48 protein-coding genes and 1 pseudogene are annotated in these 44,452 nt (G+C 45.0%); 21 read left to right on the forward strand and 28 right to left on the reverse strand.

The window, feature by feature from the left end:
• Window positions 1-9: 9 nt before the first annotated feature.
• The 6 genes from hisF to JCM15548_RS13670 all read right to left on the reverse strand — a co-directional run bounded on the left by hisF (window position 10) and on the right by JCM15548_RS13670 (window position 4,661).
• Entirely contained in the window at window positions 10-768 is a 759-nt protein-coding gene (hisF, locus tag JCM15548_RS13645; protein WP_062126455.1) for an imidazole glycerol phosphate synthase subunit HisF, read from the reverse strand.
• A 53-nt stretch (window positions 769-821) separates the two neighbouring features.
• Window positions 822-1,562: a 1-(5-phosphoribosyl)-5-[(5-phosphoribosylamino)methylideneamino]imidazole-4-carboxamide isomerase gene (hisA, locus tag JCM15548_RS13650; RefSeq protein ID WP_062126458.1), complete on the reverse strand. Its 741-nt coding sequence runs from the start codon at window positions 1,560-1,562 to the stop codon at window positions 822-824.
• A gap of 4 nt (window positions 1,563-1,566) precedes the next feature.
• Window positions 1,567-2,175: an imidazole glycerol phosphate synthase subunit HisH gene (hisH, locus tag JCM15548_RS13655; RefSeq protein ID WP_062126461.1), complete on the reverse strand. Its 609-nt coding sequence runs from the start codon at window positions 2,173-2,175 to the stop codon at window positions 1,567-1,569.
• Window positions 2,176-2,178: 3 nt separating this feature from the next.
• Window positions 2,179-3,048: a formyltetrahydrofolate deformylase gene (gene purU / locus JCM15548_RS13660; protein ID WP_062126466.1), complete on the reverse strand. Its 870-nt coding sequence runs from the start codon at window positions 3,046-3,048 to the stop codon at window positions 2,179-2,181.
• 82 nt (window positions 3,049-3,130) lie between these two features.
• On the reverse strand, window positions 3,131-3,937 hold the full coding sequence (locus JCM15548_RS13665) for an alpha/beta fold hydrolase (RefSeq protein ID WP_062126469.1): 807 nt from the start codon (window positions 3,935-3,937) through the stop codon (window positions 3,131-3,133).
• Between the two features lies 1 nt (window position 3,938).
• Complete coding sequence (locus JCM15548_RS13670) at window positions 3,939-4,661, reverse strand: pyridoxine 5'-phosphate synthase (RefSeq protein ID WP_062126472.1); 723 nt, start codon at window positions 4,659-4,661, stop codon at window positions 3,939-3,941.
• A gap of 131 nt (window positions 4,662-4,792) precedes the next feature.
• Here JCM15548_RS13670 and JCM15548_RS13675 point away from each other — a divergent pair, with 131 nt between their 5' ends.
• The 11 genes from JCM15548_RS13675 to murI all read left to right on the forward strand — a co-directional run bounded on the left by JCM15548_RS13675 (window position 4,793) and on the right by murI (window position 14,533).
• Complete coding sequence (locus tag JCM15548_RS13675) at window positions 4,793-5,458, forward strand: CBS domain-containing protein (RefSeq protein WP_062126475.1); 666 nt, start codon at window positions 4,793-4,795, stop codon at window positions 5,456-5,458.
• Between the two features lie 22 nt (window positions 5,459-5,480).
• Window positions 5,481-6,896 carry a POTRA domain-containing protein gene (locus tag JCM15548_RS13680; RefSeq protein WP_062126478.1) on the forward strand — a complete coding sequence of 472 codons (1,416 nt, stop codon included), beginning with the start codon at window positions 5,481-5,483 and terminating at the stop codon, window positions 6,894-6,896.
• An 11-nt stretch (window positions 6,897-6,907) separates the two neighbouring features.
• Window positions 6,908-7,786 carry an NAD kinase gene (locus tag JCM15548_RS13685; RefSeq protein WP_062126481.1) on the forward strand — a complete coding sequence of 293 codons (879 nt, stop codon included), beginning with the start codon at window positions 6,908-6,910 and terminating at the stop codon, window positions 7,784-7,786.
• Between the two features lie 61 nt (window positions 7,787-7,847).
• Window positions 7,848-8,573 (forward strand): type IX secretion system protein PorG, encoded by a 726-nt coding sequence (porG, locus tag JCM15548_RS13690; RefSeq protein ID WP_062126484.1) that lies wholly within the window; start codon window positions 7,848-7,850, stop codon window positions 8,571-8,573.
• A gap of 20 nt (window positions 8,574-8,593) precedes the next feature.
• Entirely contained in the window at window positions 8,594-9,343 is a 750-nt protein-coding gene (uppS, locus tag JCM15548_RS13695) for an undecaprenyl pyrophosphate synthase (RefSeq protein ID WP_062126487.1), read from the forward strand.
• A gap of 2 nt (window positions 9,344-9,345) precedes the next feature.
• The gene (locus JCM15548_RS24160) at window positions 9,346-10,473 is read left to right on the forward strand and encodes a BamA/OMP85 family outer membrane protein (protein ID WP_227625814.1); all 1,128 of its coding nucleotides are present in this window, start codon (window positions 9,346-9,348) and stop codon (window positions 10,471-10,473) included.
• 26 nt (window positions 10,474-10,499) lie between these two features.
• Window positions 10,500-11,921, forward strand: coding sequence for a BamA/OMP85 family outer membrane protein (locus JCM15548_RS24165; RefSeq protein WP_262487066.1), 1,422 nt, complete (start codon window positions 10,500-10,502; stop codon window positions 11,919-11,921).
• 98 nt (window positions 11,922-12,019) lie between these two features.
• Window positions 12,020-12,529, forward strand: a complete 510-nt coding sequence (locus JCM15548_RS13705) for an OmpH/Skp family outer membrane protein (RefSeq protein ID WP_062126490.1) — start codon at window positions 12,020-12,022, stop codon at window positions 12,527-12,529.
• A 21-nt stretch (window positions 12,530-12,550) separates the two neighbouring features.
• Window positions 12,551-13,081 (forward strand): OmpH/Skp family outer membrane protein, encoded by a 531-nt coding sequence (locus JCM15548_RS13710; protein WP_062126493.1) that lies wholly within the window; start codon window positions 12,551-12,553, stop codon window positions 13,079-13,081.
• 20 nt (window positions 13,082-13,101) lie between these two features.
• Window positions 13,102-13,614: an OmpH/Skp family outer membrane protein gene (locus JCM15548_RS13715; RefSeq protein ID WP_062126496.1), complete on the forward strand. Its 513-nt coding sequence runs from the start codon at window positions 13,102-13,104 to the stop codon at window positions 13,612-13,614.
• Window positions 13,615-13,702: 88 nt separating this feature from the next.
• Entirely contained in the window at window positions 13,703-14,533 is an 831-nt protein-coding gene (gene murI, locus JCM15548_RS13720) for a glutamate racemase (protein ID WP_062126499.1), read from the forward strand.
• 48 nt (window positions 14,534-14,581) lie between these two features.
• Here murI and JCM15548_RS13725 read toward each other — a convergent pair whose 3' ends face one another.
• A complete protein-coding gene (locus JCM15548_RS13725; protein WP_062126502.1) occupies window positions 14,582-15,094 on the reverse strand; it encodes a gamma carbonic anhydrase family protein in 513 nt (170 codons plus the stop codon).
• A gap of 200 nt (window positions 15,095-15,294) precedes the next feature.
• On the opposite strand from JCM15548_RS13725, the gene JCM15548_RS13730 reads away from it, so the two are divergent.
• The 6 genes from JCM15548_RS13730 to JCM15548_RS13750 all read left to right on the forward strand — a co-directional run bounded on the left by JCM15548_RS13730 (window position 15,295) and on the right by JCM15548_RS13750 (window position 21,795).
• Entirely contained in the window at window positions 15,295-16,638 is a 1,344-nt protein-coding gene (locus JCM15548_RS13730; protein WP_227625815.1) for a 2-oxoacid:acceptor oxidoreductase family protein, read from the forward strand.
• The gene (locus tag JCM15548_RS24170) at window positions 16,617-17,036 is read left to right on the forward strand and encodes a hypothetical protein (protein ID WP_227625816.1); all 420 of its coding nucleotides are present in this window, start codon (window positions 16,617-16,619) and stop codon (window positions 17,034-17,036) included. The genes JCM15548_RS13730 and JCM15548_RS24170 overlap by 22 nt, the downstream gene beginning before the upstream one ends.
• A gap of 106 nt (window positions 17,037-17,142) precedes the next feature.
• Window positions 17,143-18,207, forward strand: coding sequence for a 2-oxoacid:ferredoxin oxidoreductase subunit beta (locus JCM15548_RS13735; RefSeq protein WP_227625817.1), 1,065 nt, complete (start codon window positions 17,143-17,145; stop codon window positions 18,205-18,207).
• Between the two features lie 30 nt (window positions 18,208-18,237).
• Window positions 18,238-19,770: a putative porin gene (locus tag JCM15548_RS13740; RefSeq protein ID WP_083985151.1), complete on the forward strand. Its 1,533-nt coding sequence runs from the start codon at window positions 18,238-18,240 to the stop codon at window positions 19,768-19,770.
• Between the two features lie 44 nt (window positions 19,771-19,814).
• On the forward strand, window positions 19,815-20,282 hold the full coding sequence (locus JCM15548_RS25650) for a putative porin (protein WP_062126509.1): 468 nt from the start codon (window positions 19,815-19,817) through the stop codon (window positions 20,280-20,282).
• Window positions 20,283-20,367: 85 nt separating this feature from the next.
• On the forward strand, window positions 20,368-21,795 hold the full coding sequence (locus JCM15548_RS13750; RefSeq protein ID WP_062126512.1) for an MltF family protein: 1,428 nt from the start codon (window positions 20,368-20,370) through the stop codon (window positions 21,793-21,795).
• A gap of 153 nt (window positions 21,796-21,948) precedes the next feature.
• Here JCM15548_RS13750 and JCM15548_RS13755 read toward each other — a convergent pair whose 3' ends face one another.
• The 3 genes from JCM15548_RS13755 to JCM15548_RS13765 all read right to left on the reverse strand — a co-directional run bounded on the left by JCM15548_RS13755 (window position 21,949) and on the right by JCM15548_RS13765 (window position 24,503).
• The gene (locus JCM15548_RS13755; protein WP_227625818.1) at window positions 21,949-22,425 is read right to left on the reverse strand and encodes an NUDIX hydrolase; all 477 of its coding nucleotides are present in this window, start codon (window positions 22,423-22,425) and stop codon (window positions 21,949-21,951) included.
• 387 nt (window positions 22,426-22,812) lie between these two features.
• Entirely contained in the window at window positions 22,813-24,057 is a 1,245-nt protein-coding gene (locus JCM15548_RS13760) for an ABC transporter permease (RefSeq protein ID WP_062126518.1), read from the reverse strand.
• 98 nt (window positions 24,058-24,155) lie between these two features.
• Window positions 24,156-24,503: a DUF190 domain-containing protein gene (locus tag JCM15548_RS13765; RefSeq protein ID WP_062126521.1), complete on the reverse strand. Its 348-nt coding sequence runs from the start codon at window positions 24,501-24,503 to the stop codon at window positions 24,156-24,158.
• Window positions 24,504-24,732: 229 nt separating this feature from the next.
• On the opposite strand from JCM15548_RS13765, the gene JCM15548_RS13770 reads away from it, so the two are divergent.
• Together JCM15548_RS13770 and JCM15548_RS24175 are read left to right on the forward strand one after the other, a co-directional pair.
• Complete coding sequence (locus JCM15548_RS13770; RefSeq protein WP_227625819.1) at window positions 24,733-26,313, forward strand: elongation factor G; 1,581 nt, start codon at window positions 24,733-24,735, stop codon at window positions 26,311-26,313.
• Between the two features lie 91 nt (window positions 26,314-26,404).
• A pseudogene (locus JCM15548_RS24175) lies at window positions 26,405-26,886 on the forward strand (hypothetical protein).
• Between the two features lie 107 nt (window positions 26,887-26,993).
• On the opposite strand, the gene trpA reads toward JCM15548_RS24175, so the two are convergent.
• The 11 genes from trpA to JCM15548_RS25665 all read right to left on the reverse strand — a co-directional run bounded on the left by trpA (window position 26,994) and on the right by JCM15548_RS25665 (window position 35,364).
• Complete coding sequence (trpA, locus tag JCM15548_RS13775) at window positions 26,994-27,764, reverse strand: tryptophan synthase subunit alpha (protein ID WP_062126524.1); 771 nt, start codon at window positions 27,762-27,764, stop codon at window positions 26,994-26,996.
• Complete coding sequence (gene trpB / locus JCM15548_RS13780; RefSeq protein WP_062126527.1) at window positions 27,764-28,948, reverse strand: tryptophan synthase subunit beta; 1,185 nt, start codon at window positions 28,946-28,948, stop codon at window positions 27,764-27,766. The genes trpA and trpB overlap by 1 nt, the downstream gene beginning before the upstream one ends.
• Before the next feature lie 34 nt (window positions 28,949-28,982).
• A complete protein-coding gene (locus tag JCM15548_RS13785; RefSeq protein ID WP_062126530.1) occupies window positions 28,983-29,612 on the reverse strand; it encodes a phosphoribosylanthranilate isomerase in 630 nt (209 codons plus the stop codon).
• Window positions 29,613-29,614: 2 nt separating this feature from the next.
• Window positions 29,615-30,415 carry an indole-3-glycerol phosphate synthase TrpC gene (gene trpC / locus JCM15548_RS13790; protein WP_062126533.1) on the reverse strand — a complete coding sequence of 267 codons (801 nt, stop codon included), beginning with the start codon at window positions 30,413-30,415 and terminating at the stop codon, window positions 29,615-29,617.
• A 33-nt stretch (window positions 30,416-30,448) separates the two neighbouring features.
• A complete protein-coding gene (trpD, locus tag JCM15548_RS13795; RefSeq protein WP_062126536.1) occupies window positions 30,449-31,447 on the reverse strand; it encodes an anthranilate phosphoribosyltransferase in 999 nt (332 codons plus the stop codon).
• Between the two features lie 41 nt (window positions 31,448-31,488).
• On the reverse strand, window positions 31,489-32,058 hold the full coding sequence (locus tag JCM15548_RS13800; protein ID WP_062126540.1) for an anthranilate synthase component II: 570 nt from the start codon (window positions 32,056-32,058) through the stop codon (window positions 31,489-31,491).
• Window positions 32,059-32,145: 87 nt separating this feature from the next.
• On the reverse strand, window positions 32,146-32,664 hold the full coding sequence (locus JCM15548_RS25655) for a chorismate-binding protein (RefSeq protein WP_262487067.1): 519 nt from the start codon (window positions 32,662-32,664) through the stop codon (window positions 32,146-32,148).
• Window positions 32,665-32,693: 29 nt separating this feature from the next.
• Window positions 32,694-33,560 carry a chorismate-binding protein gene (locus tag JCM15548_RS25660; protein WP_262487068.1) on the reverse strand — a complete coding sequence of 289 codons (867 nt, stop codon included), beginning with the start codon at window positions 33,558-33,560 and terminating at the stop codon, window positions 32,694-32,696.
• Window positions 33,561-34,122: 562 nt separating this feature from the next.
• Window positions 34,123-34,965 carry a carboxylating nicotinate-nucleotide diphosphorylase gene (gene nadC / locus JCM15548_RS13810; protein ID WP_062126543.1) on the reverse strand — a complete coding sequence of 281 codons (843 nt, stop codon included), beginning with the start codon at window positions 34,963-34,965 and terminating at the stop codon, window positions 34,123-34,125.
• Window positions 34,958-35,197 carry a DUF4783 domain-containing protein gene (locus JCM15548_RS13815; protein WP_062126546.1) on the reverse strand — a complete coding sequence of 80 codons (240 nt, stop codon included), beginning with the start codon at window positions 35,195-35,197 and terminating at the stop codon, window positions 34,958-34,960. Before JCM15548_RS13815 ends, nadC begins: the two co-directional genes overlap by 8 nt.
• Window positions 35,198-35,229: 32 nt before the next feature.
• Window positions 35,230-35,364 carry a hypothetical protein gene (locus tag JCM15548_RS25665; RefSeq protein WP_262487069.1) on the reverse strand — a complete coding sequence of 45 codons (135 nt, stop codon included), beginning with the start codon at window positions 35,362-35,364 and terminating at the stop codon, window positions 35,230-35,232.
• 178 nt (window positions 35,365-35,542) lie between these two features.
• Here JCM15548_RS25665 and JCM15548_RS13820 point away from each other — a divergent pair, with 178 nt between their 5' ends.
• Window positions 35,543-35,989 carry a 23S rRNA (pseudouridine(1915)-N(3))-methyltransferase RlmH gene (locus JCM15548_RS13820; RefSeq protein WP_227625820.1) on the forward strand — a complete coding sequence of 149 codons (447 nt, stop codon included), beginning with the start codon at window positions 35,543-35,545 and terminating at the stop codon, window positions 35,987-35,989.
• A gap of 154 nt (window positions 35,990-36,143) precedes the next feature.
• Window positions 36,144-39,857 (forward strand): sensor histidine kinase, encoded by a 3,714-nt coding sequence (locus JCM15548_RS13825; protein WP_062126549.1) that lies wholly within the window; start codon window positions 36,144-36,146, stop codon window positions 39,855-39,857.
• Here JCM15548_RS13825 and JCM15548_RS13830 read toward each other — a convergent pair.
• From JCM15548_RS13830 to JCM15548_RS24185, 7 genes are all read right to left on the reverse strand, one after another.
• Window positions 39,809-40,225, reverse strand: a complete 417-nt coding sequence (locus tag JCM15548_RS13830) for an RDD family protein (protein ID WP_062126552.1) — start codon at window positions 40,223-40,225, stop codon at window positions 39,809-39,811. The genes JCM15548_RS13825 and JCM15548_RS13830 overlap by 49 nt on opposite strands.
• A gap of 27 nt (window positions 40,226-40,252) precedes the next feature.
• Window positions 40,253-40,828, reverse strand: coding sequence for a response regulator transcription factor (locus JCM15548_RS13835; RefSeq protein ID WP_062126554.1), 576 nt, complete (start codon window positions 40,826-40,828; stop codon window positions 40,253-40,255).
• 10 nt (window positions 40,829-40,838) lie between these two features.
• Entirely contained in the window at window positions 40,839-41,576 is a 738-nt protein-coding gene (locus JCM15548_RS13840) for a hemerythrin domain-containing protein (protein ID WP_062126556.1), read from the reverse strand.
• 52 nt (window positions 41,577-41,628) lie between these two features.
• The gene (gene der / locus JCM15548_RS13845) at window positions 41,629-42,717 is read right to left on the reverse strand and encodes a ribosome biogenesis GTPase Der (RefSeq protein ID WP_227625821.1); all 1,089 of its coding nucleotides are present in this window, start codon (window positions 42,715-42,717) and stop codon (window positions 41,629-41,631) included.
• Entirely contained in the window at window positions 42,714-42,944 is a 231-nt protein-coding gene (locus JCM15548_RS24180; RefSeq protein WP_227625822.1) for a GTPase, read from the reverse strand. Before JCM15548_RS24180 ends, der begins: the two co-directional genes overlap by 4 nt.
• Window positions 42,945-43,015: 71 nt before the next feature.
• Window positions 43,016-43,897 (reverse strand): GTPase Era, encoded by an 882-nt coding sequence (gene era / locus JCM15548_RS13850; protein WP_062126558.1) that lies wholly within the window; start codon window positions 43,895-43,897, stop codon window positions 43,016-43,018.
• Window positions 43,898-44,176: 279 nt separating this feature from the next.
• Window positions 44,177-44,452 (reverse strand): hypothetical protein (locus tag JCM15548_RS24185; RefSeq protein WP_227625823.1); only part of this gene is annotated, 276 nt, incomplete at its 5' end.

Raw genomic sequence — 44,452 nt, forward strand, 5'->3', positions numbered from 1 at the left:
AGTATATAATTAACGGACCACGATGCCTTCCTGACCCAGATAGGTTTTCAGCTGGGGTACGGAAATTTCGTTGTAATGAAAAACGCTGGCGGCCAATGCGGCATCTGCTTTACCTTCAACAAAGGCGTCGCGGAAATGTTCCATGTTGCCTGCACCGCCCGAGGCGATAATGGGGATGGACAAGCTCTGGCTCAGTTGAGCCAGGGCTTTGTTGGCAAAGCCTTGTTTAACGCCATCGTGATCCATGCTGGTGAAAAGGATTTCTCCGGCCCCACGCGCTTCTGCTTCTTTGGCCCAGGAGAACAGTCTTTTTTCGGTAAACACGCGCCCGCCGTTCACGGTGACTGCCCAGTCTTGTCCTTCCGACTCTTTTTTGGCATCAATGGCCACGACGACAAACTGGCTGCCGAAGTTTTTGGCCATGTCATCAATGAGCTGTGGGTTGCGGACGGCAGATGAGTTGATGCTGATTTTATCGGCACCGGCGTTGAGTAAGGCTTCAGCGTCTTTCAGTTCACTGATGCCTCCCCCAACGGTAAAAGGGATGTTGATGTGCCGGGCAATGCGATGTACCAATTCGACAAAGGTTTTGCGCCCTTCATGGGAGGCGGTTATGTCCAGAAATACCAACTCATCGGCTCCCTGCTCCGCATAGGCCGCAGCCAGCTCAACCGGGTCGCCTACGGTCTTTATTTCTAAAAACTTAATCCCCTTTACCGTCATTCCGTCTTTGATGTCGAGACAGGGGATGATTCGCTTTGCTAGCATGTTTATAATGTTTTAATTGGTTCTAATGGTCGCTTTGGTCACAACGGCTTTAATTAGCGGAGCAGTTTTTCAATGTCGGTCATGCGGATTCTTCCTTCATAAATGGCTTTTCCAAAAATCACCGCAGGAACTCCCGCTTCCTGAAGGGCTTCTATGTCCCGCATATGGCTCACCCCACCGCTGGCAATGAGGTATAGATCCGGAAAGCGGGCCAGGATCTCCTGGTACAAGGGAATGGAGGGACCGGCGAGCATGCCGTCCTTGCTGATATCGGTGCAAATGGTTTGGGTAATGCCTTTGGACTGGTAGTCGTTTAGAAACTCAAAAAGGTCCAGTTCTGAAGTCTCCAGCCAGCCTGAAATGGCTATGTTTCTGTCTTTGACATCGGATCCTAAAATGATTTTATCAGAACCATATTGGTCTATCCAACTGGTGAATTCATCCGGGTTTTTAACCGCAATACTTCCGCCCGTCACCATTTGGGCACCACTTTCAAAGGCGATTTTTAAATCCGATGTACTTTTTAATCCGCCGCCAAAATCGATGGTCAGACTGGTCTTTGTAGCCAGCTTTTCCAATACCCGATGATTGATGATGCGCCCGGCTTTTGCGCCGTCCAAATCCACCACATGCAGCCGTTGAATGCCGTGGTGCTCAAATTCAAGGGCGACTTCGAGGGGGTTTTCATTGTAAATCTTTTTGGTGTCATAGTCGCCTTTGCTCAATCGCACGCATTGGCCATCGATGATGTCGATGGCGGGAATCAACTCTATCTTCTTGCTTGGGGGAGTCATGCTTTTATAATTTTAAAAAACGTTCCAGGATGCGCTGCCCTACCGGACCGCTTTTTTCGGGGTGAAACTGGGTGGCAAAAAAATTGTCGCGCTGCAAGGCCGAGCTGTAATTCAGCAGGTAGTCGGTGGTGGCAGCTGTATGTTCACCCAGGGCGACATAATAACTGTGCACAAAATACACATACTGGCCTTCCAGTGAGGGGTCGAAGAGATCGCTTTTCAAATCGAATATGCGGTTCCATCCCATCTGGGGGATTTTGAGGTTGGCCGGATTGGGTGCTGGTAAGGCGAATTTTCGGATGGGCTCATCAAAGATGTTCAAACAATCTACCCCTCCTTCTTCACTGTGACTACCCATGAGCTGCATGCCCAGGCAAATGCCCAGGGTCGGTTGCGTCAGCGACCGGATGACTTCTGATAGTCCCGTTTCGTTGAGATAGCGCATGGTGGTACTGGCTTCCCCTACACCTGGAAAAATAACCTTATCTGCCTTCCTGATTTTTTCAGGATCGGCCGTTATTTCGGCTTCCTGATTAAGTCGGGTTAACGCATTGTTGACAGAGCGGATATTCCCTGCGTTGTATTTAATGATGACTATTTTTTGTGGAGCCATTATTTATTGGAATATGACGGTTTTGTTTTTGTAAACCAGCGTTTTTCGATCAACATGGGCCATGACAGCTCTGGAAAGAACGATCTTTTCCACATCACGTCCTTTTTGTATGAGTTTTTCCACATTGTCGTGGTGCGTAATGCGTGCCACATCCTGATCGATGATGGGGCCGGCATCCAGGTCGGTGGTGACATAGTGACTGGTGGCACCAATGATTTTTACGCCCCTGGCATGCGCAGCATGGTAGGGTTTTGCACCGACAAAGGCCGGTAAAAAGGAATGATGGATATTGATGACCCGCTCGGGATAATTATCCACAAAGGATTGGGAGAGTATTTGCATGTATCTGGCCAAAACGATAAAATCGATTTGGTGCTCCCGGAGTATTTCCAGCTCCTTTTGTTCCTGCTCTTGCTTAGTGGCTGCTGTTATGGGGATGTGTATGAACTTTATGCCAAATTTATTCACCACCTCTTCCAGGTCTCTGTGGTTGCTGATGACCAGGGGGATCTCTACCTTCATTTCTCCACTTTGGTAGCGGGCCAGAATGTCGTACAAACAGTGCGACATTTTGCTGACAAACAGGGCCATGCGGGGTGTGTAGTCAGAAAAATGAAGTTTCCACGTCATTTTACATGGGTTGGCAATGGCAAATTCAAAGGCCGGTTGAATTTGATCCCGCGCCAATTCGAAATTTTGCAGCTCCCACTCAACCCGCATGAAAAAACGTTCCTCGTTCCGGTCGGTATGCTGATCCAATGCCACGATGTTACCGTTGTTGCGATGGATGAAATCGGTGACCCTTGCTACTATTCCCCGTTGGTCGGGACAATGGATGCGTAGAATGGCTGTTTCGCTGTGATTTTTGCTCATTATATAAGAAGTTGTACGCAAAATTAACTAAAAATATTGGGGTGTGTAAGTTAAAGGCGTTAAAAAATAGCAAACTGAAAGTCTATTCGATGTAATAGAGAAGGGTTTTTAAAAACAATTCCGGTTGCTCGGCATGCAGCCAGTGACCGGCATCCGGGATGGTTACGAGTTGTGATCCGGGGAAGAATTTATTGATGACCAGGACGTCTTCATCCTTGATATAGGGGGATTTTTCGCCGCGGATGAAAACGGTGGGAATGCCTGTGACGGATGGATGGTCCTCCAGGTGGGAGAAGCCGTCCATGAGCTCGGGCAAGTTGTTCAACAGGGCTTCCAGGTTTAACTGCCAATGGTAGCGGCCGTTTTTTTGGCGCTTGACGTTTTTCAGCAAAAACTGACGCAAGGTTTTGACCGGGAATTGCTTTTTGAGCGCGGCGTCCATTTCGCTTCGGCTCTCCATGGTTTCGGGATGCAAAGACTGCAGGGCTTTGAGAATGTTCTCGTGATTGGCTGTGGTCTCTGCATAATTGGCAAAACGGCCGTAATCCTTGGGGGCAATGTCTGCTATCACTAGCTGACGGACCATTTCGGGATGCTTCATGGTCATCCGCATGGCGGTTTTGCCGCCCATGGAATGTCCCAGCAGTATCACTTTTTCTTCTTTTACCTTTTTCCGGAGGGTTTCATACAAATCATCGGCCATGGCTTCATAGGTGTGTGTAGCACTGTGGTCGCTCTGCCCATGGTTCCGCTGGTCGGGCAGGATGATTCGGTACTTGTCTTCTAATTTAGAGGCGATGGACAGCCAGTTGTCGGACGCCCCATATAAGCCATGAACAATGACGATGGTGGTCTCTCCCTGGCCCAATTCTCTGCAATACAGCTCCATTTTATTTCTCCTTTACCAATTGGTCTTTATAAAGGGCAATCGTCTTTTCGAGACCCAGGTAGAGTGCATCGGCAATGAGGGCATGTCCGATGGATACCTCCTTTAAAAAGGGAATGCGTTCGTTGAAAAATCTCAGGTTTTCCAGACTTAAATCGTGGCCGGCATTGATTTTTAAACCGACTTTGTTGGCCAGGTTGGCCGCTTCCACAAAGGGGGCAATGGCCTTTTCTCTGTCGATGGGATAATGGGTGGCATAGGGTTCGGTGTATAATTCAACCCGGTCGGTATTGGTTTCAGAGGCTTTGATGATCATTTCGGCATCGGTGCCAATGAAAATAGAAGTTCGTATCCCATACTCTTTCAACTCTGCAATGACATCCTGAAGAAATGAGAGGTGTTGAATGGTATCCCACCCCGCATTAGAGGTAATGGCTTCCGGCGGGTCCGGTACCAGAGTCACCTGATGGGGTTTGACGCTTTTTACCAGGTTCAAAAAATCTGGTGAAGGGTAACCTTCGATATTGAATTCAGTTTTAATAACACCTTTAATATCATAAACGTCTTTTCGTCGGATATGACGTTCGTCCGGCCGGGGATGAACGGTGACACCGTCCGCCCCAAAATCCTGAACGTCTACCGCTGCTTTTTGCACGTCGGGCATATTTCCCCCGCGTGAATTGCGCAGTGTGGCTATTTTATTTATGTTTACACTGAGTTTTGTCATTTTCGGTATCCTATTTGTAGGTTCTTTAAAGGTATTAAAACTGTAATGGTTGCTATTTGTTTAGTGAAAAGCAGTATATTACCGTTGGTCTTCATCGACAAAGTTAGAAAGTATTTTTTTATTCTTAATTTATGCTGGCAAAAGATTTGATTTCTGATGTTATTCCTGCATTGAAAACATCTGACACCGGGCTGGATGCTCTCAATTGGATGGAAGCCTTTAGGGTTTCTCATCTGCCCATTGTGAACAATCATATTTTTTTGGGCTTGATTTCAGATACCGATATATATGACTTGAATTCCGCCAAAGAGCCCCTGGGGAATCACCGATTGTCGCTGATGAAACCCTATGTTATTAGTCATCAGCATATTTATGATGTGATTGAGATCGCTGCACGTTTAAAGTTGAGTATCGTACCGGTTTTGGATGCTGAAAAGGAATTTTTGGGTGTTATCACACAACATGATTTAATGCATCGTTTTAGTGAACTCATTGCCGCTCATACGCCTGGAGGAATCATTCAGATTGAGGTGGGAACGCGTGATTATGCCTTGTCAGAAATTGCCCGGATTGTGGAAGATTCCGATAGCAAAATTTTGAGTCTTTACGCCTCTCAAAGTCCGGATGGTGGCCAGTTGTTTATTACCCTTAAATTGAACCGAACCGATTTACAGTCCGTTATCAACGGTTTTGAGCGTTATGGTTATAATATCCGGGCTGAATATGGTGCCGTTGTGCAGGTAGATGAGACTGCGCGCCGGAATTATGAATCGCTTATCAAATATTTAAGCGTTTAACCGATTTCTAAATCAGGGCGGAATGGGGATTCAGAAGGTCTTGCAGGTACTTTTGTTGGTGATGGTTATAATGGCCGGATCCGTGCTTCCGCTCAAGGCCTTTGAACCGGAACCTGTATTGCAGGGCTGGTTAACCGTTCAGGATATCACCATTGAAGGTAATCTGAGAACACGACGAAAGGTCATTCTTTCTGAATTGCCGTTTTCCATTGGCTCAACAGTTAACATCAATGAACTTATTGGTCAAATAGAGAGGGGAAAGGAGAATCTGATGAATACTTCCCTCTTTAATTTGGTGGAAATTGAATTCGCCTATACGGACCGACGCCGGATCATTTTTAATATCACCGTCAAGGAACGATGGTATTTGTGGGCTTTCCCCATATTTGAGCAGGAGGGTCGGAACTTTAGTGATTTTCTGCGTTTGAACGACGGGTCTTATTTTAATTATGGCTTGTATGTCAAACATGATAATTTTCGGGGAAGAAGGGAAACCCTTCGGCTGAGAATGGTGACGGGGTATAAGAAGGAATTTAGGTTTGATTATCAAAAGCCCGGCCTGAATCAACAATCGGGTTGGGGGATCAATTTTAATTGGTTGTGGAATGATCAGGTATCCTATACCACACAAAATGACAAGCAGGTATTTCTAAAAACCCTGGGGAGTCGGTTGCTGACCAAATCAGATGTAGAGGCGTCCTATTACTACCGTCATAATCTGGATCATCACCACCGGGTCTTTTTGGGATACGAGAATGTCGATGCCGCGGATACGCTCATGGTCAGTAATCCCGGGTTTTTGTCGGGCGGACAAAACCGGAGTGAGACTTTAGAGTTGGGCTATCAATATACTTATGACCGACGGGATTCAAAGGTTTATCCACTGAGCGGTCAATATTTTGATGTGGAATTCGCCCGCCGGGGATTTGGTGTGATGTCAGAATACACCGGTTTTTTTCAACTGTCCGCCACCGCGTCCTATCAGCGCCCCTTATTGAATCGCTTATATTCCAATACGAGAGGTTTTATGTCGGCCATAGATACCGGAGAGGCACCGTATTATTTTCGGACCGGATTAGGGTACCAGGATTTCTTAAATGGTTTTGAGTTCTACGTCATTGACGGGTCGTCCTATGGTGGTGTGCAGAATAAATTACTCTATGAATTAATTCCCCGACGCAATAAAACGCTTCAATGGATCCCCCTGGAGCAGTTTTCACAATTCCACTATGCTTTTTATTTGAAGTTGCATTTTGATGCCGGTTATGTGCTCAATGACAATCGTTTACCTGGCAATCGAATGGCCAACACCTTGCTTTTGGGGTACGGACTGGGAATTGACATGGTGACTTTTTACGATAAAGTTTTGAGTCTGAATTATTCTTTTAATAATTTCGCCGAACACGGCTTCTTTTTTCAATTCAATTTATCGTTGTAAATAACTTTTGTATGCGCATAGCAATTTTTGGTAAACAATTCGGGGAGGTGTTTTATGAGCGTTGCAGCACCTTGCTGAAGCATTTGGCGCTGGCGAAGGCTGAAATGATTATACATAAACCCTTTTATGATTTTTTAGTAGGTCCTGTTGGATTAAATCCGAAGGTGGCAGGCTTTTTTAAGGACCATGACGACTTGCCTGACTGCGAAATGATGTTTAGTATTGGAGGTGATGGTACCTTCCTGGATGCTGTAACCATGGTGCGTAACCGGCAAATTCCCATTGTGGGCATCAACAGTGGTCGTCTGGGGTTTTTGGCGGATATATCTCAGGAGGAGTTGCCCCTGGCTGTGGCCGAAATTATGGAGGGGCAGTTTGTGGTCAGGGAATTGGATTTGCTGAAATTGGAGACCAGCATTCCCTGCTTCGGTGATCTTGATTTTGCCCTCAATGAAATGGCTGTTCAAAAGCGAGACAGCTCTTCCATGATCACGATTCATACTTATCTGAACGGGGACTTCTTAAACTCTTATTGGGCAGATGGTTTGATTGTGTCCACATCCACAGGCTCTACAGCTTATTCGCTCAGTGTGGGAGGACCCATTATGCATCCTGCTTCACAGAACTTTATTATTAACCCGATTGCGCCCCATAATTTGACCGTACGTCCCCTGGTGGTGCCCAATAGCTTCGAATTGAAGCTTCGAATTGAGGCCCGAGGCGGTAAGTTTTTGGCATCCCTGGATTCCCGCAGCTGTATTCTGGACGAGTCGGTGGAATTAAAAGTGCGCAAGGCCGATTTCTCCGTGCCTGTTGTCGAAAGAATTGGGAAAACCTTTTATTCTACATTACGGTCCAAATTGATGTGGGGCGCCGATAAGCGGAATTAGACATAAACAATAAATTGTGGGCGGAAACGTTCATTTAGGACACATTCATAACTAAACATCAATGCCTAAGATCAACTTGATTTTCCTTGTTTTTGTAGCTTTTTTATTTAGCCGTCCATCCGCACCGGCACAGACAAAACTGGAGGGAGGACCCTATGTTGGCGTTTCCTGGTATAACGGAGACTTGAATCCTGGTCGACAATTTTATCGCATCCAGCCATCTTTCGGCGCCATTATCAGGTATTCGGTCAACGACCGGATTTCCTTTCGGGGAGGAGCTCTTCTTGCCGGAATGAGTGGTGTATACCCGCAAAAGAATGTTTATCTGCCCGTTGACTCTGAGGAGCCTTATCAGTTTTCAAGAGAAGTGCTGGACCTGACGGCCATGTTGGAAGTTAACTTTTTTTCATTTGATCATCCCACCAACAAAGAATCGGTATTTACGCCTTACTTTACGCTGGGTGCAGGGTCGGTTTTTTATAAAAGATATTCAGAAGATAATGGTAATCACAATGAAAAACCGACTTTTGTATTATCTTTGCCGTTCGGTGCCGGAGTGAAATGGAAGGCGAACGATTGGTTGAATCTGGGGGCAGAATGGACGCTGCGAAAGACTTTTGTTGATGATTTGGATGTGGTTGGCCATGATATGTCTATCGATGCATCAAATCCTCTCGGATTTCAAAAAACGACCTTTAGTCACAACAATGACTGGTATTCGGTGGTGGCTGTTTATGCTACCTTTAATTTATATAGCAGGCGCGACAAGTGTCGCGACGGATTTTAGAAACGAGTAATCAGGCAGCTATGTCAGTCAAGGATCTTTTGATACCAGATCGGTTGCCACGCCATGTGGCAGTAATTATGGATGGAAATGGACGGTGGGCCAAACAACGTGGTACTGCGCGTGTATTCGGGCATAAAAATGGCGTGAAAGCTGTTCGGGAAGTGACGGAGGCGGCCGCTGAATTGGGAATTGAATTTCTTACACTATATGCTTTTTCTACTGAAAACTGGAATCGTCCCAAGAATGAGGTAGATGCGCTTATGTCCTTATTGGTTTCAACCATTGCTTCGGAAGCTAAAACCTTGATGAAGAATAATGTTCAATTAAAAACCATTGGCTGTAGGGAAAGTTTGCCTTTAAAGGTGCAGGAAAAACTGACTTCCTGTATGGAAAAAACAGCGGGTAATACCGGTTTGACGCTCGTTCTCGCTTTAAGCTATAGCTCCCGGTGGGAAATTACCAAGGGGGTTCAGAAGATAGCTGAGGATGTTAAAAAAGGACTGCTGAATGTTTCTGATATTGATGGTCAGGTTTTTAGTCGGTATTTGGAAACTTGTAATATGCCTGACCCTGAGCTTCTTATACGAACCAGTGGTGAGTTTAGAATAAGTAATTTTCTGCTTTGGCAAATTGCTTATTCAGAATTATATTTTTCCAGCATATTATGGCCTGATTTTCGCAAGGAACATTTTTACGAAGCGCTTATTGATTTTCAAAAACGTGAAAGACGGTTCGGGAAAACCAGTGACCAGTTAATTTTAAAAAAATAAAAATGTTGCAACGATTATCGATCCTGTTTGTTCTTTTATTCATATCCGTTCATCTACTGTTGGGACAAACATCTACTCCGGAAATTTCATATACAGGTAAGCCCAAAGAATATGTTATTGCAGAGATTGAGGTAACAGGAGACCTCAATAATGATCCCAAAATATTGGCCAATTTATCGGGGCTGCGTGTGGGGCAGACCATCACCGTTCCGGGTGATGATATCACCGCCGCTATTAAAAAATACTGGGAGTATGGTTTGTTTTCTGATGTAAAAGTCTCTGCTTCAAAAGTTGAAGGTTCAAATATATACCTGAACATATATCTTCAGGAGCGCCCGCGTCTCTCCAGTATGAATTATCTGGGACTGAAAAAATCTGAAATTGAGGCGGTCAATGATAAGGTGGCTATGATGCGGGGGAGTCAGGTGACCCCCTATTTGGTTACCAGGGCGGAGCGCTTTATCAAAGAACATTTTGTTGAGAAAGGGTTTTATAACACCGAGGTGGATATTGTTCAACGGGATGATACCTCGCGTGTCAATCACGTCATTTTAGATGTGCATGTGGATAAGAAGGAGAAGGTTAAGGTCAATTATCTGGGATTTGAGGGTAATGAGGCCTTTACCGATAATCGCCTGAATCGTATCATGAAGAAAACCAATGAACGAAAAAAGTTGCGCAATTTCTTTCGCACCAAGAAGTTCGTTGAAGAGGAGTATCACAATGATTTGGATGCCATCATTGAAAAGTATAATGAGGAGGGCTACAGGGATGCCTACATTGTTTCTGATTCCATTGCACGTAATGATGACAATACGGTAGATATTGAAATAACCCTGGAAGAAGGAAGCCAATACTATTTTGGAGAAATCACCTGGGTGGGCAACAGTATCTATCCGGGTGAATACCTGAGTCATAATCTGAGAATTCAGAAGGGGGATATTTTTAATCAGACCTTGCTGGATGAGCGGCTTTTTATGGATGATGATGCGGTTCATAACTTGTACATGAACAATGGTTATTTGTTTAGCCGGATTATTCCGGTGGATGTTAAAATTTCCAACGACACGGTAGATCTGGAAATGCGCGTTTATGAAGCGATCAGGCCACCATTGACCGGGTTATCATAAAGGGGAATACCAAAACCCATGAACATGTGGTACGACGCGAATTGAGAACCAAGCCCGGAGAGTTGTTTAACAAGGCGGCATTGATTCGGACCGTACGTGAATTGGCCCAACTGGGCCATTTCGATCCTGAAAAAATCAATCCGGTTCCCATTCCTGATCCGGACAAAGGCACGGTTAATTTAGAATATAATCTGGAAGAGAAAGCCAACGACCAGGTGGAACTCTCCGGCGGCTGGGGCGCAGGAATGTTTGTGGGTTCACTGGGGTTGAAGTTCTCCAATTTCTCGGTTCGGAATTTTTTCAATAAAGAGGCTTGGCGACCTTTGCCTACCGGTGATGGACAAACCTTGTCGGTCAGAGCGCAGACCAACGGAAAATACTACCAGTCGTACAGCCTGAGTTTTGTGGAACCATGGCTGGGCGGTAAAAAGCCCAACTCGTTGAGCGTGAATATTTATCGTTCTATTCAGACAGGTGTAAGCCGAAATTATATGCCCAATAGTTATTATGGCTACAGTAGTTATGGTTCCGGTTACAATGATCCTTATGCCTTCCAGGGAGACGACTCGAAGCATTTTAAGGTTTTTGGCGGTTCTGTTGGATTGGGCAGAAGACTCAGCTGGCCGGATGATTATTTTACCCTGTACAACGAATTGAGTTATCAGTATTATGATTTGAAAGATTGGTATTTTTTAATGAACGATGGCTACTCTCATAACCTTCGGTTCAAGGTCATGCTTTCCCGTCGTTCTATCGATAATCCTCTGTATACACGTACCGGCTCTGATTTTACGATAGGTGTGGAAGTCACCCCGCCCTATTCGCTTATTACCGGTAAGGATTACTCAGATGTGACCGATCAGCAGGAGCTTTATAAGATGATTGAATATCATAAGTGGACCTTTAAGGGCGCGATGTTTAAACCACTGGATGCCGGGGATAAACTGGTGCTCATGAGTAAAGTCGAAGGCGGATTTCTGGGTTATTACAACAAGTATCTGAAATCGCCCTTTGAGAAGTACACGCTTGGTGGTGACGGCATGTCAGGCTACAGTTATTATGGCAGTGAGACGGTTGGCTTAAGAGGATACGAGAACAATACCCTGACGGCCATGAGCTATGTGTATGACGAAGAGGGTGAGAGAAGCAGTGCGGCCCAGGATGCCAATATGTATACCAAACTGACCATGGAGTTGCGGTACCCATTAACTCTGCAACCTTCCGCCACGGTTTATGGCCTTCTCTTTTTGGAAGCTGGTAATTCCTGGTCGGAGTTCAGAGACTATTCACCTTTTGATTTGCACCGTTCGGCCGGTGTGGGCGTGAGAATATTCCTGCCCATGTTCGGACTAATGGGCATCGACTGGGGATATGGATTTGATGAGGTGCCCGGATACCCAAGTGCAGCAGGAAGTAACTTCCATTTTGTGATGGGGCAGAATTTCTAAGGGCCAGGCTTGTTGATTTAATTGTGGTTCGATTTTTGAAATAATCATATTGTGCCGACATTTTCGGTGGCAGGTTATTTTTACTAAAAATTAGGGTTATGAAAAAAACAATTTTAATTTTGCTGTTGGGTGTATTTGGCTTGCAAATGTCAATGGTGGCCCAGAGATACGCTTTTGTTGATACGGATTATGTGCTTCGGAATATTCCAGCCTATCAGGCTTCACAGGAACAGCTGAATCAGTTGTCCCAGCAATGGCAAGGTGAAATTGAAGCCCGGTATCAGGAGGTGGCTCAATTGTATCAGGATTTTCAGACGGAAAGTGTGTTTTTATCCAATGAAATGCGCATCGGCAGAGAAGAGGCCATTATAGAAAAGGAAAAGGAAGCCAAGGCTTTGCAACACAAGTATTTTGGTCCGGAAGGTGAAATGGCCAAACGCCAGGAGAGTTTAATTCAACCCATTCAGGAGCAAATAGCTACTGTGATACAGGAAATGGCCAGGGAAGAAGATTTAGCTGCTGTTTTTGACAAATCCACTGGTGTTTTGTATCTCGACCCACGGCATGACAGAAGCGATCAGATTTTAGAACGATTAGGACATAAATAATAATTAAGTAAACAGGAAACAATGCAAATAAGAACGCTAATTTTTTCAGTCTTTCTGATGCTCTTTTTTACAGCTGCATCCCAGGCCCAGGATTTGAAGTTCGGGCATGTCAATGTAGCAGATGTAGTACTTCTTATGCCAGAATATAAGAATATTACCACAGAAATGGAGGCTGAAACCAAAAAGCTTGAAGCGCAGTTAACCTCTATGAGGGAGGAGCTTCAAAAAATTGAATTAGAGTACGAGAATAGCTATGAAACTTATACTGAGCAACAGCGTGCCGCCAAGGAGGAAGAGTATGCGGCCATGCAACAGCGGGTACAGGAGTTTTATGCAGGTGCTCAGCAAAGTCTTCAAACCAAGCAACAAGAGTTGCAGGTGCCTGTCCTTGATAAACTGAGGGCGGCCATAGAAGCCGTTGGAGAAGAAAAGGGGTATCTTTATATCTTTGAAGTGAACTCCGGATTGACTTTGTTTCAGTCGGAAAAAAGTGAGGATATAACCGCCTTTGTTAAAACAAAATTGGTATATAGATTTAATGGTATAAGTTGAATTTTTAATAAAACAATGATATGAAGCTAGTTAATTTATTTTTAATAGTTGGTTTATTTTTGATATCCTCAGTGGCAACGGCTCAGGATCTGAAATTTGGACATGTTAATATGCAGGAGCTTATCATGGAGTTACCTGAAAAGGCAGAGGCCGACCAGAAATTGCAAGCGGAAGCCAAAACGCTTCAGGATAGAATGAGAATGATGAGCGAAGAGCATGAGAAAAAATTCAGGGACTACATTGCTGAGCGTGAAACAATGCCTGAGTTAATTCGGACAACCACGGAAAAGGAGATTCAGGAAATTGAGCAGCGCCTGCAGAATTATCAGAATATGGCCCAACAATCCCTTTCCAAAAAAGAGCAGGAACTTTATCAGCCCATCCTCGAAAAGGTGCAACAGGCTGTTGATGCCGTGGGACAAGAGCAGGGCTTTATTTATATTTTTGATTTGAGCTCTCAGGTTGTTCTTTATCATTCGGATCAAAGTGTGGATTGCGGTCCTTTGGTTAAGGCCAAGTTAGGTTTGAACTAACAACGCGCCAACACCCATTGAAATATTAGAAGGATGATGCCATGGCATCATCCTTTTTTTTATCTTTATTATATCTCAATTCCTCATTATGCATAAAAGTGGTCCAATTGCCGTTTTTGATTCGGGTTATGGGGGCTTAACCGTCCTTCATGATCTCCTTCAGGCTTTCCCTGAATATGATTTTATTTATTATGGTGATAATGCACGCGCTCCTTATGGCAACCGCTCATTTGATGTGGTATATAAATATACGCTGGAAGCAGTGATGAAACTTTTTAAGATGGGTGCTCCTTTGGTGATATTGGCTTGCAATACGGCTTCTGCCAAAGCCTTGCGTAGCATCCAGCAGCTGGATTTGCCGCTGATGGATCCGGCCTTGCGTGTCTTGGGGGTTATCCGGCCCTGCGTTGAAGAGCTGGGGGATATGAGCGCATCCGGTTCGGTTGGTGTGTTGGGAACTTTGGGTACCGTTTTATCTGATTCTTATCCCCTGGAAATAAAAAAGCTATACCCTCAGCTGAAGGTGACGCAAGAGGCCTGCCCCATGTGGGTTCCCTTGGTTGAAAACGGAGAAATGGATTCCGATGGTGCACGTTTTTTTGTGAAGAAGAATCTGGATCAATTGTTTAAGAAGGCACCGGAAACGGACACCATCATATTGGGTTGCACGCACTATCCATTGCTGTTGCCTGTTATTAAGTTGTTTATCCCAGAACATGTCAAGGTCTTATCCCAGGGGCCTATCGTGGCCAATAGTCTAAAGGATTACCTGAATAGGCACCCCGCAATGAATCAAAGTTTATCGCGGGGTGCCGAAGTAAAGTTTTATACCACCGAATATCCTGAGCGCTTTAATGAATCCGCTTCTCTATTTCTAGGCAGACCAGTGAGTGCCATACATGTAGAAACCGGCCATTGACAAAAAAAGGTTGTTGGTTCTGCGTTTTTGATAAGAAAAGGTCAACAACTATTTGTACCAACTGGCATACATCATGTAGTTATTGGCAATTTTATGGATCATTTCTGATGTTTGATCGGGTTCGATGTCCTTCACTTTTTTGGCAGGTACACCGGCGTAAACGCTGTTGGGTTCCACAATGGTTCCAGTCAGAACCAATGAATTGGCAGCAATAATTGAGTTGCTGCCAATGACGGCATGATCCAGAATGGTGGCGCCTATGCCAACGAGCACATTGTCCTCTATTTTTGCACCGTGAATGGTCACATTATGGCCCACGGATACATTGTCCCCTATTTCGACCACTGATTTTTGGTAAAGCGTGTGTAATACGCTGCCGTCCTGAATGTTAACCTTGTTTCCAATGCGTATGGAGTTAACATCTCCACGCAATACGGCGTTGTACCATATACTGCAATCATCCCCCATTTCAACATCGCCGATAATGGTGGCGTTCTCAGCCAAAAAAACGTTGTTGCCAAATCGAGGTGTGAATCCTCTGACTTCTTTTATGAGTGCCATATCTTTTTATTTGAAGTTGCATTTTTGTTGTTCCCTGCAAAGTTAACAGTGTGCCGGATAATAATATGTTTTTTGCAGAAATTCTATAACAGATGTTTTTGTTAATTAACAAATGTTTGGATAATTTAGAGGTCTGCTAGCCGGTTCGGCTGCAAAGAGCTGATTGGTGTTTATTAATCATGTAAAGTATTAATGGTCAGATGGGAAAAAGTTCAAAAGTTATCGAGGTCGATAAGATATCCGTTAGGTTTTCAGGGGATTCGGGAGATGGTATGCAACTTACGGGGAATCTTTTTTCACAAACGTCCGCTGTTTACGGAAATGACATCTCTACCTTCCCGGATTATCCGGCTGATATCAGGGCGCCACAAGGAACCATTGGGGGGGTCTCCGGTTTTCAGGTGAATTTTGGTCAGGGCGTGACCACGCCCGGTGATTTAACCGATGTTTTGGTGGCGATGAACCCGGCTGCGTTGAAAGCCAATGCGGTGTTTATGAAGCCTGGAGGAACCATTATTATTGATGTGGACAGTTTTGAAGCCAAGGGTTTGGAGAAAGCCGGTTACCAAACAGATGATCCTGTTTTTGAGGATAAACTGGAAGGGTTCAATATTATAAAAGCCCCCATAAGTTCTTTAACCCGAGAAAGTGTTAAAGACCTGGCTTTGGATAATAAAAGCGTGCTCAGGAGTAAGAACATGTTTGCGTTGGGATTGGTTTTTTGGCTGTTTGACCGCCCCATTGAGCATACACAGGCTTTTATTAAAAATAAGTTTGGCAGTAAACCATTGATCATGGAGGCCAATTTGAAGGTTTTGCAAGCCGGACATGATTATGGCTATACCATACAGGCGGTTACGCCTTCTTATCACATTAATCCGACCGAATCGCGGAAAGGGATCTATCGGAATTTAAATGGCAACAAGGCGGCGGCCTGGGGTTTTTTGCTGGCAGCTGAAAAAAGCGGATTGTCCTTGTTTCTTGGCTCATACCCTATTACACCAGCCACTGAAATTCTTCAGGAACTGGCTGCACGCAAAGACTTGGGTGTTAAAGTTTTTCAGGCGGAAGATGAAATTGCGGGCGTTTGTACGGCCATTGGGGCCAGTTTTTCCGGAGCCCTGGGGATTACTTCCACTTCTGGTCCGGGTTTGGCGCTCAAAACCGAAGCCATTGGACTGGCGGTTATGTCGGAGCTTCCGCTCGTTGTTGTTAATGTGCAGCGGGGCGGACCTTCTACTGGTCTGCCGACTAAAACCGAACAGGCTGATTTGCTGCAGGCCCTCTTTGGAAGAAATGGGGAAAGCCCGGTGGTTGTGATGGCGGCAAGCACCCCGGTTAATTGTTTTGATTATGCCTTTTATGCATCGAAGATTGCCATTGAGCATATGACGCCTGTCATTTTACTGACCGATGCTTTTTGGCCAATGGTACGCAACAATGGCGGGTTCCTGATGATGATGAGTTTCCGGTTATCTCTGTCCCGACCTCACACCAGAAGCCGGGTGAATTTCAGCCTTATTTGCGCAATGAAGAACGATTGAGCCGCGATTGGGTGTTTCCTGGCACCAAGGGGTTTGAGCACCGCATTGGCGGTTTGGAAAAGGATGTGAAAAGCGGAAATATTTCTCACGATGGACCCAATCACCAATTAATGGTGAACCTGAGACAGGAAAAGTTGGCCAGGGTGGCTGATTTTATTCCTGAGCTGGAGGTGATTGGAGAGGTTTCGGCAGAATTGCTGGTTGTGGGCTGGGGGGGCACGTATGGCCATCTTTTCACCGCTATTGAGGAAATGAACCAAGCGGGCTTTAAGGTGGCACTGGCCCACTTTAATTACATCAACCCTCTGCCCAAAAATACCCAGGAGGTATTGTCCCGTTATAAGAAAATGGTGATTTGCGAATTGAATCTGGCCAATTCGCCGGGTTTTTACGCATGAAATTCCCTCAGTTTTCTTACCATCAATTTAATAAGGTCCAGGGACTGCCTTTTACCGTACAGGAGTTGAAGAACCAGTTTGTTGAACTATTGGAATCCTAGTTGCTATGAGTGATTTAAAGCAATATACTTTTGTCGATTATAAAAGCAGTATGAATGTGCGCTGGTGCCCCGGTTGTGGTGACCATGCCATTCTTAATACGGTTCAAAAAGCGATGGCGGAGTTGCATCTCAGGCCGGAGGAGGTCGTGGTGATTTCCGGTATTGGTTGCTCCTCTCGTTTTACTTACTATATGAATACTTACGGCTTTCACACCATTCATGGACGGGGATCGGCCATTGCTTCCGGTGTAAAAGTGGCCAATCCTAAATTAAAGGTCTGGCAGATCACCGGGGATGGAGATGCTCTGGCCATTGGAGGCAATCATTTTATTCATACGGTGAGACGGAATATGGATCTGAATATTATCCTGTTTAATAATCAGATTTATGGTCTGACAAAGGGCCAGTATTCCCCAACTTCCAAGCATGGATTCATTTCAAAAACGTCTCCTTTTGGAACGGTTGAGGAACCTTTCCGGCCCGGTGAATTAACCATTGGCGCACGTGGGCATTTCTTTGCACGCAGTATTGACAAGGAATTGAAACTGTGTGTGGAAGTTTTTAAGGAAGCTGCCAATTTTGAGGGCGCCGCAGTGGTTGAGATTTTACAGAATTGCGTGATATATAATGATCAAACGCATCAGGCTATCACGGATAAGGAGCATAAGGAAGACCGGACAATTGTATTGGAGCATGGCCAAGCGATGATTTTTGGTAAAAGCAAAAACAAGGGCTTGATGCTCGAGGGCTTGATGCTTAAGGTGGTTGAAATTGGTAAAGGAGGTATTACTTTAGACGATATTCTAATTCATGATGCTGAATGTATGGACAGCACCATGCATCTTAAACTGGCCAATATGGAGTATCCGGAATATCCGGTGGCCCTTGGGGTTATCCGTAAAGTGAAAGGAGAGGTGTATGATCAGCAGGTGGAACGTCAGATTGAGCGAGTTCAAAAGGATAACCCCATTAAACTTTCCGGGATTTGGCCACCCATGGCGATGTTTGGGAAGTTAAGTGAGTTACAATTTAAAGCCTGTTACGAATCAAGGCATGAGATTTGTATTTGAGTTGTGGATTTTTCAATATCTTTGCCTTGCATGAGAATAATTCTGATATCTACATACCTTCTTCTCGCGTGTTCATGGATCATGAATGCGCAAAGAATTTCTGAAAGAACTCTGGATAATAGTGCCTCTCAGAGTGGCAGAACGCAGGACCCATCCGGGTCCAGCAGGGCCGCCGATGAGGCAGGGTCTGAAGCACCAGTTAAAGCCATACCCCATGAAGTAAAGAATTGGTTTTTGGTAGATTTAGGTACCAGAGCGGATACGGTACCCATCGATACGCTTTCACAGGGTTTCCAAGTGCATATGCCTGCTTATCGTGCATCCATGGCCAATGTTCGCCTGGGCAACCTGGGAGCTCCCTGGCAAGCGGCCATGGTGTCTGAAATGGCTCTGGCCCGCGAATTTGTTTTTGCAGAAAACCTGAGTTATTTTTTCAAAAGACCGGAGCAATGGCGGTACTATAATACCCGCACCCCTTATACCAATCTCTATTATCAGTACGGGGGACCAAAGCGACGCTCCGAAGAGGCCGTGGGGGTGCTTTTTACGCAAAATATCAATAAGGAATGGAATGCGGGATTCGATTATCAGCTCATCTCCTCCATAGGGCGCTATGATGCCCAACAGGTAGAGAACCGACATTTTAGATTCTTCTCCTCCTATTCGGGCGAAAAGTATGAGATTCACGGGTCTTACGTGTATAATAAAACCGACCAATTGGAAAATGGCGGCATCATTGACGAGGATTATATTTTTAATCCGGAGGAGTATGAATATGGCCAGACCGAGAACATACCGGTCAATTTTTATTCGGCTTCCAACCGAATTGACAACCATCAATTGTACATCAGTCAAGCGTTAAAAATCGGAAACATTTTGGTGAGCCAAAGAGAGGAGGAATCCGTGAAGTTGCCCCTGGGGACAGCGCTGCATACTTTGCACGTTGATCGTAAGCGGCGTGTTCATCGGATTGACAATCTGAACCGGTATTTAAATGAGAACCCGGAAACTTTTTTCTATCCAAATATTTATGCCGATTCAACGGCTACCCGCGACTCTGTTTATTATACATCTATAAAGAATACGTTTCAACTTAAGTTTAATGAGGAAGCCAATGCACTGCTTCGTTTTGGCTTAAGGGCCTTTATTACCAATGAAATTGAGCAATACCGTTTTCCTGTACCCCCTCGTGAATTAGGTACTTATAGTGAGCCGCCGGTCTACCTGCAGGGTGATTCTGCCTTTTCCACCACCTTGATTGGGGGACAAATTTTTAAGAATTTGGGCGAGCAGTTTAGATGGAATGCCGGCATGCGTTTCTATTTTCAGGGGTACCGATCCGGCGACAGTGAGCTCACCGGAGCTTTAAACAGTCAGTTCCGTGTACTGGCTGATACCGCGCAGTTGTTTGCCGATGGAGGTCTTTATCTGACTTCTCCCACTTATTTTGAGAGCCGTTATTACTCCAATCATTTTCAGTGGGCGAATGGTTTTGATAAAGTTCAAACGATGCGGCTCAGAGGCGGTGCTCACATTCCTACACGCCGCCTGGAGCGTCGGTAGAAGGACGGTTTATCAATGATTATGTTTTTTGGAACCGGCAGGCTTTGCCAGAGCAAACCAGTGCCTTTTTATCATTGATTGAATTTAAGTTGTCCAAGCACTTTTCATTGGGGGGTTTTCATAGTCGCAATACCTTGCTTTATCAGGTGAGTAGTCATCAGGATATTATTCCTTTACCCGAATGGTCGGTATTTAGCTCCAATTATTATCAGAATAAACTGTTTAAGGTCTTGTTTTTTCAGCTGGGCTTTGATTTAAGATACAGTTCCCCCTGGTATGCGCCGGCTTATATGCCTGCCACCGGTCAGTTTTATGCCCAAAATTACCGGCAGGTGGGCGATTATCCTTTTGTGGATGTTTTTCTTAATATGCAGTTGAAGCGGGCCCGCATATTTATAAAAATGGATCATGTGAATCAGGGGACGCCTTCCAATGATTATTTTTTGACACCCTTTTATCCGGCAAACCCTTCCGGACTGCGATTTGGCGTGTCGTGGAATTTTTATGATTAATTGGACAGGTTGCTGGTACCAAATTTCTGCTTAAATTTGGAATCTGCATTTGATGGCAGGGAGATGTTTTATTTAAAACACAGATATGGGAAAAATCTACTATGCAGTTCTTTTTTTGTTGGTGTTGGGAGTAGTTGGTTGCAAGCAGTCGGGGGATAGAAAAAAGACACAGGATGAGATCCTTATTGAAGTGCCTGATTTGCCGAAGATTCTGGAAAGTGGAAAAATTCGGGTCGTGACCAATTATAATTCAACCAATTACTTTGTCTATAAAGGGCAACCAATGGGGTATCAATTTGAAATGCTTCAGGAGTTTGCCAATTTTATGGATGTCAAACTGGAAGTGACCGTTAGCAATGACTTGCAAGCTAATTTTGAGGCACTTCAGAATGGTCAACTCGATATTATTGCCAGCAGTCTGGCTGTAACCAGAGAAACGGAGAATCATGTGGCCTTTACGGAACCACATAGTTTTAGTCGCCAGGTACTGGTGCAGCAAGCTTATACGCCTGACCAGAAAGGGGATATGAATATTAAGTTCAATTCCCTGATTCGCAATCAGCTGGATTTGGCCGGAAAGAGCATCTATGTGCAAAAGGGATCTGCCTTTGTGCAAAGACTAAGGAATTTGGCAGACGAAATCGGCGACAGTATTCATATTGTGGAGATCCCGGATTATGAGGTGGAACAACTCATCGAATTGGTCGCTGAGGGTGAAATTCCTTACACGGTATGCGATGAGAGTCTGGCCAAGGTCAATCTTAATTTTTATCCGAATCTGGATGTGGCCACGGCGATTAGTTTTCCTCAGAAACAGGCCTGGGCTGTCAATAAAAATGCCCCTGAATTGCTTAATGCGGTCAATAACTGGATGGTTGGATTTACCAAAACAGCTCGTTACCGTCGCATTTATCAGAAATATTTTCTCAATAAACGATCCATCCATTTGGTGGATGCCGGCTTTCATTCCATTAAGGGTGGACAGGTTTCGATCTATGATGAATTGATTCGGGAAGAAAGTGAAACCTATGATTGGGATTGGCGACTGATTGCCTCTATTATTTATCAGGAATCCCGTTTCATACCCGATGCCGAGAGCTGGGCGGGGGCCTTGGGACTCATGCAATTGATGCCGCAGACGGCCAATAGATTTGGGGTGGAGGCCATCACTTCCCCGCGGGAGAATATCCGGGGAGGTATGCAACTTTTGCAATGGCTGGATGGTCGCATGGCGCTGCGTATTGAAGATCCGGAGGAGCGTTTAAAGTTTGTCTTAGCTTCTTACAACGTGGGTATCGGGCATGTTTTGGATGCCATGAGATTGGCTGAAAAAAATGGAAAAGATGCCAAGGTCTGGGATGACAATGTGGATTATTTTATTCTTAATAAGTCCAATCCCAAGTACTACAATGATCCCGTGGTTGAATTTGGTTACTGCCGTGGAGAGGAGCCTTATCACTATGTCAGAGAGATTCTGGAGAGGTATGAGCATTACAAGAACGTAATGCGTTAGCCCAAAAGGGGGCTCTGGCCTTAAAGACTTCAATTAATTCACTTAATATCATGGCAGTGGCACCCCAAATGTGCTTGCCATGGACATCATAATAGGGGGCTTCGATGGTTATGCCTTGTATGTGATGAATTTTTTTGGTTTGGAAAGGCTGTGTCAATAGTTGATGGGCGCTGGCTCGATGACTTCGGAAACTTCAAAGGGACTGGGATTGAATCGCAAATTCTTGTGGATGTAACCCACCTGGGGGGACACATGAAAGTGGCTGTTGGGGATGTAGATTTGTGTGAGTTCCCCGATGTATTCCACCGATTCCGTGCTGATGCCCAGTTCTTCACGGGTTTCTCGTAAAGCGGTATCCCAATTATCTTTATCTGTTTTCTCCCGTTTTCCGCCAGGCAAACTGATTTGCCCGCTGTGCGGGCCCTGGTAGAGGGGACGTTGAATAAAGGGGATTTTGAGCCCCTGATCCGATGGGTATAACAGGATGAGCACGCTGCTTTGAATGGCTTCGGAAGTGTCACTCGAATTGTAGCGCTTTAAGCGCTCTGATGGTGCCATTTTCTCCTGTGCCTTTAGGCCCGGCAGTGGAGGCTGAAGTGCATTTCGTAAGGATGTTTTCCATGACAACATATCAACTGCTTTTCCTTGGTTAAAATTTATAGTGTTTCCCAGTGTAAATTTAAGGATTTCGATGCATAGTTGTAGCCCGGAGTAAATAAAAAAGCCACTCTTCACGTTTGAAGATGTGGCTTTTTTGTCCCATTACTAATCTAAACCTATACTTACTATTATAAAAAGCATGCCATAAATGCCTTTTTCCCGGGCGCTGGGGCAGATATTTTTTGTGTTTTTGGAATATTGTTTTTTAAGTGGTTGGTTTTTAGAGGTCTGTGTAGGTTTCCTGGCTTCGGGATGTGGCCTCCGGTCATGGGCGAAACTTCCCGTTTTAAAAAGACAGAATGGAGGTTTCATGAATTGCGTTCGATATCGGACAGTAGCTGTTCGATATCAGTCAGCTTACTCAAATTGTATGGCTTTGACAGGAGAAATGCGGGCGGCCAGATAGGACGGCCCAATCATCATTAAAAAGATGACCAGGACGGCCCCCAGATTAAGCAACAAAAGATGAAGCGGGGTGAGCATGATGGGAACAGTGCTGAGGAAATAGTTGGCCGGATCCAGCTCGAATACACCAAATTGCTTTTGTACGACTGCAATGGAAATGCCAATAATGTTCCCCCAAATGAGCCCTCTGGCAGCGATGCGGGTGGCTAAGTAAAGAAAAATTCGGCGTAGGGGCCAGTCGGCCATTCCAAGGGCCTTAAGAATACCAATCATATTGGTGCGCTCCAGAATGAGAATCAGAAGTCCGGAAATCATATTGAATCCCGCTACCAGCACAATGAGCAGAATAATAACTGCAATATTCATATCGAGTAAATCGAGCCAGCCAAAAATTTGAGGTTGGGTCTGTCGAATGGTTTGTGTGCGCAATAAATGGCCATCCGGCGAAATGTAATCTGCCGTCACATCGTAAACAGCGATCCCTTTTTGGTCGGTCTGGTCAAAATCATCAATAATGATCTCGTACCCGGCAATTTGCGCGTCGCTCCAATTGTTAAGGCCTTGAATTTGTCGAATGTCTGCTATGACGTAGAGTTTGTCCAAATCGGGCAGGTGACTGTTGTAAATGCCGGAAATGGTATAACGCCTGGCTCTGATTTGATCCTGGAAAAAGTACATGAAGATGTCGTCACCCACCTCAATGCCTAACATCTGTGAGAGGGTTTCAGAAATTAAAATATGCGTAGAAGGCTGGTCGCTTAGGATGTCCGGCAGTTGGCCACGGGTGAGTATGGACTCCAGGAAGGAGGCGTTGTAATCTGAACCGATTCCTTTTAAAACAACCCCTTGCATTTCATCATCCGTTTTGATAAGTCCCGGCTTGGTAGCAAAGCGTTGCACATTTAAAACACCGGAAATGTCTTTAATGGATTCCACCAATTGGGCATCGTGTATGATGGGGTTGGATTCATAACTGAAGTTAAAGTCATAGTTGACCACCTGAATGTGGCTGCCAAAACCAATGATTTTTTCGCGTATCTCCTTCTTAAAACCGTTGCCAATGGCCAGTGACAGAATCATGACGACCATGCCTATAATGATTCCGGCTACAGCGACTTTTAATACGGGACCCGCAAAGTTTTTTCCTGATACACCACCGGAATTGATCTTGCCTGCTATGAAATATTCTGGTTTCAACTTCTTTGGTTTTGGGCAAAGGTATTAAAATTTTTGGTGATGCTTGAGTGTCTTCGGTCGCGGTAACCGAACAAGGTCATTTTATTGGAAGGCTTGCTTTATTGTCCGGCATCGTAATAAAGCACTTCCACTTCTTCAATGGTAATGATGCCTCCCGCCCCCGCTTTTTTCATGAGTTTGCTGATGATGCCGGCAAAGTCCGTTAGGCGGTCACGGTAGTCAATCAGCTCTATAACCATGGGCTGGTCATTTGAAAGTGCAAAAATCTTGACGCTTTGGTGGATGCTCTGTGCGCCATAATTTAAAACGCCTTTTGTAACAGTGGCGCCACTGATTTTATATTTTTTGGCGGCAAAAACGATGGCTTCATGCAAAGGACGTTGGTATACCAGATCGTTTTCGCCAACAATGATTTTTAATTTGGCGGCCTTACCTAATAAGTGCATAGTTGGTAGATTAGTTTCTTCCTCAATTTAGTAAGAACCTGCCATATATTCAACAGACAAAATGAAATTTAATGTTTGAGTTGTAAAACATAAAAATATTCAAAAAAAGTCAAGCAACTTTAACGCTTCCTTACTTGTATCTTTAGAGAATATTATTAATTTTGGAGGTGTGCCCTTATTATTAGAGTTTTACTGACATTCATTTATTAACCTTTTTAAATGTTTTACCATGAAGGTATATCTAAGCGATCAAATCAAAAATATCTCACTCCTTGGTAGTAGCGGCTCGGGAAAAACCACCCTGGCCGAATCAATGCTTTTCGAGGGTGGGGTGGTTAGCCGGAGAGGCGATGTTGATAGTAAGAACACAGTGTCCGATTATAACCGGGTAGAGCATGAATACGGCTACTCGGTTTTTTCGTCTGTTTTGTATACTGAATGGTTGGGTAAGAAACTGAATTTTATTGACTGTCCCGGTGCGGATGATTTTATAAATGGTGCCATTACTTCATTAAATGTGACAGATACTGCACTGATGTTGCTCAATGCTACGCGTGGGGTGGAGGTAGGTACCCAGAACCTGTTTCGCTATACCGAAAAATACAATAAGCCTGTCATTTTCGTGGCCAACCAATTGGATCATGAAAAGGCCAATTTTGAATCTACGATCGAATCTGTTTATGAATCTTTCGGCAAAAAGGCCGTTCTGGTTCAGTACCCTGTGAATGCCGGACCCGATTTTAATGCGGTAGTGGATGTACTAAAAATGAAAATGTATCAGTGGGGACCCAATGGTGGTGAACCTCAGGTTTTGGATATTCCTGACAGTGAAAAGGAGAAGGCAGATGAACTGCACAACGCTTTGGTGGAGTCCGCTGCTGAGAACGATGAAAACTTAATGGAGCTCTTCTTTGAAAAAGGGTCGTTGGATGAGGAAGAAATGCGAAGGGGTATAAGAAAAGGTATGGTGGCCCGTGATTTGTTTCCGGTTTTTTGTGTTTCGGCAGAAAAAGACATGGGGGTTCGTCGCTTAATGGAATTTTTGGGGAATATTGTGCCATTTGTTTCTGAAATGCCCAAGCCGGTAACGAAGGACAATGTTGAGGTGGCACCCGATGCCGATGGCCCGGCTTCTATTTTTGTGTTCAAAACCAGTATTGAACCGCATTTGGGTGAGGTGAGTTATTTCAAGGTGATGTCGGGTAAAGTCAAAGAGGGCGATGATCTGGTTAATATGAACAGGGATGCCAAGGAGCGCTTGTCCCAATTGTATTGTGTGGCCGGTAATAACCGCCAGAAGGTTTCTGAATTGGTGGCCGGGGATATTGGTGCCACCGTTAAATTAAAGGAAACAAAAACCAATCACACACTCAATGTCAAAGGTTGTAACTACATCTTTGACGCCATTAAGTATCCCGACCCGAAGTACCGTATAGCTATTAAACCCGAGAATGAGGGGGACGAAGAGAAGTTGGGCGAAATATTGACCCGCATTCATGAGGAAGATCCGACCATTCTGGTGGAGTATTCTAAGGAATTGAAGCAGATCATTGTTCACGGACAGGGAGAGTTTCATCTGAACACCATGAAGTGGCGGATTGAAAACAACGACAAACTGAATTTGACTTTTCATAATCCGAAAATTCCTTATCGGGAAACCATCACCAAACAGGCGCGAGCGATTACCGCCATAAGAAGCAATCCGGCGGTGCCGGGCAATTCGGTGAGGTGCACATGGTTATTGAGCCTTATCACGAGGGGATGCCTGCACCCACGGTTTATAAGTTTAACGGACAGGAATTTAAAATGAGCGTTCGGGGAACGGAGGAAGTTAATTTGCCCTGGGTGGGAAACTGATTTTCTGCAACTGTATTGTCGGTGGTTCCATTGACACACGTTTCTTGCCGGCCATTTTGAAAGGCTTAATGGAGAAGATGGAAGAAGGCCCTTTAACCGGCTCTTATGCACGTGATATCCGGGTATGTGTGTATGATGGCAAGATGCACCCGGTTGATTCCAATGAAATTTCGTTTAAGTTGGCCGGACGAAATGCCTTCCGGACTGCGTTTAAAGAGGCCGGGCCCAAAATTCTGGAGCCGGTTTATGAGGTGGAAGTGCGCGTGCCTGGTGATCGCATGGGGGACGTTATGAGTGATTTGCAGGGACGCCGGGCCATTATTGAGGGTATGAGCAGTGAAAAGGGTTTTGAGGTTATCAAGCCAAAGTGCCGCTTAAGGAAATGAATAAGTACTCGACTTCTTTAAGTTCCATTACCGGTGGTCGTGCTTCTTACACCATGAAATATGCCAGCTACGAAAAAGTGCCGCCTGAAGTACAGGAGCAGTTACTGGCAGCCTATGAGTCTGAGCAGAATGAAGATTAGTATTTGTTTGAGGTTTGTTAAATATCAAGTAAAACGGCTGCCTTTAATGGGCAGCCGTTTTTGTCAATAAGCTTTATGCTACATCATCGGTCTGGATTATTCAATTATCAGCCCTTGATGGAAGCGACAAAGTTTTTAATGTCGACCGTGAGATCCTTGCTTTCTTCCAGCATTTTGATGAAGGCGCTTCCAATAATGGCCCCATTGGCGTATTGACAAACCTGCCGGTAACTGCTGCGGTCGCTGATGCCAAAACCCACCATTTTGGGTGAGTTGAGTTTCATGGCATTGATTCGGTTGAAGTAATCCAGCTGGAACTGATTCAGGCCGGTGGTAGCGCCTGTTACTGCCGCCGAGGAAACCATGTATAAAAACCCTTTGGCATTTTGATCCAGCATTTGGACACGCTCGGAAGGTGTTTGCGGAGTTATCAAAAAGGTGTTGCTGATGTTGCGGGCTTCAAAGAGGTCGCGGTATTTTTCATGGTAGAGTTCATAGGGTAAATCCGGAAGGATGAGTCCATCCACCCCCACTTCTGCGCATTGGTCGATGAAGCGCTCCATGCCAAATTTTAATACCGGATTGAGGTAGCCCATCAAAATGACCGGCATGGTAATGCTTTGTCGCATGTCGGCCAATTGCTGAAACAGGACCTGAAGGCTCATGCCGTTGGCCAATGCCTGTGTGCTGCTCTTCTGAATGACAGGGCCATCCGCCAGCGGGTCCGAAAAAGGCATGCCAATCTCTACAAAATCGACCCCTGCTTTTTGAAGGGCCTGGAGAATGGTATTGGTATCGTTCAATTGTGGAAAGCCTGCCGTGAAATAGATCGAAAGCAGATCTTTCTTTGTATCCAAAAGTGTTTTGAGTCGGTTCATTATTCAGTTAGTTTGAAATATTCCATATAGGCCTTCATGTCTTTGTCGCCACGTCCCGAAACGGTCACGACCACCTGGTCGCCTGGTTTAAAATTCATTTTGGGTAACACCGCCAGGGCATGCGCCGATTCCAGGGCGGGTATAATGCCTTCCAATCTGGTTAGTTCTAAGGCGGCTTGCAACGATTCTTCGTCGGTCACCGGCATATAGGTGGCCCTGCCACTGTCTTTTAAATGGGCGTGCAGGGGACCAATACCCGGATAGTCCAGTCCCGCTGAAATGGAATAGGGCTCCGTGATCTGCCCGTCTTCGTTTTGCATCAGGTAGGTCATGCTGCCATGAATGATCCCAATATCTCCGCAGGCCATAGAAGCAGCTGTCTCTCCCGAGTCAACCCCCAGTCCGGCCGCCTCCGTGCCAATCAGCCGGACGGACGCATCTTCCAAAAAGTGGTAGAAACTGCCTGCTGCGTTGGAGCCGCCACCTACACAGGCAATGACATAGTCGGGCAGTTCTGTCCCGACTTTCTGCTTAAGCTGCTGCTTGATTTCCAGACTGATAATGGCCTGTAAGCGCGCCACCATATCGGGGTAGGGATGTGGACCCACCACTGAGCCTATCAGGTAAAAGGTGTCGGTAGGATTGGCAATCCAGTCGCGCAGGGCTTCGTTGGTCGCATCCTTGAGGGTACGGTTGCCCGATAGGGCCGGACGTACTTCTGCCCCCAGCATGCGCATGCGTGCCACATTGGGCGCCTGGCGTTCCATGTCGGTCTGCCCCATGTATACGATGCACTGCAGGCCCATGAGGGCGCATACGGTGGCCGTGGCCACACCATGCTGTCCGGCCCCGGTTTCAGCAATGATCCGCTGCCGGCCCATCTTTTTGGCCAGCAGTATCTGTCCAATGGTATTGTTAAGTTTGTGGCTGCCGGTATGGTTGAGGTCCTCACGCTTGAGCCAGATGTTGGTGTTGTACTTGTCCGACAAGCGCTGAGCCTTAAACAAGGGCGAAGGACGCCCGGCATAGTCGTTCAACAGCAGGTGATACTCTTTCTGAAAGGTTTCGGATTCAAGTATCTCCAGATAATTCTTTTTAAGTTCCTCTATGTTGGGGATGAGCATTTCCGGAATGTAGGCCCCGCCATATTGACCGTAAAATCCTTTTTCGTTGGGATGAAACATGGGTGTGATATATTTGGTTTATTTTATATTTAGTTTATTTGGGAAGCTCTAATTGTTCTATAAACGTTTGAATGGCCCCGATGTTCTTAAGTCCGGGTTCCCGTTCAAAGCGGCTGTTGATATCGATGCCCATGGGCTGAATGGTTGATAGGTTTTTAAGGGTTTTCGCGTCATCCGGACCAATGCCCCCGCTTAAAAAATAGGGGCAGGTGCCTTGGTAAGCCTCCAACAGTTGCCAACTGAATTTCTGACCGGTTCCGCCATGTGCCGAGGAGGGGGTGTCAAACAGAAAAAAATCGCAGGCACCTTCATATGGGGAAGTGGCCGCCATATCGTTTTCATTTTTCAGGTGAAAAGCTTTGAGCACGATATAGCCCAAGTCTTTGAGGTCCTGGCACAAGGTCGGCGACTCCTGTCCGTGCAGCTGAATGGCATCGAGTTGATACAAATCGGCCATGGCTAGAATTTCTTCTTGGGTGGCATTGACAAATACGCCGGTCTTTTTAATGGGCTTTGGAATATCTGAAACAACAGCCGGGGGTAATAGGCCATGCACGTAACGGGGCGATTTTTTATAGAAAATGAATCCCATAAAGTCCGGCTTCAACGGACTTAGCAGAGCTATATTGGCTGCATATTTCATGCCGCAAACTTTTATCAGCATATTTACAGGGTTGATGTTTTTTCTTTGATTTTTTCACAGAAGGTCTGACAGGCGGCTGCCGGATTTTTTTCCTTCATAAAGTACTCGCCCATCAAAAATCCCTTAAAACCAGCGCTTCGCAAGTGGAAATAGGCTTCGGCCGAGCCGATGCCGCTTTCGGCAATGGGAACCATATCGCCTGGTAATTGGGCGGCCAGGCGAATGGATTGCTCCAGATCCACTTCAAAAGTTTTGAGGTTACGGTTGTTGATGCCCACTAACTGTATGTAGCTGTTGAGCAGTTCGAGTTCTGCTTCGTCGTGAATTTCAAAGAGCACTTCCATCTCCAGTGAATTGGCCAGAGAGGCCAATTCTAAAGCCTGCTGGCGGTTAAGGATGGCGCCAATCAGCAAAATGGCACTGGCGCCAATGGCTTTGGCTTCGTAAACCTGGTAGGGGTCAATGATGAATTCCTTGCGAATAATGGGCAACTGACACAGGTCGCGCCCCCTGGTTAAGTCGTTGTTGTGGCCCCCGAAAAAGTCGGTGTCGGTGAGTATGGAAATGCCTGAAACACCGGCTTTGGCATAGCCCGGAATGATGTCGTCAACAGTGGCGCCGGCATGGATAGCGCCTTTGGAGGGCGACTGGCGCTTAAACTCGGCAATAATACCGTTGCTCCCTGCACTTAAAATGCTTTCGCGGAAGGAGGGCACTTTATCGTGGTAGTGCCTGTAGTATTGCAGTTGCTTCAAAGAAACCTTTTCTTTGGCGGCCTCCACCTCTTCTTTTTTTCGGGCCACGATTTTTTCCAGTATGTTCATGGTTGGTTTTGCTTAATTATTGAATGCTGGTTTTTAGTTCTGAGTGGCCAAAAGGGTCTTTAAGGTTTCTTTGGCCTTGCCCGATTCAAGTGATTCGCGGGCCATGGACAGGCAGTCTTCCAGACTGTTTTGGGGTTGATTGCTCTGAATGGCAAAGGCGGCATTGGCAATCACGGCATTTTTTTGCGATGCGGTGCCGCGCCCTTCAATAATATCGGAGAATATTTTGGCCGCTTCCTCTACCTCGTGTCCCCCGGCAATGGACTCCGGTGTGTTGGCGGGTAGTCCCAACTCTTTGGCGGTCATGAGCTTTTCACCACTCTGGGTGATGACCTTAAAGGGGGCCGTCAGTGAAATCTCATCGTAGCCATCGGTACTGTGAATGATGGCAAAGTGTTTATTGTCTTGTTGAAAAAGGTATTGGTAGATACGTGCCAGCTCCAGGTCAAATACGCCCACCAGCTGACTGGTCGGATTGGACGGGTTAACCAGAGGTCCCAGCATATTAAAAAAGGTCTTGATGCCCAATTCCCGTCGAATGGGAGCGACCGCCTTCATAGCCGGGTGAAACAGGGGGGCGTGTAAAAAACAAATGCCCGCCTTGTCGAGTTGCTTTCGCAACAGATCGTTGTTGGTGGTGAATTGATAGCCCAGTGATTCCAGCATGTTGGAGGAGCCGCATCCCGAGCTGACGCCATAGTTACCGTGCTTGGCCACTTTAATGCCGGCACCGGCCACAATAAAGGAGGCCAAAGTGGAAATGTTGAAAGTGTTTTTGCCGTCACCTCCGGTTCCGCATAAATCAACCGTGTTGTAACCCGATAGGTCCACCGGCTTTCTCAGTTCCCATAGTCCGTCCCGAAAGCCGGACAGTTCTTCAACGGTTACGGATCGCATCATAAAGACCGATAGAAATGCGACGACTTCTGATTTGGTGTAAACATCATTGGTGATGTTGACCAATATTTCGCGCGCCTGTTCGCGGGTCAGGGTTTGATAGTCGAACAGGGTTTTTAGTGTGGGTTGCAGCATATCTTTGTAGATTAATATTTTATAATGGATGGTTAGAATAATTATCCGTTTAACCAGTTTTGAATCATTTTTTTTCCATGCTCTGTTAATATGGATTCCGGGTGGAATTGTACCCCGCGCACGTCATATTCGGTGTGCCGGATGCCCATTATTTGTGCCTGCTCATCGTAGGCCGTTATTTTCAGACAAGCTGGCAGGTCTTTTTCATTCACCACCCAGGAATGGTAGCGTCCTGCCAAAAAGTTGTCGGGCAGCCCTTTGAAAAGAATTTCTGATTCATCCTTTACCATTACCGGGGTCGCCACGCCATGATAGACTTTGGAGAGGTTTAGAATGGAGCCGCCAAACACTTCAGCGATGGCTTGACAGCCCAAGCAAACACCCAGAATGCTGTGTGTGGGGGCCAGTTTTTCAATGAGTGACTTTAAAATGCCTGCTTCACTGGGGATGCCCGGACCGGGTGAAAGAACTATTTTATCGTAGGCAGCTGCCTGATCCACGGTTATCTGGTCGTTGCGGAAGACTTCTACTTGTATCTCTGTCAGTTCTTCCAGGTAATGTACCAGATTGTAGGTGAAGGAGTCGTAATTATCGAGGACTAATATTTTCATTTGAGAATAAATTATTTAAGTTTTAGGTCTGTTGTTCGAGTGGCTTACGCTATCCGTTTTTTTTCTATACAATTTGGATGGTGGGTTTTAAAAATCTTTGGCCAGCTCAATGGCCTTTTTTAGGGCGCCCAGTTTGTTGTTGACTTCATTCAATTCATTCTCGTCGACCGATTCAGAAACAACGCCTGCACCTGCCTGATAAAACAGGGTGTTGTTTTTACTCAGAAAAGTCCGTATAGCAATGGCCTGATTGAAGCTGCCATCCAGTCCGAGCTGTCCGATACAACCCCCATAGTACCCTCTTTGCTGGGGCTCATACTTGTTGATCAGTTCCATGGCCCTGTATTTGGGCGCACCTGAAAGGGTGCCTGCCGGGAAGGTGTCGCCCATGACCCGAGGCGTGGTCGATTCCGGTTTTAATTGGCCGTTGACCTCCGAAACCATGTGCAATACATGGCTGTAATACTGAATCTCCTTATAGGTTTTAACTTTGACCTGGGTGCAGTTGCGTCCTAAGTCGTTTCGGGCCAGATCAACCAACATCACGTGCTCTGCATTTTCTTTGGGATCTGCCGCCAATTCCTCCGCCAGTTTTAGGTCTTTCATATCATCCCCTGTTCTTTTGAAGGTGCCCGCTATGGGATTGATAGTGGCAACGCCTTATCGACGACTAGCTGACTCTCGGGTGAGGAGCCAAACAGGCGGTAATTCCCGTAGTCAAAGAAAAACAGGTAGGGAGAAGGGTTGACGTGTCGCAAGGCTCTGTAAACATTAAACTCATCCCCTTTAAAAGGTTGCGCAAACTGGCGGGAAAGAACTATTTGGAAAACATCTCCTCTAAAGCAGTGCTCTTTGCCTTTATTGACCATTTGCTTGTAATCTTCATTGCTCAGCGATGAGGTTTCTTCGCTGATGGGCGAGAATCTGAAAGAAGGAACCGTTCTGTTTTTAAGGATGTTGAGGAGGGTGTCTGCCTGACTGTTTTCGCCTTCCATCAGGTGTTCTACCAAATAGAGCTGGTTGGTGAAGTGGTTAAAGGCGATGACGGAGCGGTAGAGGTGGTAGCGGACATCGGGAATGGCGTGAGGTGCGTTGGGGTCGATATCCAGTTTCAAATCTTCAAAATACCTGACGGCATCATAGGTGGTATAACCATACAGTCCGGAAGCCGATACCGGACAGTCGCTTTTTTCGGTCTTTAGCCGGTCAATAAATTGTTGCATGAGATCTACCAGGGGCCGACTGGCGGGAAGTTGGGTGGTTTCCAGACTGTTGTCCGGAAAGCGACAGGTCACGGTTTCGTTTTCTACCAAAAAATCGGCCATCGGATCAAAACAGATGTAGGACAGGGAATTGGTACTTCCGTGGTAATCGGAGCTTTCCAGAAGAATGGTATTGGGGTACAAGTCGCGTAAGGTCAGATAGATGCTGACTGGTGTTACCACGTCTCCAATATGGGGTGGTATGCGCTGGCAATGTACTTGAATGGGATATGTTTTCATGGTTGTTATGGTTTATAATATAATGGTTGCTGTTTGGGGTAAAACAAAAAAGGCTTGTCGGGAGTCCGACAAGCCTTTCTTTTATTTTCTGCTTCGCAACAGAACAAAAGAGCATCGCTTCATCTCCCGTATGTAAGGACTGAAGTGTGCCACCACCAATTGTTGTTGCGAATGATTTGTACCATGTTTCTTCTCTAATTGTCTTGCAATTTTACGTAATGCAATTATAAATTCCAAGCGTTTTTTTAATATTTTTTTTAGGCTGTGTGTTTAAAATTCAGATATACAGCTGTTTGTTGCATTTTTAACGGGTGATAAAAATCAGGTTTTAAAAGGTGCTTCTATTTTCCTAATGCTATTTATAGTGTCAATAAGAAAACTGCTAAAATTTCCGTCTATGGTAAGAAGGCGCCAAAGACATGGCTTTCAAAGTTTTGAAACCAAGAATTTCGAACGAAGTGAGATTCCGATGCCAAAACTTATTTGTTTCGGAATAAAATTTTCGTAAATGACTGTTTCAAAAACGAGAGTAACGCAGTGTTTGGCGTTTTATTACCCTAGACTAAATGGCTTTCAGGCTTAGATCTAAACTCTTTATGTGATGCGTTAATGCGCCCACCGAAATGTAATCGACACCGGTTTCGGCGTAGTCGCGCAAGGTCTCAAGCGTAATGCCTCCCGACGATTCGGTTTCGAAGGCCCCATTAATGGTTTTTAAAGCTTCACGGGTCTCTTCGGGACTGAAATTGTCGAGCATGATTCGGTGAATACCCCCCACCCGCATCACTTCCCGGAGTTCATCCATGCTGCGCACTTCTACTTCAATTGGGAGGTTCTTCCCCAGCTTTTTAAGATAGGCCTGAACGGCCAATATGGCTTTTTCAATCCCTCCGGCAAAATCAATGTGGTTATCCTTTAACATAATCATGTCGTACAAGCCCATGCGGTGATTGACCCCTCCACCTATGCGTACGGCTTCTTTTTCAAGCATGCGCATCCCGGGTGTGGTCTTGCGGGTGTCCAGAATTTTAGTCGGTAAGCCCTTCAATCGGTCTGTATATTCCCTGGTGCGCGTGGCAATACCGCTCATTCGTTGCATTACATTCAAAACCAAGCGTTCTGTTTTGAGCAAAGTTCTGGTTGTACCTTCCACGGTAAAAGCGACATCACCGGGTTGTATGTCGGCCCCATCCTTTATCAACTGTTCTGTTTTAATACCCGGTTCAATTTCTCTGAATATGGCTATGGCGACTTCAACACCCGCCAATACGCCGGGTTCTTTGACCAGTAACTGAGCTTTTCCGGTGGCGTTTTCAGGAATGCAGGCCATGGATGAGTGGTCGCCGTCTCCTATGTCTTCTCTTAATGCGTTTTCAACAAATGTTTTGAGTAAGTCTCTATTCATCTTGCTTTTCAACTCTTAATTGATGGATGAGTGTTTCGTGACCATTGTTTTTGGTTAAAAACAAGAGTCGGTATTGGCCTTGGTTATAATTATACCGACCAATGGCAAAGGTAGCATTTTCTCTTTCGCCCTGGTGAATAATTTGAAAGGAGGTAGGCGGATGCTTGTCAAAAAAATCTTTGATCAGAAATTGGGCCTGTTCTCTGCTGAATACACCCGACTTGTCAGGCAATACCAATTCAATTTTGGCATTAAAATAGGCGGCTAAAGCATGGCATCTCCGTTGCGTGTCGCATTGCTTATCGCCTCAGGCAGCTTGCCTTCGTTTTGCGCCATGCCTGAGGTGAGCGACATGACCATGAATACACTGCTTAGCAAAATTAATTTAAAGGTCTTCATGACAATAAGGTTTAGTGTCGGTTGTAAAAGTTAAATATCATATGGTTAATTTGTTGAAAATGAACACTTGTGCATGGGTTGACTGGCTTCTTTGCTTATCAATCTACAAAAACTGCACCATTAATTTGGAACGGGTGGCTTAATTTCGTTTTTTGCAGACTTTAAACATTTATACGAGATGAAGACCTATTTGGTTATGATTGGCCGTACCGATAATGCCTGGCTGAATGCCGGAGTGGAGGAATATTATAAGCGTATTGCGCGCTATGCGCCATTTGAACCCATTGTCATTCAGGATATCAGGCGGGGAGCGTCTATGCCTGAGAAGGTTTTGAAAGATAAAGAGGGAGCGTTAATTTTAAAGCAATTATCCGGGGGTGATATTCTGGTTTTGCTAGATGAAAAGGGGCGTCAAATGAGCTCACGGGAATTTTCTGTTTTTGTCCAAAAACAGATGCTGGCAGGCATTCGGCGGTTGTTTTTTATTATTGGAGGCGCTTATGGATTTTCTGATGCCGTTTATCAACGGGCAGATTATCAAATCAGTCTATCCAAAATGACCTATTCCCACCAGATGGTCCGGTTGATTTTTGCGGAACAGCTTTACAGGCCCATTCTATTTTGAACAATGAGCCCTATCACCACGATTGATATTTTTAAACGGAGGGGCCAATTCGGTCCATGGATGATCAGGCGTGCTTATTTTCCGTTCGTATTTTAGCACAATTATTGCAAGGGGATGCCTTAAATTCGATATATTACACTTTTAATATGCTTTAATGGTTAAGTCGCTCAGATATTCGATTCTGCAATTGGTCCTTTTTATTCTTCTTCTGGGTTCTGGTTTTTTGGCGCGTCATGTTTCAATAAATCAGCCGGAACGAGGATTTTCAGTTTCAAATGTTGAAAAAGCCATACAAAGTGTACGCCAAAGCATGCAGGCCTATGTGGATGAGATGCCCGTGGCTTCTTTTATTTCTCATGAGCACTTGTGGCAAAGCCTGGACTCTTTAAAAGGGACGGATTTCGACTTGTTGGTTTTTCAGGGATATGAGCTGGTCGGCTGGAATAACCACCTGTTACCGATCAATGGGATTAATCCGCAGTATTTTAAACAAGCCCTGGTCCGACTCGAAAATGGGTGGTATTTGACGGCTTCCCGACAGGAAGGGGATATTTTACTGGTCGCCTTTAGTCCCCTCAAACAAGAATATTTGTATCAAAATAAATTTTTAAAGAATGGCTTTCCAGAGCCTTTTGATTTGGCCCCGGGGGTATTGATTAGCAGGGAGCCCTCTGATGAAAGTGTCGAGATCAATGATGCCGAAGGGAATTATTTATTCAGTTTTATATCGGCCAGCAGCCATTCACGGGTCAGCATGATGGCCCCATTGAGCAATTTGTTTTTGCTCTTGTCTTTGGTGGTCCTTTGGATTTGGTTGTACCATTTTCAGCAAACATTTTTTAGAAGCAGGTGGGGCAATCTTATCTGGTTGTTTTCATCCTTCATTTTTGCCCTCTTTTTTTATGGTTTAATTTGGGAAGCAGGCATTAGTGGAATGGGAGATTGTGAACTTTTTTCTCCCATGCATTTTGCCATGTCCGACTTTCTGCCTTCTATCGGACATTTTTTATTGTTCTCGTTTTTTTTATTTACGATTCTGTTCTGGTTCTTTAAGTTTTTCCGACTTCCGCCCGTCTTTAATCATGTGGGGTCATCGAAGGTCAGGCATTCTGTGGCTTTGGGTTTTTTTCTGTTGATTACTACCTGGTATTTGATATTTATCAATCACCTCTTTTATTTGCTGGCAGAGCATTCCTCGGGTGGTTTGGTCCTCATAAGGGTCATTGATTTAGATATCGTGATTGTGGCCAGATATTTTTTGGTCGGCTTCTTGTTGCTGTCTTTTCTGTTTTTGATGGAGCGGGTCTGCCTGATGTTTTTGGTCCATTTTAAGCGTTGGAAGATTTTTGCTTGGATGGTTTTGGTGGCCTTTCTAAATGGACTGTTGTTTGGAGGCGTTGGTATCGGAGACAGCGATTGGGCTTTTCTCTTTTTTCTCGCCATGGGCGGGCTGCTCGTTTTTTCGGGACGTAATCTGGAACATGGCTTGTCTTACACCACTTTTTTATGGGTGGCAGCCTTTTTCGCCCTATATGTGGGCATGGTCATGATGGACATGACCATAAAGAAGGAGGAGTCCAACCGGGAGTTGCTTATTGAGAATTTGTCGTTTCAATTGATGCGTGATGAGGATCCTATGGCTGAAATTTATTTGGCGGAGATAGAAAAGCAGTTGTCCAACGATGTCACGCTCATGCGCTTGCTGGCCCAACCGGAAATCGATGCCGATATTGTTCGCAATCATCTGGTTAAGTTTTATTTTTATGGATATTGGGGACGATTTGATTTGCAGATTATTCCTTGTTGGCCTCAGGGTGATTTATACATTGAAGATACCCAGGATGTAAGGAATTGCTACAGCTATTTTTTTGAGATGCTGGATACCTATGGTTATGCCATTTCGGGAAGTGATCATTTTCACTATCTGGACAATCAAAATGGACGGGTGTCGTATTTTGGGATTTTTCGTTTCTTCCCCAACGACCCGAAAAGGGAAACATCACTTTTTATAGAGTTGAATTCCAAACCTTTCTTCGAAGGTTTGGGGTATCCGGAATTGCTGGTTAGTGACCGGGACAGGGCTCGTATGCGCCTTTTGGAGGGTTACTCTCATGCCAAGTATTTGAATGGCCGACTGGTCAAACGATCCGGTGATTACCATTATAAAAATGAATCCCACTTTTATCAACCGGTACTGAACAGCAAAGTTTTTTTTAAGGAAGGGCAGTACGCGCATTTGGTGTATCAGCCTGAGCCAAACGTTACCATTGTCTTAAGCAAGCAGGATTATGAGGTCTCCGATATTTTAATGACCTTCTCCCTCCTTTTTATCTTCTTTTTTCTTTTTGGCGCCCTTCTGATTTTGTGGATGAAATGGCGTTCTGCCGGATTCTCCTTTAATGTGTCCATTCAAAAGCGCATTCAGGTGGTGTTTGTGCTCTTATTATTGGTGCTGCTAATTATTGTCGCCATCGGAACCGTTTATTACACGGTTCAGCAATTTGAAAAAAAGCATCTTGAATTGCTGGAAAATAAAGCGCAGTCCATAATGCTGGAATTGGAATATAAAATTGGACTGGACGGACCGGTGACTTCCAGTCCGGACGATTATCTTAACTATCAGCTCCAGATGATTTCCAATGTGTTTTATTCTGACATTAATCTTTATGGCGTGGATGGGATGTTATTGGGATCCTCACGACCAGAGTTGTTCAGGAATGGTTTAGCCGGTTATCAGATGAATCCGCGTGCTTATTATAATCTGGCCTATACCGATGCTGTCAGGTATCTGGATGAAGAGCGGATAGGAGAGTTGGATTACATCTCTTTTTATGTGCCGCTCCTGGATGGGGATAACCGACTCTCAGGCTTTGTTAATCTACCCTATTTTGTCGGGAATAATGAATTGCGTGATGAGATCTCCTCGGTGATTGTTACCGTGGTTAATTTTTATCTGATTTTCACCTTCCTGGTCATTAGTATAGCGGTATTTCTTTCCCGGCAAATTACCCGTCCTTTGCTTTTGTTACAAAGCAAGATTTCTCAGATTAAATTAGATCGGTTTAATGATAAAATTGATTATAAAGGGGAAGATGAGATTGGTGGATTGGTGGCTGAATACAACAGAATGGTGGATGAACTCGCTGTCAGTGCCGGGAAGTTGGCCAAGACGGAACGTGAATTGGCCTGGCGTGAAATGGCGAAACAAATAGCCCATGAGATTAAGAACCCCTTGACCCCCATGAAGCTAAACATCCAGTTTCTGCAGCGTGCATGGAACGATAAGGTAGAGGATTTTGATGGTTATATGAATCGTGTGACAGGCACTTTGATCGAGCAAATTAATAGCCTTTCAAGCATCGCCTCTGAGTTCAGCAAGTTTGCGCAAATGCCCACTGCTAAATCGGAAGCGGTGAATATTATTGATAAAATAGAGACCAGTCGCACCCTGTTTGGTGATTCAGGAAATGTTCCCATTCATCTCATTAATCATGCCGGGGAGCATGTCATGGTCAGGGCAGATGGAGAGCAACTACTGGGCGTGTTTAATAATCTGATTAAGAATGCCATTCAATCCATCCCGGCAGTCCGGGATGGCCTCGTTGAAATTGACGTCCGACGGATGGATGATAAAGTGGTGGTAGGAATTAAAGACAATGGAAAGGGTGTTCCTGATGCTATTCGGGACAACTTGTTTGTTCCCAGCTTTACCACAAAGACGGGCGGAATGGGGCTTGGGCTGGCCATATCGAGGCGGGTCATTGAAAATGCCGGTGGTCGTATCTGGTTTGAAACGGAGGAGGGACTTGGATCTGTGTTTTATGTGGAGCTTCCGTCCATCCCTTCAGAGTCATCGTCCTTAACATGACGCACCACCGTGGTTTCTGCCCATTTATCGGCCAGTCGATAGCCCTTGGTCAGGAAATACCAGATGTCAATAATGTTTAGGATGGGAATCATCATCACCAACCCTCTGATGATGGACTTTTCGGGATACCGGGTCAGGGAGGTTTTTTGTGGCAGAGCAATGACTTTTATCTGCATGAGATGTTTGCCAAAACTTTGTCCGTACAAAAAAGGCATCGAGTCTCGGGTCAAGTGGTAAATAATGCCTATCATCCAGCCAACACGCGGAAAAAAGCAGAGCCCGATTACAATAATGATATCAATGAACGCGGCGATAATACGTTCGGTGAACGGGGCAGTAGCTGATTCCGTAAGTCTGGTAGTGGACATAAAATGATTTTGGTTTATTCCTGACTGCTAAGATATGTCTTCCATATTAATTATCCCATTTAGAATGGCATAAACTGTGAGGCCGGAAACACTCTTTATATCCAGTTTTCGGGTAATGTTTTTTCGGTGAGAAATAACTGTATGGGCGCTGATAAACAGAACAGCAGCAATTTCTTTGTTGGTTTGACCCAGTGCAACATGTTTGAGAATAAGTTTTTCACGAGGCGTTAATTCTTCCGATTCTTCCATGTTTTTGGTCTCGCTGATCGCCTTGATCGTATTCGATATTTTATCGGTCAGGCTGACTTTTGAGTCATAGATCGACAGTTGATTATCGGGTGCACCCGGTGGAAGTAAGGTGTTGATGATGTGGAGCACATGGCAGGTGTCAGGTAGTTGCCGGCTTAATGCTTCCTCATTCGATGAAGCGGCAATGCTTGAATTGATGATGAGTAAATCGGGTTCAAAATGATGGATCACCTCCTCAATCCCCAGGTGAGAGCCCAGGATTTCAATTTCCCCTACCTCCGGGAATTGCCTTAATATATGTGTCAATCCTTTCCTGAGAAGATAGGATTGCTCCGCTACTAAGATTCTAACCATGAGGTACTGCTTATTGGTTGAATGATTTGGTTTTAAGCTCCTTCTCCATTTGCCTGGCCTTCGGAATCAACACGTTTTCTTCCAGCAGGGTATGGTCTTTTAAATCATTGCCCAATCGGTTGATTTCTAAAAGCAAGTTGGTGAAATGACAATTGTTGGAAGGGGGCGGTAAATGCTTCAGGAGAATGCTTTGTAAATCAAAAATCTTCTCCTCTAAATCACTGTGATGATCCAGATATTTATCAATGGAATATTTTTGGTAACGCAGGTTAAACGCTTTTTGGTCCATTTGCCCCGAAAGGGTTTTTGAAAGCGCTAAAATGTAGGGAAAGGTTGTGTTTTCTTCGTCCTCAATGTGGGCCGTGAATTCCCGCATGTATTCCCTGAAAAAATTAACCATCAGGTGGGCCGACTGGTCTGACAGACCAGGCAGCTGCTCCAAATCCTCAATCTCCTTCTCAATTCGGGGAATTTGGTAGTGCAAATAACATTGGTGCGTATGGTGCAAATAGTTGACCAGCCATTCTGCCTTGCCTTGCATCAATTGCTCCTGCGGAAAATTCTCACGCTCATTGAACCATTGGACCAATTGTAAAAAGAATTCTACATGGATGTTGTTGTCTTCGCAAATGGTTTGAACCGATTTGTCTTTGAAGCCAAAAGGGATTTGGAGACGCTGAATAACAGCTAAAACCTCAAAATTGAGGTGCACCAAATCGGCCATTTTCATATGGGCATGTATCCTCATAATTATCCTTATTTAGAATTAGTAAAAATAAGAAAAAATAGTGATAGTCTGGCTATTTTTTGCGCATGAAAATATTGATGGGTACCCCGGTCAAATCCCATTTGGCTCTGATTTTATTCTCTAAAAAGCGCTTGTAGGGCTCTTTAACATACTGCGGTAAGTTGCAAAAGAAGGCAATCGAAGGGGGATTGGAGGGCAATTGGGTAACAAATTTTATTTTAATGTATTTCCCTTTGGTGGCCGGCGGCGGAATACTGGCAATGAGGGGCAGCATAAATTCGTTCAGTTGAGAAGTTGAAATGCGTCGTGTCCGGTTTTCGTTGACGCGCACGGCTTCCTCGAGCGCTTTGAAAAGACGTTGCTTGGTTAAGGCCGAAGTAAAGATGATGGGATAGTCCACGTAGGGCGCTGTCTTTTCTCTAATGTCTGCTTCAAAGGCTTTGGTGGTATTGTTATCTTTCTCCACCAAATCCCATTTGTTGACAACGACGACGATCCCTTTTCGGTTGCGCTCTATGAGGCCGAAGATCTTCTGATCCTGTCCTTCAAAACCACGCACGGCATCAATCATGAGGATGCAAACATCCGAATTTTCAATGGCACGGACGGCGCGCATCACCGAATAGAACTCCAGATTCTCGTGTACTTTGGTCTTTTTTCTGATACCGGCGGTATCCACCAGCAAAAAGTCGTGTCCAAACTTATTGAATCGTGTATATATACTGTCGCGCGTCGTACCCGATACAGGTGTTACGATATTACGGTCCTCGCCCGTTAAGGCATTTACCAAAGATGATTTACCTGCGTTGGGCCGTCCCACAATGGCGATACGTGGCAATTGCAGTTCTTCCTCTTCCAGAGATATGGTCGTTTTTTCAGGTAGCATCCCGACCAATGCATCCAGCAAGTCACCGGTTCCGGAGCCGTTGATGGAGGAGATGCTGAAAAGATCGCCCAGTCCCAGAGAGTAAAAATAGGCCGATTCCGGCTCCCGGTCGTTGGTGTCCACTTTGTTGACCACCACAATGGCTTTTTTTCGGGATCTTCTGATGACTTCGGCCACCATTTCGTCATAGTCGGTTACTCCGGTGGTGACATCTACCACAAACAATAGAATGTCGGCCTCTTCAATGGCAATCATGACTTGCTCCCTGATGGCCTCTTCAAAAATATCTTCTGAATTGATGGCATAGCTCCGGTATCAATGACCGAAAAGTCGATGCCATTCCAGTGTGCTTTTCCATATAAGCGGTCGCGGGTTACCCCGCTCATCTCATCCACAATAGCGTGGCGCTGACCCGTAAGACGATTAAACAGTGTAGATTTTCCAACATTCGGACGTCCTACGATTGCGACTATATTTCCCATTTTGTTCTTGAATTTCTAATTGAAAGTTTGTTGTTGCTTCAAATACGTTTTGGCACTTCCTGGTGCGTTTGTTATTGATCGTATCCGAAGTTCTTTAAAAAGTTGTCCTGGTTCCGCCAATCCTTGGAGACTTTTACAAACAGCTGTAAAAATACTTTTTTGGCCAGAAAGGTCTCGATGTCCCGTCTGGCTTCAGTTCCCAATTTCTTAAGCGCTTTGCCCTGATGGCCGATGATAATGCCCTTTTGTGAATCCCGGGCCACATGAATAATGGCATGTATATCAACCCGGCTACCCTTGTCTTTGAATTCCTCCACGACGACTTCAACGGAATAGGGGATTTCTTTCTGGTAGTAGCGAAGTATTTTTTCCCGAATTATTTCGGAGACGAAAAATCGCTCTGTTTTGTCCGTCAGGGCTTCCTTGTCGAAAAACGGGGGTGATTCGGGGATGAGCTCAATGATTCTTTGGTTTAAACGGTCCACATTAAATTTGCGCAGGGCCGAAATAGGGAAAATTTCCGCTGCAGGTAATAATCCCTGCCAGGTGGCTACCAGTTTTTCCAACTGCACCTGTTCGGTCAAATCTACTTTGTTAATGGCGACCAAGACTGGCACCTTCGCGTTTTTGACCTCATTAATAAAAGATTCATTTTTTATGGAGGTCTCCACCGTGTCTGTCAGGTATAATATAACATCGGCATCCACCAATGCCGATTTGCTGTACTTCAACATAGACTCCTGAAGCTTGTAGTTGGGCTCCAATACGCCTGGCGTGTCAGAAAAAACGATCTGGTATGCTTCTTTATTGACGATGCCCAGTATTTTATGGCGGGTCGTTTGTGCTTTGGCGGTAATAATGGACAAGCGTTCACCTACCAATAAATTCATCAAGGTAGATTTACCCACATTGGGGTTGCCTACGATACTAACAAAGCCGGATTTATGATTCATGAAATGCTGTTTTCAATTAAATGGATGATTGGGCAGGCTTCAAATTGAAGCAAATGCGGCACAAAGGTACTATAAATGATGATAAATTGGGAACTTTTGGCATAAAGTTGAGTGGTGTTTTACGGTTTATTGGCTATGATAATCAGTCGGTTTACATTTTTTAATACAATGGATTGCAGAAAATGCTTGGAGATGGAAAAAAATAGCACTTATTTTGCACCCGCTTTACGAACGAGGAAAGCGTGATTAATAAAGAATGTCCAAGGATGTTCGGGTTATTCAAAACAAGGCAAAAATCGCCAGGAAATTTTTTTGAAAAATTGGCGAATTGATTTGGAGGTTTGGAAAGCAGTATATATCTTTGCAAACTCTTACGCCAAAAATGTTTTGAGCAACGAGAGAATAAATGGTGTTAAAGCCGTTTACAATCCAGAATACAGAAAGAAAAAGTTCTTTGAAAATATTGATGCAATACCAAAAAATAAAGGTAGAATTAAAATTTAGGCAACATCCCTGAGAAATTGGATTTAAAGAGCCACAGGAAATTTGGTCTGA

Source organism: Geofilum rubicundum JCM 15548, assembly GCF_000974365.1.
Classification (GTDB): domain Bacteria; phylum Bacteroidota; class Bacteroidia; order Bacteroidales; family Marinilabiliaceae; genus Geofilum; species Geofilum rubicundum.

Bases quoted from the DNA above. Each gene is read 5' to 3' on its own strand.
- JCM15548_RS13825 (WP_062126549.1), top strand. From the start codon at position 36,144: ATGGTTAAGTCGCTCAGATATTCGATTCTGCAATTGGTCCTTTTTATT.
- era (WP_062126558.1), bottom strand. From the start codon at position 43,897: ATGAATCATAAATCCGGCTTTGTTAGTATCGTAGGCAACCCCAATGTG.
- JCM15548_RS13705 (WP_062126490.1), top strand. From the start codon at position 12,020: ATGAAAAAAACAATTTTAATTTTGCTGTTGGGTGTATTTGGCTTGCAA.
- JCM15548_RS13835 (WP_062126554.1), bottom strand. From the start codon at position 40,828: ATGGTTAGAATCTTAGTAGCGGAGCAATCCTATCTTCTCAGGAAAGGA.
- JCM15548_RS24160 (WP_227625814.1), top strand. From the start codon at position 9,346: ATGTTGCAACGATTATCGATCCTGTTTGTTCTTTTATTCATATCCGTT.
- JCM15548_RS13740 (WP_083985151.1), top strand. From the start codon at position 18,238: ATGAGAATAATTCTGATATCTACATACCTTCTTCTCGCGTGTTCATGG.
- porG (WP_062126484.1), top strand. From the start codon at position 7,848: ATGCCTAAGATCAACTTGATTTTCCTTGTTTTTGTAGCTTTTTTATTT.
- hisF (WP_062126455.1), bottom strand. From the start codon at position 768: ATGCTAGCAAAGCGAATCATCCCCTGTCTCGACATCAAAGACGGAATG.
- murI (WP_062126499.1), top strand. From the start codon at position 13,703: ATGCATAAAAGTGGTCCAATTGCCGTTTTTGATTCGGGTTATGGGGGC.
- JCM15548_RS13750 (WP_062126512.1), top strand. From the start codon at position 20,368: ATGGGAAAAATCTACTATGCAGTTCTTTTTTTGTTGGTGTTGGGAGTA.
- JCM15548_RS13785 (WP_062126530.1), bottom strand. From the start codon at position 29,612: ATGCTGATAAAAGTTTGCGGCATGAAATATGCAGCCAATATAGCTCTG.
- JCM15548_RS13710 (WP_062126493.1), top strand. From the start codon at position 12,551: ATGCAAATAAGAACGCTAATTTTTTCAGTCTTTCTGATGCTCTTTTTT.
- hisH (WP_062126461.1), bottom strand. From the start codon at position 2,175: ATGGCTCCACAAAAAATAGTCATCATTAAATACAACGCAGGGAATATC.
- JCM15548_RS24180 (WP_227625822.1), bottom strand. From the start codon at position 42,944: ATGGGAAATATAGTCGCAATCGTAGGACGTCCGAATGTTGGAAAATCT.
- JCM15548_RS13755 (WP_227625818.1), bottom strand. From the start codon at position 22,425: ATGTTGTCATGGAAAACATCCTTACGAAATGCACTTCAGCCTCCACTG.
- JCM15548_RS13725 (WP_062126502.1), bottom strand. From the start codon at position 15,094: ATGGCACTCATAAAAGAAGTCAGAGGATTCACACCTCGATTTGGCAAC.
- nadC (WP_062126543.1), bottom strand. From the start codon at position 34,965: ATGAATAGAGACTTACTCAAAACATTTGTTGAAAACGCATTAAGAGAA.
- JCM15548_RS13820 (WP_227625820.1), top strand. From the start codon at position 35,543: ATGAAGACCTATTTGGTTATGATTGGCCGTACCGATAATGCCTGGCTG.
- JCM15548_RS25655 (WP_262487067.1), bottom strand. From the start codon at position 32,664: ATGAAAGACCTAAAACTGGCGGAGGAATTGGCGGCAGATCCCAAAGAA.
- JCM15548_RS13730 (WP_227625815.1), top strand. From the start codon at position 15,295: ATGGGAAAAAGTTCAAAAGTTATCGAGGTCGATAAGATATCCGTTAGG.
- JCM15548_RS13735 (WP_227625817.1), top strand. From the start codon at position 17,143: ATGAGTGATTTAAAGCAATATACTTTTGTCGATTATAAAAGCAGTATG.
- JCM15548_RS13665 (WP_062126469.1), bottom strand. From the start codon at position 3,937: ATGGAGCTGTATTGCAGAGAATTGGGCCAGGGAGAGACCACCATCGTC.
- trpA (WP_062126524.1), bottom strand. From the start codon at position 27,764: ATGAACCGACTCAAAACACTTTTGGATACAAAGAAAGATCTGCTTTCG.
- uppS (WP_062126487.1), top strand. From the start codon at position 8,594: ATGTCAGTCAAGGATCTTTTGATACCAGATCGGTTGCCACGCCATGTG.
- JCM15548_RS25665 (WP_262487069.1), bottom strand. From the start codon at position 35,364: ATGAAGACCTTTAAATTAATTTTGCTAAGCAGTGTATTCATGGTCATG.
- JCM15548_RS13800 (WP_062126540.1), bottom strand. From the start codon at position 32,058: ATGAAAATATTAGTCCTCGATAATTACGACTCCTTCACCTACAATCTG.
- JCM15548_RS13670 (WP_062126472.1), bottom strand. From the start codon at position 4,661: ATGACAAAACTCAGTGTAAACATAAATAAAATAGCCACACTGCGCAAT.
- JCM15548_RS13765 (WP_062126521.1), bottom strand. From the start codon at position 24,503: ATGCACTTATTAGGTAAGGCCGCCAAATTAAAAATCATTGTTGGCGAA.
- hisA (WP_062126458.1), bottom strand. From the start codon at position 1,562: ATGACTCCCCCAAGCAAGAAGATAGAGTTGATTCCCGCCATCGACATC.
- trpC (WP_062126533.1), bottom strand. From the start codon at position 30,415: ATGAACATACTGGAAAAAATCGTGGCCCGAAAAAAAGAAGAGGTGGAG.
- JCM15548_RS13675 (WP_062126475.1), top strand. From the start codon at position 4,793: ATGCTGGCAAAAGATTTGATTTCTGATGTTATTCCTGCATTGAAAACA.
- JCM15548_RS13770 (WP_227625819.1), top strand. From the start codon at position 24,733: ATGAAGGTATATCTAAGCGATCAAATCAAAAATATCTCACTCCTTGGT.
- JCM15548_RS13685 (WP_062126481.1), top strand. From the start codon at position 6,908: ATGCGCATAGCAATTTTTGGTAAACAATTCGGGGAGGTGTTTTATGAG.
- trpB (WP_062126527.1), bottom strand. From the start codon at position 28,948: ATGTTTCATCCCAACGAAAAAGGATTTTACGGTCAATATGGCGGGGCC.
- JCM15548_RS13715 (WP_062126496.1), top strand. From the start codon at position 13,102: ATGAAGCTAGTTAATTTATTTTTAATAGTTGGTTTATTTTTGATATCC.
- JCM15548_RS13680 (WP_062126478.1), top strand. From the start codon at position 5,481: ATGGGGATTCAGAAGGTCTTGCAGGTACTTTTGTTGGTGATGGTTATA.
- JCM15548_RS13830 (WP_062126552.1), bottom strand. From the start codon at position 40,225: ATGTCCACTACCAGACTTACGGAATCAGCTACTGCCCCGTTCACCGAA.
- trpD (WP_062126536.1), bottom strand. From the start codon at position 31,447: ATGCTGCAACCCACACTAAAAACCCTGTTCGACTATCAAACCCTGACC.
- der (WP_227625821.1), bottom strand. From the start codon at position 42,717: ATGATTGCCATTGAAGAGGCCGACATTCTATTGTTTGTGGTAGATGTC.
- JCM15548_RS13840 (WP_062126556.1), bottom strand. From the start codon at position 41,576: ATGAGGATACATGCCCATATGAAAATGGCCGATTTGGTGCACCTCAAT.
- purU (WP_062126466.1), bottom strand. From the start codon at position 3,048: ATGAGCAAAAATCACAGCGAAACAGCCATTCTACGCATCCATTGTCCC.
- JCM15548_RS25660 (WP_262487068.1), bottom strand. From the start codon at position 33,560: ATGAAAACATATCCCATTCAAGTACATTGCCAGCGCATACCACCCCAT.